At 68.1% G+C, this 55,050-nt stretch carries 58 protein-coding genes (2 of these 58 running past the window's edge); 27 read left to right on the top strand and 31 right to left on the bottom strand.

Features of this window, described 5'->3' with window-relative positions; all coding sequences use genetic code 11:
• On the bottom strand, positions 1–471 hold the 5' portion of the coding sequence (locus ACIP5Y_RS44680; RefSeq protein ID WP_400359719.1) for a CoA-acylating methylmalonate-semialdehyde dehydrogenase. Its footprint begins 1,029 nt before the window's first position; only the first 471 of its 1,500 coding nucleotides appear in the window; its start codon is at positions 469–471; its stop codon lies off the left edge, out of view.
• Between the two features lie 123 nt (positions 472–594).
• On the opposite strand from ACIP5Y_RS44680, the gene icmF reads away from it, so the two are divergent.
• The 3 genes from icmF to ACIP5Y_RS44665 all read left to right on the top strand — a co-directional run bounded on the left by icmF (position 595) and on the right by ACIP5Y_RS44665 (position 5,657).
• Positions 595–3,804 carry a fused isobutyryl-CoA mutase/GTPase IcmF gene (icmF, locus tag ACIP5Y_RS44675; RefSeq protein WP_400359717.1) on the top strand — a complete coding sequence of 1,070 codons (3,210 nt, stop codon included), beginning with the start codon at positions 595–597 and terminating at the stop codon, positions 3,802–3,804.
• Positions 3,805–4,011: 207 nt separating this feature from the next.
• On the top strand, positions 4,012–4,446 hold the full coding sequence (locus ACIP5Y_RS44670; protein ID WP_400359715.1) for a hypothetical protein: 435 nt from the start codon (positions 4,012–4,014) through the stop codon (positions 4,444–4,446).
• A 149-nt stretch (positions 4,447–4,595) separates the two neighbouring features.
• Entirely contained in the window at positions 4,596–5,657 is a 1,062-nt protein-coding gene (locus ACIP5Y_RS44665) for an amidohydrolase family protein (RefSeq protein WP_400359714.1), read from the top strand.
• 116 nt (positions 5,658–5,773) lie between these two features.
• Here ACIP5Y_RS44665 and ACIP5Y_RS44660 read toward each other — a convergent pair whose 3' ends face one another.
• Positions 5,774–6,451, bottom strand: a complete 678-nt coding sequence (locus tag ACIP5Y_RS44660) for a TetR/AcrR family transcriptional regulator (protein WP_400359712.1) — start codon at positions 6,449–6,451, stop codon at positions 5,774–5,776.
• Positions 6,452–6,553: 102 nt separating this feature from the next.
• Between ACIP5Y_RS44660 and ACIP5Y_RS44655 the strand changes: the two genes are divergently transcribed.
• The 4 genes from ACIP5Y_RS44655 to ACIP5Y_RS44640 are packed head-to-tail and all read left to right on the top strand — an operon-like array spanning position 6,554 to position 10,606.
• Positions 6,554–7,390, top strand: coding sequence for an SDR family NAD(P)-dependent oxidoreductase (locus tag ACIP5Y_RS44655; protein WP_400359710.1), 837 nt, complete (start codon positions 6,554–6,556; stop codon positions 7,388–7,390).
• Between the two features lie 47 nt (positions 7,391–7,437).
• Positions 7,438–8,361 carry a ferritin-like domain-containing protein gene (locus tag ACIP5Y_RS44650; protein WP_400359708.1) on the top strand — a complete coding sequence of 308 codons (924 nt, stop codon included), beginning with the start codon at positions 7,438–7,440 and terminating at the stop codon, positions 8,359–8,361.
• Positions 8,358–9,074, top strand: a complete 717-nt coding sequence (locus tag ACIP5Y_RS44645; RefSeq protein ID WP_400359706.1) for a hypothetical protein — start codon at positions 8,358–8,360, stop codon at positions 9,072–9,074. Before ACIP5Y_RS44650 ends, ACIP5Y_RS44645 begins: the two co-directional genes overlap by 4 nt.
• A complete protein-coding gene (locus ACIP5Y_RS44640; protein WP_400359704.1) occupies positions 9,071–10,606 on the top strand; it encodes a flavin-containing monooxygenase in 1,536 nt (511 codons plus the stop codon). The genes ACIP5Y_RS44645 and ACIP5Y_RS44640 overlap by 4 nt, the downstream gene beginning before the upstream one ends.
• A gap of 65 nt (positions 10,607–10,671) precedes the next feature.
• Here ACIP5Y_RS44640 and ACIP5Y_RS44635 read toward each other — a convergent pair whose 3' ends face one another.
• Together ACIP5Y_RS44635 and ACIP5Y_RS44630 are read right to left on the bottom strand one after the other, a co-directional pair.
• Complete coding sequence (locus tag ACIP5Y_RS44635; protein WP_400359702.1) at positions 10,672–11,442, bottom strand: SWIM zinc finger family protein; 771 nt, start codon at positions 11,440–11,442, stop codon at positions 10,672–10,674.
• Between the two features lie 70 nt (positions 11,443–11,512).
• Positions 11,513–14,425 (bottom strand): DEAD/DEAH box helicase, encoded by a 2,913-nt coding sequence (locus tag ACIP5Y_RS44630; protein ID WP_400359700.1) that lies wholly within the window; start codon positions 14,423–14,425, stop codon positions 11,513–11,515.
• A 271-nt stretch (positions 14,426–14,696) separates the two neighbouring features.
• Here ACIP5Y_RS44630 and ACIP5Y_RS44625 point away from each other — a divergent pair, with 271 nt between their 5' ends.
• A complete protein-coding gene (locus ACIP5Y_RS44625) occupies positions 14,697–15,059 on the top strand; it encodes a hypothetical protein (RefSeq protein ID WP_400359698.1) in 363 nt (120 codons plus the stop codon).
• 179 nt (positions 15,060–15,238) lie between these two features.
• On the top strand, positions 15,239–15,940 hold the full coding sequence (locus tag ACIP5Y_RS44620; protein WP_400359697.1) for an HNH endonuclease family protein: 702 nt from the start codon (positions 15,239–15,241) through the stop codon (positions 15,938–15,940).
• Positions 15,941–15,993: 53 nt separating this feature from the next.
• Here ACIP5Y_RS44620 and ACIP5Y_RS44615 read toward each other — a convergent pair whose 3' ends face one another.
• Complete coding sequence (locus tag ACIP5Y_RS44615; RefSeq protein WP_400359696.1) at positions 15,994–16,446, bottom strand: TetR/AcrR family transcriptional regulator; 453 nt, start codon at positions 16,444–16,446, stop codon at positions 15,994–15,996.
• 117 nt (positions 16,447–16,563) lie between these two features.
• Between ACIP5Y_RS44615 and ACIP5Y_RS44610 the strand changes: the two genes are divergently transcribed.
• Positions 16,564–17,301: a class I SAM-dependent methyltransferase gene (locus ACIP5Y_RS44610; RefSeq protein ID WP_400359694.1), complete on the top strand. Its 738-nt coding sequence runs from the start codon at positions 16,564–16,566 to the stop codon at positions 17,299–17,301.
• 1 nt (position 17,302) lies between these two features.
• Here ACIP5Y_RS44610 and ACIP5Y_RS44605 read toward each other — a convergent pair whose 3' ends face one another.
• The 3 genes from ACIP5Y_RS44605 to ACIP5Y_RS44595 all read right to left on the bottom strand — a co-directional run bounded on the left by ACIP5Y_RS44605 (position 17,303) and on the right by ACIP5Y_RS44595 (position 20,148).
• Positions 17,303–18,166 (bottom strand): sulfurtransferase, encoded by an 864-nt coding sequence (locus tag ACIP5Y_RS44605; protein WP_400359692.1) that lies wholly within the window; start codon positions 18,164–18,166, stop codon positions 17,303–17,305.
• Between the two features lie 72 nt (positions 18,167–18,238).
• Complete coding sequence (locus tag ACIP5Y_RS44600) at positions 18,239–19,579, bottom strand: benzoate/H(+) symporter BenE family transporter (protein WP_400359690.1); 1,341 nt, start codon at positions 19,577–19,579, stop codon at positions 18,239–18,241.
• A gap of 86 nt (positions 19,580–19,665) precedes the next feature.
• A complete protein-coding gene (locus ACIP5Y_RS44595) occupies positions 19,666–20,148 on the bottom strand; it encodes an Lrp/AsnC family transcriptional regulator (RefSeq protein WP_400359688.1) in 483 nt (160 codons plus the stop codon).
• 179 nt (positions 20,149–20,327) lie between these two features.
• Between ACIP5Y_RS44595 and pdhA the strand changes: the two genes are divergently transcribed.
• The 3 genes from pdhA to ACIP5Y_RS44580 are packed head-to-tail and all read left to right on the top strand — an operon-like array spanning position 20,328 to position 24,006.
• Entirely contained in the window at positions 20,328–21,425 is a 1,098-nt protein-coding gene (pdhA, locus tag ACIP5Y_RS44590; protein WP_400359687.1) for a pyruvate dehydrogenase (acetyl-transferring) E1 component subunit alpha, read from the top strand.
• Positions 21,422–22,405: an alpha-ketoacid dehydrogenase subunit beta gene (locus ACIP5Y_RS44585; RefSeq protein WP_400359686.1), complete on the top strand. Its 984-nt coding sequence runs from the start codon at positions 21,422–21,424 to the stop codon at positions 22,403–22,405. Before pdhA ends, ACIP5Y_RS44585 begins: the two co-directional genes overlap by 4 nt.
• A gap of 44 nt (positions 22,406–22,449) precedes the next feature.
• Positions 22,450–24,006, top strand: a complete 1,557-nt coding sequence (locus tag ACIP5Y_RS44580) for a dihydrolipoamide acetyltransferase family protein (RefSeq protein ID WP_400359805.1) — start codon at positions 22,450–22,452, stop codon at positions 24,004–24,006.
• Here the strand turns inward: ACIP5Y_RS44580 and ACIP5Y_RS44575 are convergent.
• Together ACIP5Y_RS44575 and ACIP5Y_RS44570 are read right to left on the bottom strand one after the other, a co-directional pair.
• Positions 24,003–24,455 (bottom strand): acyl-CoA thioesterase, encoded by a 453-nt coding sequence (locus ACIP5Y_RS44575; protein WP_400359684.1) that lies wholly within the window; start codon positions 24,453–24,455, stop codon positions 24,003–24,005. The two genes, ACIP5Y_RS44580 and ACIP5Y_RS44575, sit on opposite strands and share 4 nt — an antisense overlap.
• A gap of 14 nt (positions 24,456–24,469) precedes the next feature.
• Positions 24,470–25,423 (bottom strand): cupin domain-containing protein, encoded by a 954-nt coding sequence (locus ACIP5Y_RS44570; RefSeq protein ID WP_400359682.1) that lies wholly within the window; start codon positions 25,421–25,423, stop codon positions 24,470–24,472.
• A 74-nt stretch (positions 25,424–25,497) separates the two neighbouring features.
• Between ACIP5Y_RS44570 and ACIP5Y_RS44565 the strand changes: the two genes are divergently transcribed.
• Positions 25,498–26,355 (top strand): NAD(P)H-binding protein, encoded by an 858-nt coding sequence (locus ACIP5Y_RS44565; protein WP_400359680.1) that lies wholly within the window; start codon positions 25,498–25,500, stop codon positions 26,353–26,355.
• Between the two features lie 140 nt (positions 26,356–26,495).
• Positions 26,496–27,827, top strand: coding sequence for an MFS transporter (locus tag ACIP5Y_RS44560; protein WP_400359679.1), 1,332 nt, complete (start codon positions 26,496–26,498; stop codon positions 27,825–27,827).
• On the opposite strand, the gene ACIP5Y_RS44555 is transcribed toward ACIP5Y_RS44560, so the two are convergent.
• Positions 27,828–28,358, bottom strand: a complete 531-nt coding sequence (locus ACIP5Y_RS44555; RefSeq protein ID WP_400359677.1) for a MarR family winged helix-turn-helix transcriptional regulator — start codon at positions 28,356–28,358, stop codon at positions 27,828–27,830.
• Between the two features lie 62 nt (positions 28,359–28,420).
• Here ACIP5Y_RS44555 and ACIP5Y_RS44550 point away from each other — a divergent pair, with 62 nt between their 5' ends.
• Positions 28,421–29,854, top strand: a complete 1,434-nt coding sequence (locus tag ACIP5Y_RS44550; RefSeq protein ID WP_400359675.1) for an MFS transporter — start codon at positions 28,421–28,423, stop codon at positions 29,852–29,854.
• Between the two features lie 3 nt (positions 29,855–29,857).
• Here ACIP5Y_RS44550 and ACIP5Y_RS44545 read toward each other — a convergent pair whose 3' ends face one another.
• From ACIP5Y_RS44545 to ACIP5Y_RS44535, 3 genes are read right to left on the bottom strand one after another with little or no spacing between them, the layout of a single operon-like run.
• Positions 29,858–30,496: a Type 1 glutamine amidotransferase-like domain-containing protein gene (locus tag ACIP5Y_RS44545; RefSeq protein ID WP_400359673.1), complete on the bottom strand. Its 639-nt coding sequence runs from the start codon at positions 30,494–30,496 to the stop codon at positions 29,858–29,860.
• A gap of 5 nt (positions 30,497–30,501) precedes the next feature.
• Positions 30,502–31,320, bottom strand: a complete 819-nt coding sequence (locus ACIP5Y_RS44540) for a maleylpyruvate isomerase family mycothiol-dependent enzyme (RefSeq protein ID WP_400359672.1) — start codon at positions 31,318–31,320, stop codon at positions 30,502–30,504.
• Positions 31,321–31,356: 36 nt separating this feature from the next.
• Positions 31,357–31,800 carry an HIT family protein gene (locus ACIP5Y_RS44535; protein WP_397006969.1) on the bottom strand — a complete coding sequence of 148 codons (444 nt, stop codon included), beginning with the start codon at positions 31,798–31,800 and terminating at the stop codon, positions 31,357–31,359.
• Positions 31,801–32,126: 326 nt separating this feature from the next.
• Between ACIP5Y_RS44535 and ACIP5Y_RS44530 the strand changes: the two genes are divergently transcribed.
• The 5 genes from ACIP5Y_RS44530 to ACIP5Y_RS44510 all read left to right on the top strand — a co-directional run bounded on the left by ACIP5Y_RS44530 (position 32,127) and on the right by ACIP5Y_RS44510 (position 36,573).
• Entirely contained in the window at positions 32,127–33,284 is a 1,158-nt protein-coding gene (locus ACIP5Y_RS44530) for a Re/Si-specific NAD(P)(+) transhydrogenase subunit alpha (RefSeq protein ID WP_400359670.1), read from the top strand.
• The gene (locus ACIP5Y_RS44525) at positions 33,284–33,613 is read left to right on the top strand and encodes an NAD(P) transhydrogenase subunit alpha (RefSeq protein ID WP_400359668.1); all 330 of its coding nucleotides are present in this window, start codon (positions 33,284–33,286) and stop codon (positions 33,611–33,613) included. Before ACIP5Y_RS44530 ends, ACIP5Y_RS44525 begins: the two co-directional genes overlap by 1 nt.
• 3 nt (positions 33,614–33,616) lie before the next feature.
• Complete coding sequence (locus ACIP5Y_RS44520; RefSeq protein ID WP_400359666.1) at positions 33,617–35,038, top strand: NAD(P)(+) transhydrogenase (Re/Si-specific) subunit beta; 1,422 nt, start codon at positions 33,617–33,619, stop codon at positions 35,036–35,038.
• Between the two features lie 99 nt (positions 35,039–35,137).
• Positions 35,138–35,713 carry a TetR/AcrR family transcriptional regulator gene (locus ACIP5Y_RS44515; protein WP_400359664.1) on the top strand — a complete coding sequence of 192 codons (576 nt, stop codon included), beginning with the start codon at positions 35,138–35,140 and terminating at the stop codon, positions 35,711–35,713.
• 71 nt (positions 35,714–35,784) lie between these two features.
• The gene (locus ACIP5Y_RS44510) at positions 35,785–36,573 is read left to right on the top strand and encodes an oxidoreductase (RefSeq protein WP_400359662.1); all 789 of its coding nucleotides are present in this window, start codon (positions 35,785–35,787) and stop codon (positions 36,571–36,573) included.
• A gap of 100 nt (positions 36,574–36,673) precedes the next feature.
• Here the strand turns inward: ACIP5Y_RS44510 and ACIP5Y_RS44505 are convergent, their stop codons facing one another.
• Complete coding sequence (locus ACIP5Y_RS44505) at positions 36,674–36,994, bottom strand: GroES family chaperonin (RefSeq protein ID WP_400359660.1); 321 nt, start codon at positions 36,992–36,994, stop codon at positions 36,674–36,676.
• A 42-nt stretch (positions 36,995–37,036) separates the two neighbouring features.
• Positions 37,037–37,678: a TetR family transcriptional regulator gene (locus tag ACIP5Y_RS44500; protein ID WP_400359658.1), complete on the bottom strand. Its 642-nt coding sequence runs from the start codon at positions 37,676–37,678 to the stop codon at positions 37,037–37,039.
• Between the two features lie 148 nt (positions 37,679–37,826).
• On the opposite strand from ACIP5Y_RS44500, the gene ACIP5Y_RS44495 reads away from it, so the two are divergent.
• The 3 genes from ACIP5Y_RS44495 (at position 37,827) to ACIP5Y_RS44485 (ending at position 41,070) form a co-directional block, all read left to right on the top strand.
• Positions 37,827–39,287, top strand: a complete 1,461-nt coding sequence (locus tag ACIP5Y_RS44495) for an MFS transporter (RefSeq protein WP_400359656.1) — start codon at positions 37,827–37,829, stop codon at positions 39,285–39,287.
• Between the two features lie 123 nt (positions 39,288–39,410).
• Positions 39,411–40,730 (top strand): FAD-binding oxidoreductase, encoded by a 1,320-nt coding sequence (locus ACIP5Y_RS44490; protein WP_400359803.1) that lies wholly within the window; start codon positions 39,411–39,413, stop codon positions 40,728–40,730.
• Positions 40,731–40,776: 46 nt separating this feature from the next.
• Positions 40,777–41,070: a GNAT family N-acetyltransferase gene (locus tag ACIP5Y_RS44485; RefSeq protein ID WP_400359654.1), complete on the top strand. Its 294-nt coding sequence runs from the start codon at positions 40,777–40,779 to the stop codon at positions 41,068–41,070.
• Between the two features lie 9 nt (positions 41,071–41,079).
• Here ACIP5Y_RS44485 and ACIP5Y_RS44480 read toward each other — a convergent pair whose 3' ends face one another.
• The 5 genes from ACIP5Y_RS44480 to ACIP5Y_RS44460 form a co-directional block, all read right to left on the bottom strand.
• Positions 41,080–41,406, bottom strand: coding sequence for a hypothetical protein (locus tag ACIP5Y_RS44480; protein WP_400359653.1), 327 nt, complete (start codon positions 41,404–41,406; stop codon positions 41,080–41,082).
• Between the two features lie 224 nt (positions 41,407–41,630).
• On the bottom strand, positions 41,631–41,897 hold the full coding sequence (locus ACIP5Y_RS44475) for a hypothetical protein (protein ID WP_400359649.1): 267 nt from the start codon (positions 41,895–41,897) through the stop codon (positions 41,631–41,633).
• A 211-nt stretch (positions 41,898–42,108) separates the two neighbouring features.
• Positions 42,109–43,266 carry an acyl-CoA dehydrogenase gene (locus ACIP5Y_RS44470; protein ID WP_400359647.1) on the bottom strand — a complete coding sequence of 386 codons (1,158 nt, stop codon included), beginning with the start codon at positions 43,264–43,266 and terminating at the stop codon, positions 42,109–42,111.
• A 171-nt stretch (positions 43,267–43,437) separates the two neighbouring features.
• Positions 43,438–44,118, bottom strand: a complete 681-nt coding sequence (locus ACIP5Y_RS44465; protein WP_400359646.1) for a TetR family transcriptional regulator — start codon at positions 44,116–44,118, stop codon at positions 43,438–43,440.
• Positions 44,119–44,153: 35 nt separating this feature from the next.
• Positions 44,154–44,696 (bottom strand): GtrA family protein, encoded by a 543-nt coding sequence (locus ACIP5Y_RS44460; RefSeq protein WP_400359644.1) that lies wholly within the window; start codon positions 44,694–44,696, stop codon positions 44,154–44,156.
• Between the two features lie 63 nt (positions 44,697–44,759).
• On the opposite strand from ACIP5Y_RS44460, the gene ACIP5Y_RS44455 reads away from it, so the two are divergent.
• Both ACIP5Y_RS44455 and purE read left to right on the top strand, forming a co-directional pair.
• Entirely contained in the window at positions 44,760–45,983 is a 1,224-nt protein-coding gene (locus ACIP5Y_RS44455; protein WP_400359642.1) for a 5-(carboxyamino)imidazole ribonucleotide synthase, read from the top strand.
• Complete coding sequence (gene purE / locus ACIP5Y_RS44450; protein ID WP_397006943.1) at positions 45,976–46,485, top strand: 5-(carboxyamino)imidazole ribonucleotide mutase; 510 nt, start codon at positions 45,976–45,978, stop codon at positions 46,483–46,485. The genes ACIP5Y_RS44455 and purE overlap by 8 nt, the downstream gene beginning before the upstream one ends.
• Positions 46,486–46,872: 387 nt before the next feature.
• Here the strand turns inward: purE and ACIP5Y_RS44445 are convergent, their stop codons facing one another.
• From ACIP5Y_RS44445 to ACIP5Y_RS44420, 6 genes are all read right to left on the bottom strand, one after another.
• Positions 46,873–48,198: a sensor histidine kinase gene (locus ACIP5Y_RS44445; RefSeq protein WP_400359640.1), complete on the bottom strand. Its 1,326-nt coding sequence runs from the start codon at positions 48,196–48,198 to the stop codon at positions 46,873–46,875.
• On the bottom strand, positions 48,195–48,899 hold the full coding sequence (locus ACIP5Y_RS44440; RefSeq protein ID WP_400359801.1) for a response regulator transcription factor: 705 nt from the start codon (positions 48,897–48,899) through the stop codon (positions 48,195–48,197). The genes ACIP5Y_RS44445 and ACIP5Y_RS44440 overlap by 4 nt, the downstream gene beginning before the upstream one ends.
• Before the next feature lie 58 nt (positions 48,900–48,957).
• Positions 48,958–49,275: a hypothetical protein gene (locus ACIP5Y_RS44435; protein ID WP_400359638.1), complete on the bottom strand. Its 318-nt coding sequence runs from the start codon at positions 49,273–49,275 to the stop codon at positions 48,958–48,960.
• A 110-nt stretch (positions 49,276–49,385) separates the two neighbouring features.
• A complete protein-coding gene (locus tag ACIP5Y_RS44430; RefSeq protein ID WP_400359636.1) occupies positions 49,386–50,708 on the bottom strand; it encodes a sensor histidine kinase in 1,323 nt (440 codons plus the stop codon).
• A 103-nt stretch (positions 50,709–50,811) separates the two neighbouring features.
• Positions 50,812–51,489 (bottom strand): response regulator transcription factor, encoded by a 678-nt coding sequence (locus ACIP5Y_RS44425; protein WP_067720599.1) that lies wholly within the window; start codon positions 51,487–51,489, stop codon positions 50,812–50,814.
• 9 nt (positions 51,490–51,498) lie between these two features.
• Positions 51,499–52,047, bottom strand: a complete 549-nt coding sequence (locus ACIP5Y_RS44420) for a PH domain-containing protein (protein WP_400359634.1) — start codon at positions 52,045–52,047, stop codon at positions 51,499–51,501.
• Positions 52,048–52,221: 174 nt separating this feature from the next.
• Between ACIP5Y_RS44420 and ACIP5Y_RS44415 the strand changes: the two genes are divergently transcribed.
• The gene (locus ACIP5Y_RS44415) at positions 52,222–53,175 is read left to right on the top strand and encodes an acyl-ACP desaturase (protein ID WP_400359632.1); all 954 of its coding nucleotides are present in this window, start codon (positions 52,222–52,224) and stop codon (positions 53,173–53,175) included.
• A 15-nt stretch (positions 53,176–53,190) separates the two neighbouring features.
• Here the strand turns inward: ACIP5Y_RS44415 and ACIP5Y_RS44410 are convergent, their stop codons facing one another.
• The 4 genes from ACIP5Y_RS44410 to ACIP5Y_RS44395 form a co-directional block, all read right to left on the bottom strand.
• A complete protein-coding gene (locus ACIP5Y_RS44410) occupies positions 53,191–53,976 on the bottom strand; it encodes a biotin--[acetyl-CoA-carboxylase] ligase (RefSeq protein WP_400359630.1) in 786 nt (261 codons plus the stop codon).
• Between the two features lie 120 nt (positions 53,977–54,096).
• On the bottom strand, positions 54,097–54,366 hold the full coding sequence (locus ACIP5Y_RS44405; RefSeq protein WP_400359628.1) for a hypothetical protein: 270 nt from the start codon (positions 54,364–54,366) through the stop codon (positions 54,097–54,099).
• A 177-nt stretch (positions 54,367–54,543) separates the two neighbouring features.
• On the bottom strand, positions 54,544–54,891 hold the full coding sequence (locus ACIP5Y_RS44400; protein WP_400359626.1) for a hypothetical protein: 348 nt from the start codon (positions 54,889–54,891) through the stop codon (positions 54,544–54,546).
• Positions 54,891–55,050 carry the end of a DUF1707 domain-containing protein gene (locus ACIP5Y_RS44395; RefSeq protein WP_400359625.1) on the bottom strand. It continues 275 nt past the right edge of the window, so 160 of the gene's 435 nt are visible here — the last part of the coding sequence; its start codon lies beyond the right edge, outside the window; its stop codon occupies positions 54,891–54,893. Before ACIP5Y_RS44395 ends, ACIP5Y_RS44400 begins: the two co-directional genes overlap by 1 nt.

The following is a 55,050-nucleotide window of genomic DNA, read 5'->3' as shown; positions in this document are numbered from 1 at the left end:
CGGGATCATGGCCGGGAAGTTGAACGGGGTGATGCCGGCGACCACGCCGAGCGGCTGCCGCATGGAGTACACGTCGATGCCGGTGCCGGCGCCCTCGGTGTATTCGCCCTTGAGCAGATGCGGGATGCCGGTGGCGAATTCGACGACCTCGAGGCCGCGCTGGATGTCGCCCTTGGCGTCGGCGATGGTCTTGCCGTGTTCGCTGGACAGTAGCGCCGCCAGGGAATCCATCTCGTCCTGCACCAATGTCAGGAACTTCATGAGCACGCGGGCCCGCTTCTGCGGGTTGAACGCGGCCCAGACCCGCTGTGCCTCGGCCGCATTCGCGATGACCGCCTGCACCTCGGCCGTGGACGCCAACGGCACTCTGGCCTGCACCTGTCCGGTGCTGGGGTTGTAGACGTCACCGAACTTGCCGGACGTTCCCGCTACGTGCTGCCCGCCGACGAAATGCGTGAGTTCGCGAACCATGCCAGTCCTGTCTCGATGCTTGCGCGCCGATTGCGCGGTATGTGGCGATCCTATAGTTGGACATCCAAGTATTGGCTGTGGGATAATTCACAGCACCAAACGACTCTGCCTGCGGAGGCTGACGTGCCCGATTTGCATGTCCCGGTCCATCCCGTGCGGTTCGTCACCGCAGCGGCGCTGTTCGACGGCCATGACGCGGCCATCAACATCATGCGGAGGATCCTGCAGGCGCAGGGCGCCGAAGTGATTCATCTGGGGCATAACCGGGCCGTGAGCGAGGTGGTGGACGCGGCGCTCACCGAGGATGTGCAGGGCATCGCGGTCAGCTCGTATCAGGGCGGGCACATCGAGTACTTCGAGTACCTTGCCAAGGCCTTGAAGGAGGCCGGGGCCGAGCACGTGAAGATCTTCGGCGGGGGCGGCGGAGTCATCGTCGAGGAGGAGATCGCGCGGCTGGCGGCGGCCGGGGTGACCATCTTCTCGCCCGAGGACGGGCAGCGGCTGGGGCTGCCGGGCATGATCAATCAGCTGATTTCGGCATGTGACGTGGATCTTTCGCAATCACCGCCGCGCGTCGAGGCGGTCCTGACCGGGGATCGGGCGGCGCTGGCCCGGACCATTACCTGCTTGCAGCAGGGGACATTGCCCGAGGCGGATCTGGCGGCGCTCACCGCCGCCGCCGCGGCGCGCCACGTGCCGGTGCTGGGTATCACCGGTACCGGCGGCTCCGGAAAGTCCTCTCTCACAGACGAACTCGTGCGGCGACTGCGCAACGATCAGCAGGACAAGCTGCGCGTGGCGGTGCTGGCGGTCGATCCCACTCGCCGGCGCGGCGGTGGCGCGTTGCTCGGCGACCGCATCCGGATGAATTCCCTGGATGGTGAGCGCGTCTACTTCCGTTCCCTCGCCACCCGCGGCGAGCGCGAGCTGCCGAACAATATCGATGACATGGTGATCGCCTGCAAGGCAGCGGGATTCGATCTGGTGATCCTGGAGACGCCGGGCATCGGTCAGGGCGACGCCGAGAGCGCCGAGCACGTCGATGTCTCGCTGTACGTGATGACGCCCGAGTTCGGCGCGGCCTCGCAGCTCGAGAAGATCGACATGCTGGATTACGCGGATGTCGTGGCCATCAACAAGTTCGAGCGGCGCGGCGCGGCGGACGCGCTGCGCGATGTCTCCCGGCAGCTGGTGCGGAATCGGGAGGACTTCCACGCCACTCCCGAGGACATGCCGGTATTCGGCACCAGCGCGGCCACTTTCAACGATGACGGCGTGACGGCGCTCTACCAGCATCTGAGCGGACTGCTGGCCGAGCACGGGCTGCCGCTCGAACAGGGTGCGCTGCCGCGGGTGAGCACCCGGGCCTCGACCCGCTTCGCGCAGATCATTCCGCCCGCCCGGGTGCGGTACCTCGCCGAGATCGCCGAGACCGTGCGGGATTACCACGCGGCCACCGCGCATCAGGTCGCCGCCGCACAGCGGGTGCAGCGCGTCGAGCAGGTTCTCGCGGAATTGCCGGACGACGTCCAGGTGTCGGAGTTGCTCGCGAAGGCGAAGACCGGACTGCAACCCGAGAATGCCGCCCTGCTCGCGGAATGGCCCGCCATCGCGGAGTCGTATCGGGGTGACGAACAGGTGGTCCGGGTGCGGGACCGCGAGCTGCGCACGCCGCTGCGCCGGGAAACCTTGTCCGGCAGTTCGATTCCGCGGGTGGCACTACCCCGCTACACCGATCACGGTGAGCTGCTGCGATTCCTGCGGTCGGAGCATCTGCCGGGCCGGTTCCCGTTCACGGCGGGCGTGTTCCCGTTCAAGCGGGACAATGAGGATCCGGCGCGGATGTTCGCCGGTGAGGGCGATGCCTTCCGGACCAATCGGCGCTTCAAGGTGCTGTCGGAACATTCCGAGGCCAAACGACTTTCGACGGCCTTCGACTCGGTGACGCTGTACGGGCACGATCCGGCCGAACGTCCCGATATCTACGGCAAGGTCGGCACCTCCGGCGTTTCCATTGCGACGCTGGACGATATGAAGGCGCTCTACGACGGATTCGACCTGGACGCGCCCGCCACCTCGGTATCGATGACCATCAACGGGCCCGCGCCCACGATTCTGGCGTTCTTCCTCAATGCCGCCATCGATCAAGCGCTGGAACAGTTCTCGGCGGCGGAAGACCGGGAGCCGACCGGGGCGGAGGCGGCCGATCTTCGCGCCCGCACGCTGGCGACGGTGCGCGGGACGGTGCAGGCCGACATCCTCAAGGAGGATCAGGGGCAGAACACCTGTCTCTTCTCCACCGAATTCAGCCTGCGCATGATGGGCGACATCCAGGAATGGTTCGTCCAGCAGGGCGTCCGCAACTTCTACTCGGTGTCCATCTCCGGCTATCACATCGCCGAGGCGGGGGCGAACCCGATCAGTCAGCTGGCCTTCACGCTGGCCAATGGATTCACCTATGTGGAGTCGTATCTGGCGCGCGGCATGCGGATCGACGATTTCGCGCCCAATCTGTCGTTCTTCTTCTCCAATGGCATGGATGCCGAATATTCGGTGATCGGCCGGGTGGCGCGCCGCATCTGGGCCGTCGCCATGCGCGACAAGTACGGGGCCGACGAGCGCTCGCAGAAGTTGAAGTACCACGTCCAGACCTCCGGGCGGTCCCTGCACGCACAGGAGATGAACTTCAACGACATTCGCACCACCTTGCAGGCGCTCATCGCGATCTACGACAACTGCAACAGCCTGCACACCAATGCCTATGACGAGGCGGTGACCACGCCCACCGAGGAATCGGTGCGCCGGGCGCTGGCCATTCAGCTCATCATCAACCGGGAATGGGGGTTGGCGATGAACGAGAATCCGCTGCAGGGCAGCTTCGTCATCGAGGAGCTGACCGATCTGGTCGAGGAGGCGGTACTGTGCGAATTCGAGCGGATCAGCGAACGCGGCGGGGTGCTCGGGGCCATGGAGACCGGATATCAGCGCGGGCGCATCCAGGACGAATCCATGCTGTACGAACGGCGTAAGCACGACGGCAGCCTGCCCATCGTGGGCGTGAACACCTTCCGCAATCCGCACGGCGAAGAGCATCGGGTGCTGGAATTGGCGCGCGGCACCGAGGACGAGAAGCAATCGCAACTGCGGCGGGTGCGGGAATTCATCGAGCGGCATCGCGGCGAATCGCCCGCGGCGCTGGCCCGGTTGAGCGCCGCGGCGGGCAGCGACGACAACGTGTTCGAGGTATTGATGGATGCGGCGCGAGTGTGCACACTGCAACAGATCACCGATGCGTTCTTCGCGGTGGGCGGTCAGTATCGGCGCAATGTGTGAACTCCTGGACGCGATGTGATGTTGCTTGCAGCGCACGGTGACTCGCTATCGACTTTCCTCGCGAAATAGGGTCGTGCGTGAATTTCCCCCTCCCACAGCTGATTTACGGGACGCAATTCCTGGGCTATGTATGAGGCGTTCGTATTCGCTCGTTGCTGACGTTCGATTCGTGCCGGGGGATCGAGGTCGGGGAGGACTGGGAAAACTATGTTCCGTCGTACCGCTGTCAAGAACACCGTCAAGGTCATCGCCGTGGCGCTGCCCGTGACCGTCGCCGCCATGTTCTCGGGTGTCGCCTCGGCGCAGGCCGCGCCGGCCGCCGCGCCCGCGCCGGTCGTGCAGACCGTCGACGCGCCGGTCGCCGCCGCTCCGGCCGCACCGGTGCAGGCCGCCCCGGTCGCCGCCGGTGTGCCGCTGCAGGATGTCGCCACCGACCCGAACGCGCAGGACTCCGATCCGGTGCACAACGGCATCGCGGCCGGCGCGCTGGTCGGCGGTGTCGGTTCCGCCGCGACCGGTTCCGCGTTCGGCTCGATTCCGGGCGCGATCTCCGGCGCCCTGTGGGGCACCGTGATCGGCACCGCCATCGGCGCGCTGGTCGGCGTGCTGGCCCCGAACGTGGTGCCGCAGATCCTGCCCTGAGGCCCTTACCGATCGGCAGTGCTCGCGACCGTGCCGCGCCCGTTCTCCGGGCGCGGCATTGTTGTTTTTCCGCGCTGGCCGAGGTACCCGCGTGGAAGAATCCGGAACAGGCCGACCCGGACTGAAGGGACATCATGGACCTGGCGGGAATGACTGTCGTCGACGCGCATATTCATCAGTGGGATCCGCTGACGACGCCGCGCGAGTTCAGCGGGCTGGCCAAACTGTTCCGCTATGTGCCCCTCCCCATGGATATCGCCAAGCGGCTCGCGCCGCGGCGGGACCGTGAATTCGTGGGCGATCCAACCCCGTTCGTGCATCCGTATCTCCCGGCCGATTACCGCGAGGACGCGGGTGCGGTGCCGGTCGAGGCCATCGTGCACATCGAGGTGGAGTGGAACGGCCCGGGCCGCCTCGCCCAGGCCGACGAGACCCGCTGGGTGGCCAGCCTGCCGTTCGGCGTGGACACGCCCGCCCTGGGCGCCATCGTCGGCGCGGGCGATCCGGCCGCACCCGAATTCGCCGAGCTCCTCGACGCGCATCAGGCGGCCTCGCCGCGCTTCCGCGGCATCCGCGCCCGGGTCGAATATCACCCGGATCCCGATGTGCGCGCGCATTGCGCGGCGCCGGGCGCGCTCACCTCCGCCGCCTTCCTGAACGGCTTCTCGGTATTGGCCGAGCGCAAGCTGTCCTTCGAGGCGTGGGTGTATTCGGGACAGCTGCCCGAGGTCACGGCGCTGGCCGGGCGGTTCCCCGACGCGACCATCGTGCTGAACCATCTCGGTACGCCCGCAGGCATTTTCGGGCCGGTCGGCGACGATACCGGGCAGAATCCGGGTCAGCGACGCGAACTGTTCGTGCGCTGGCGCGACGATCTGACCGCGCTGGCGGCGCATTCGAATGTGGTCGCCAAGGTGAGCGGCCTGATGATGCCGATCCTCGGGCATCCGGTGCCGCCGCGCGGCCGGCCGACGCCGGTTCCGGTGCTGGTGGAACGCATTTCGCCGCTGCTGCACCACGCGCTGGACGTCTTCGGCCCGGAGCGGCTGCTGTGGGGTTCCAATTTCCCGGTGGACAAGCCCATTACGAGCATCCCGAACGCGGCCGCGGCGGTAGCCACGTCCTTGACCGAGCACGGCGCGAATGCCGCGGCGCTGGAGCAGGTGTTCCGGACGACGGCGCAGCGCGTCTACGGCATCGACGACCTCTGACGATCGTTCCGGCGCCGCGCCTCCCCGGATCAGCGGATAGCGGTCGCTGGGGTGGGTCGCCATGGAGCGGATCCTCGGGATCGGAATGGGTTTCCGGGAGTCCCGGGTGATGGTGCTCAGTCCGGGAAGGCCAGGTATTGGGCGCCCATGAGGCGGGCGGTGCGGGTGACGTGGTCGATGATGTGGGGGGCGTCGGTGGTGATGGTGCCGGTGCGCCAGGCGGTGAGGAGTTCGGTGAAGCCGCCTATGCCCATGAGGGTGCCCATGCGCAGGTCGGATTCGTCGACGCCGGGGCGCAGGTAGGGGCGGCCGGTGGCGATGAGGAAGTCGGTGGCCTCGGTGAGGGTGGCCTTGCGGCGTTCCTCGAGGACGCGGCTGCCGGCGTGATCGCCGAAGAGGATGCGGGCGGGGCCTTCCGATTGCAGGGCGACCGCCCGGGCGATGGCCAGGTGCAGGATGTCCAGCGGGGGTTGGCCGAGGTGTTCGGCGAATACGGCGGAGAGTTCGCCGAAGACGTGGAAGCAGACCTCGTCCCAGACCGCGCCCAGCAGTTCGTCGCGGTCGGCGAAGTGCTCGTAGAAGTAGCGGTCGTTGAGGCCCGCGCGGGTGCAGACGCCGCGCATGGTGACTGCCGCCCAGCCGTTTTCGAGCCAGATGGCGAGGGCGGCGTCGATGATGCGGGTGCGGCGTTCGGTGCGGCGTTCCGCCTGGGTGCGGCCGCCCCAGGTGCCGTTCCGCTTGGCGGCGGCCGGGTCACCGTGCTGTTGCGAAGACGGGACTGCGTGCACGTCCATGGTTGACAAAATACCGCACCACGCGCCTAATTGGTGGCAGGTGCGGCCAATGGTGGCACATGCCACCACTTGACTGCCGGATGCACACCCCCGGGAGTTCCCATGCGTCTCAATCCCTTCGGCGGCACTCGCCGCACCCAGCACGCCGACGCGGTGGTGACCGGCGCCGGTAGCGGTATCGGCCGGGCCTTCGCGATCGAGCTCGGACGCCGCGGCGGGCGGGTGATCTGCTCCGATATCGACGCCGGAAGAGCCCGCGAGACAGTCGAACTGGTCACCGCCACCGGCGGTAAGGCCTTCGACACCGGCTGCGACGTGAGCAGCCTGGAACAGGTCACCGCACTCGCCGACACCGCCGAACAATGGTTCGGCAAGACCGCCGACATCGTGGTGAACAATGCCGGCATCGGCCGCGGCGGCGCCCTCATCGGCGATACGCCACTGCCCGAATGGCATCAGGTGCTCGACATCAACCTGTGGGGCGTCATCCACGGCTGCCACGTCTTCGCACCCCGCCTGCGCGCGGCCGGGCACGGATCCATCGTCAATACCGCTTCCGCCGCCGCCTTCGGATCGGCGCCCCGCATGGCCGCCTACAACGTGAGCAAGGCCGGCGTACTTGCCCTGTCGGAAACGCTCGCCGCGGAACTGGCCGGCACCGGCGTGACCGTCACCGCACTGTGCCCCACCGGCGTGAAAACCAATATCCTGGAGGGCGTTTCGCTCGGCGACCCGGGCATCGAGAAGTGGGGTGAGCGCCTCATCCGCTGGACCGGACGCCCGCCCGCCGGCATCGCCCGCGCCACCCTCGACGCCGTGGACCGCGGCCAGCTGTATGTGGTCCCGCAGCTCGAGGCCAAGTTGATCTGGCAGTCCAAGCGACTGCTCCCCGAGCCCTACACCCGCGCCGCCGGACTGCTGGAGCGGCTGGTGCGGTAGTTCGCAGCACGACCGTGCGGTAGCACGCGGCAACAAGGAGTTGAACAATGGCGTTCGCATATTCCGACATGCTCACCACGATCAAGGATCGGCAGTGGGCGCTGGCCGACCTCGACTGGGACGCACCCGGAGCCGACCTCATCACCGAGGAGCAGCGGCCCGGCCTCACGAAATTCATGGCCGACCTGGTGTGGATCGAACACGTGGGCGCGCGCGGTTTCGCCGCCCTCACCCTGCGCGCGCCCGACGGGCCGCTCAAGGAGATCTACCGGTACTTCCACGCCGAAGAGCAGAAGCACGCCAATGCGGAGCTCGCCCTCATGCGGCGCTGGGGCATGCTGCGCGGCGACGCGATGCCGGTGCCCAACAAGAACATCCGGCTCGTCATCCAGTGGCTGGATCGGTACGGCGACAGTCTCTCGCTCCCCGTCCTCGGCACCGTCATTCCGTCCCTGGAATGCGCGCTGGACGGGGCGCTGGTGAAATTCCTGCTCGACGAGGTGCAGGATCCGTTGTGCCACGAGGTGTTCCGGCACATCAACAGCGATGAATCCCGGCACCTGGCAGTCGGGTTCCAGGTGCTCGAACAACTCGGTGCGGGACCCGCGCGCCGGATCGCCATCGAATCGGCGGGTTACGCACTGCGGCCCACCCTCCTGATGGGCGCACTGCTCTACACGCCGCTGCTGTCCCGAATGTCCACCAACATCATGGCGATGGGTCTGGACGAGGAGAAACTCTGGAATGCCGTGCGCCGCTACGAGAAAGCCGGCGAACGCGCGCCGGATATCAAGCGCCTGCCGCTGTTCCATGTCGTACGCCTGCACGGCCGGGCGACCATCGACAAACTGCAGCCCATCCAGGGCATCAACGATGCCCTCAACAAGGCCATCGACCACTTCCCGGTCCGCATCCTCGGCCGCACCCCGTCCTGGTCCGAGGCACTCACCTACGAGCCGGTCGCGAAATGAGCGCGCCACTGCGCCGGGGCAATTCCGGGAGAGTGCGCGAAATCGGCTACGGCGGGCCGAAGTATCACTGCACCCGATGGCGCGACGATCACGATATCCGGGGACAGCATGTCGCGGTGGTCGGCAGCGGCGCCGCGGTGGCCAGGGTGCTGCCGCCGGTGGCGGCGCGAGCCCGCAGAGTCACCGTCTTCCAGCATGATCCGGTCTGGGTACTGCCCACGCCACCGCTGCCGGGCGTGCGCCCCTTGCTCCGGCTGCTGCCCGAAGACCTGGTGGGGCGGCTGCCCGAGGCTGCCACGCCGCCGCCGCTCACCGCGGCCCTGGCGGCACAGGTCTCCGGCACCACGCCGCGCCCGGCCGACGGTACGACCCGCACCGGCGCCGATCCCGCGAGCCGCACGGGCATTGCGGGACTCGGCGCCGGTATCGGGTTCGCCGCCGCCCTGGCCGGGCGGCTGGGCGGGGGCCTGTTACGCCGGGCCGCCGCCGCGAATCTCCGGGTGCAGGTCGGCGATTCGTGGGAGCGGCGACAGCTGACTCCGGACACCGCGGCCGGGCTCCGGCTGCACAACCACTACTACCGCGCCCTGCGGCAGCCGAACTGCCGCCTCGTCACCTGGCCCATCGCCCGGCTCGCGCCGCTCGGCATTCGCACCGTGGACGGGATCGAGCATCGGGTGGACTGCATCATTTACGCGGAGGACACACCGTGAACAGCACCGTGGTGGATCACGAGATCATTATCGTCGGCGCCGGATTCTCCGGGATCGGCACCGCCATCGCCCTGCGCAAGGCCGGGTTCGACGACTTCGTCATGATCGACGAGGCCGACGGAGTTGGCGGAACCTGGCACTGGAACACGTATCCCGGTATCGCCGTGGATATTCCGTCGTTCAGCTATCAGTACTCGTTCGAGCAGCGGCCCAACTGGTCCCGGGTGTACGCGCCGGGGCGGGAACTCAAGGCGTATGCCGAGTACTGCGTGCAGAAATACGGGCTGCGCCCGCGAATCCGCTTCAGCACCACCATCTCTCGCGCCGACTTCGACGACACCCTGCACCTCTGGCAGGTGCGCACCTCCGACGGCGACGAACTCACCTGCCGCTACCTCATCGGCGCGACCGGCGTCCTGACCCGGCCGAAACTGCCGGAAATCCCGGGCGCCGAACGCTTCCGGGGCCTCACCATGCACACCGCGCGCTGGGATCACGGCGTCGATCTGCGCGGCAAACGGGTCGGGATCATCGGCACCGGGGCCTCCGCCATCCAGGTGATTCCGGAGATCGCCCCCGAGGTGGCGGAACTGGTGGTCTTCCAGCGCACCCCGATCTGGTGCCTGCCCCGCCCGGACGCACCCATGCCGTCGGCGGCCCGCACGCTCATGCGGCTGCCCGGCGGGCAGCTGCTGACCCGTTGGCTGAGCCAGGCTTTCGTGGAGATCACCTTCCCGCTCGCGGCGCACTACTACAAGGTGCTGCCCATGTCGAAGGTCGGCGAACGCACCGGACTGGCTCATCTGCGCGACCAGGTGGACGATCCGGAGGTGCGGGCGAAGCTCACGCCCGAGTACGCGCTCGGCTGTAAACGGCCGTCGTTCTCCAACGACTACCTGAAGACCTTCAACCGCGAGAACGTCCTGCTGGAGACCGATCCCATCACCGAGATCACCGCCTCCGGCCTGCGCACCACCAGCGCCCACCACCAGGTCGACGTGCTGATCATGGCCACCGGCTTCAAGGTCATGGAATCCGGCAATATGCCGACCTTCGACCTGCACGGCAGCAACGGCATCCGGCTGGAGGACTGGTGGGACACCCGCCGGCTGCAGGCCTACGAGGGCGTGAGCGTGCCCGGCTTCCCCAACTTCTTCACCATCATCGGCCCGTACGGCTACAACGGCGCATCGTATTTCACGCTCATCGAGATGCAGACCACGCACATCCTGCGCCTGCTCCGCCAGGCCCGCCGCCACGCCGCGACCCGCATCGAGGTCACCCCGGAGGCCAACGACCGCTACTTCCAGGAGATGCTGAGCCGCCGCGGCACCCAGGTGTTCTGGCAGGACAGCTGCGCCCTGGCCAACAGCTACTACTTCGACAAGAACGGCGACGTCCCGCTGCGCGCCATGAGCACCCCCGAAGCCGCCTGGCGCGCGGCCCATTTCAGCCTGACCGACTACCGCTTCGAGAAAACGGGCTCCCACCGCACCGCCGGAACCCCCGCAGCACGCGCGACCGCGAGTTGATCAATCGATCACCGGGAACTCAGGGCGGCAGTCGACGGCGTGTCGCCGCAATGAGTTCCCGGTGATCAATCGTCCAGGGCGCGGTAGAGGGCGCGGAGGTGGCGGAGGCCCGAGGCGGTGGTGGGTTCGTCTTCGGCGGTCATGCGGAGGGCTTGGCGGAGGAGGATGGCGTCGAGATCTTCGGGGGCGGGGCGGAAGTCGGGTTTGGGCAAGGCCGGAAGGTTCAGCTCTTCGCCGTAGAGATCGCCGGAATCCGTGGCGGCCGAGTCCTGTTGGACGCTGCCTATGAGGGCGTCGAGTTCTACGCCGCGCAGGGTCAGGAGGTCCTTGGGGCGTTCGTCCAGGCGTTCGGCGATGACGTAGCAGACCGCGGCCACATGCTTGCAGGGCCAGCCGTGGTCGGGGCAGGTGCAGGAGAAGTCCAATTCCGATGCGGTGGTGGGTAACAGCAGCGGGCCCAGGGTGTGCGGGAGGGCGCCGGCCGCGATCTCGCCCAGCATGCCGGGGGTCCCGCGCACCAGGTCGACGAGTTCGTCCAGCCGATCGTCGCGCAGCTGCCGCAGGGTCAGCACCGAGATGAACGGGCGCGGCTGACTGCCCTGCACCTCCGCGCTCACCGCGCCCGGCTCCAGCCGGTAACTCACCACCTGACCGGTCCGCGCGTACGACCGCCCGCGTGTCAACCGCCCCTGATCCGCGACCTTCTCGACCGCCTCCAGAAACGAACGCCCCCACCAGGTTCGCGCGAACGCCGCACCCCGCTGACTGCGCGCCTGCACTCCACCTCGCACCGGGCGGCGCGGCCCGAACTCCGAGAAGTCGATGTGATTCCTCATTCGCCGGCCCTTTCCGCCCGCCCGCGGTGGCACGCACGGCGCCGGCCGCCACTCCGGGCGCGGTCGTCACTCATTCGCCCACCGCCTCGGAGCCGAGGGCGAACAGTTGGCGGAGTTCGTCATTGCCGAGTTCTGTGATCCACTTCTCGCCGGAGCTGACGGTGAGGTCGGCGAGCCGGCTCTTGCCCTTCAGCATGTCGTCCACCCGCTCTTCGATGGTGTCGACGCACACCAGCTTGCGGACCTGGACGTCCCGGCGCTGGCCGATGCGGAAGGCGCGGTCGGTGGCCTGGTTCTCCACCGCCGGATTCCACCAGCGGTCCAGGTGCACCACGTGATTGGCGGCGGTCAGGTTCAGACCGGTCCCGCCGGCCTTCAGGGACAGCAGCATGAGGGGTGCGCCTTCCTCCTCCTGGAAGCCGGTGACCATGGCGTCGCGGCGCGTCTTGGAGACACCGCCGTGCAGGAACGGCACCTCCGAGCCGAAACGCTCGGACAGGTAGGGGGCGAGCATGGTGCCGAACTCGGCGAACTGGGTGAACAGCAGCGCCCGTTCACCATCGGCGATGACCGACTCCAGAATGTCCTCCACCAGCGCCAGCTTCCCGGAACGATGGTGGCCGCGGCGCAGCAGCGCGGAACCGTCGCTCAGATAGTGCGCCGGGTGATTGCACACCTGCTTGAGCCGGGTGAGCGCGGCCAGCACCGCGCCCTTGCGCTCCATGCCCTCCGCTGACTTCAGCTTGGCCGACATATCGTCCAGCACCGCCTGATACAGCGCGGCCTGCTCCACGGTGAGGTTGGCCCGCACCGTCATCTCGATCTTCTCCGGCAGATCCGAGATCACTTGCGGATCGGTCTTCACCCGGCGCAGCACGAACGGCGAGGTGATCGCGCGCAATCGGGTCAGCGCGTTCTCGTCCTGTTCCCGTTCGATCGGCACCGCGAAGCGGGCGTGAAAGTCCTTGGGCCGCCCCAGCAGTTTCGGATTGGCGAAGTCCAGGATCGACCGCAGTTCCTCCAGCCGGTTCTCCACCGGAGTTCCGGTGAGCGCCAGCCGATGTCGCGCCTGCACCAGTCGCGCCGCGCGGGCCTGCCGGGTGCCGGCGTTCTTGATGTGCTGCGCCTCGTCCAGCACCACCCGCTGCCAGTGCTGTTCCTTCAGCTCCTCCACATCCCGCGCCAGCAGGGCATACGTGGTCACCACCAGATCCGAATCCCGCACCGCCGCATCCAGTTCCGGTCCGGACCGCCGCCCGGCCCCGTGATGCACCAGCACCCGCAGGTCCGGCGCGAACTTCTCCGCCTCCCGCTGCCAGTTGCCCACCACCGACATCGGGCACACCAATAGAGTGGGCCCGACTCCCGCCGCCGATGCGGCGTCCATCCGGCCTGCGGCGGCTTCGCCGTGTGGCGCCCCGGCCGCGATGTTCGTATCGGATTCTCCTGCGGCCCACGAGTTCTCGCGTTCGTGGAGCAGCAGCGCGAGCACCTGGATGGTCTTGCCGAGGCCCATATCGTCGGCCAGCACGGCGCCGCAGCCCAGGCGGCTCATGGTGGCCAGCCAGCTCAGGCCGCGTTGTTGATAGGGCCGCAGCTGGGCCTTCAGTCCGGCCGGGTCCGGGACCGGTTCGGTGGTGCTCTCACCGCCGAAAAGCTGTGCGGCCCAGCCGGTTGCGCTGACCTCCTCGAGCGGGACGCCGAGCACCGGGTGGGCGGCGAGCTCGGCGAACAGGGCGCCGATGGTGGTCTCGGTGCCGTCCGTGCGGCCGGAGACATAGTCCGCGGCGGCGGCCAGCATGCGATGGTCGGCCTGCACCCATTCGCCGCGCAGCTGCACCAGATCCGATTTCGCCTGCACCAGACGGGACATCTCGGCCGGGGACAGCACGATATCGCCGAGGGCCAGTTCCCAGCGGAAGGACACCAGGCCCTGCAAGCCCACCGCGGTCTCGGTCGCGGCGGGGCTCTGCACCTGCAACTTCATGGTCGGCGCCGCGATCCGCCAGGCCCGCGGTAGCAGCAGGCGAATGCCCATACCCTGCAAGGAATTCGCGCCGTGCGCCACCAGATCCATGACGACCTCGGTGGGCAGGAAGAGATCCATGCTGCGCGCATCACCGGGCAGGTCCCGCAATCGCGGATACGCCTGCTTGGCCGCCGCCAGCTTCTCCCCCGCAATGCGCACCAGATGCGGATCGCCGGGCAGCAGCACCGGTTGCGGGGCCTCCCCCTCCACCCGCAGGCACACCTCCAGCCGCCACAACCCGGACGTGTCGTTCTCGGCCGGTTCCAGCAAGCGCAACACCAGGTCCGGCTCGTCGGCGGTCAGGCTGGTCCGCCAGTCGTCGAGTACCGCGGCCAGCCGATGCGAGCCGGACTCCACCGGCCCGCCCTCGATGAGCGCCGCGACCAGCGGATGCGCCCGCGACCCCGCCGATTCCGCGTCCGGCAGGGCCAGGGCCGGGTACCGGGCGAGGCGCAGGCGAGCGATCGGGTCGGCGAGTTCGGCGATCAGGTCTTCCAGCAGCGCGGCCGGGCGGCCCGCGACCTTCAGGGCCGCGGGCATGGCCACGGCGAGTTCGGCCAGCCAGGCCCGCTGACGCTGTCCGCCGAGCAGTCGCCAGCGCACCCACCATTCGCCGTCGTCGCGCCGCACTTCCGGCACGATGCGGCCCGCGCCCGCCCAGCGATCCACTCCGCGCGCCACATGCGAGAGGAACCGCAAATCTCCTGCGACCGCGGCGTGGGGCAGGGTCTGCAGCAGCACCTGCGCCGCCGAATCGGGTGCGAGGGCGTGCGCGCGAACTTTCGCCTTCTCCTGCCCGTAGGGGCCCGGAACCAGCACCTCCGCCCGGTGCCGGAATTTGGCCGTGTGCAGGATGGCCCCCAGCGGTTCCGGCACCCCGGCCGCATCGCCGCTGGTCTCGGGGTCGTGCCAGAGCACCAATCCCGATCCCGGCGACCACAGTCCGTGCAGCATCTGACCATCCAAGCAGCCGTCACCGACACCGCTGCGCGGCCCCGTTCCGTCATCGAACGGCAATCCGGCAAATCACCACCCCTGCCGGGTCTTCATTTTTGATCGGAACCGGGGAATACTGGATATATCCGCAGGTCACCGCATTCGGCGGTGTTTGCTGTGCTCAACGCCGAGTGGCGTTCAGTGACGCCGAAGCGGGGGTGCACCCAACAATCAACCGCGACTCGAGCCGGAGCCGTGGCACTTTCGATACCGTAGGGAGGCCGTGAAGATGACGATTCTGCTCCAAGTGCTCGAGCAGAGCTTCACGCCGACAACGCCGTGGGAGCGGCGGAAATTCACCTTCGTGGACACCAGCAAGATCGTGGACATGCGCTTGGACGGCCAGTCCGGGGTGTGGCTGGATCTGTCCCGACCGGGTGAATCACAGCGGCTGGCGCGAACCGCCGACCCGCGTGACGCCATCACCTTCCTGCTCACCACCTTCGCGAAGATCGCAGAATGCGAGGAGCGGGGCGGGGCATGGCTCATCGGTCATGACGGAGCGCACGCCGATTCCATTGCGGCCATGCGTTTCCCACCGCAACTCTCCGAGACCGCGGCGGACGACCTATTGGCCCACGCCTGGCTCTAGGCAGGCACACCGTTCACTTCGCACCCCTCGAGGGGGGTGCGAAGTCGCGGAAGCGCGTCACCGACGCGCGGTGAGCGAGTACATGTAATCCGGTGTGGCCCAAGGGCGCTCCGTCCGACACGCTCGCTCCGGCGCGCGCGATAGTTTCTCGCGCGATCCCGCCGTCGATCACCCCGTGTGTGGTCGCCGCGCGGATCGCGGCTGTCCTGGTGGTCGGTATCGCCTTGCTGCTCGGGGGTATCGCGTGCGATGCCATCGGACGGGTTCCGCCCGCGCCGGGGAGTCCGAGCCGAATTCAGTTGGAACAGTTGCTGACTCGGATCCGGGTGGTGCCGTCACGGCCGCGGCCGGGCGGCTACGAACGGGGCTGCGCGGCGGGGCAGGGCTGTGTGTTCGGGCCCGCGTGGACCGACGACCACGACGGGCCGGGCGGGCACGACGGCTGCGACAGCCGTAATACCGTGCTGGCCCGGCAGCTCACCCAGGTGACGTTCCGGGCGGGCAGCACCTGCGTGGTGTCCGCCGGCACCCTGCAGGATCCGTACACCGGGCGGCGCATCGGCTTCGCGCGCGGCGAGGCCAAGGCGGTGCAGATCGACCATGTGTATCCGCTGGCCGCCGCCTGGGATATGGGCGCCGCCGGGTGGCCGCTGGAACGCCGGGTCCGCTTCGCCAATGACATCGACGTCAATCTGCTGGCCGTCGACGGAAAGACCAACGAGGACAAGGGCGATCGGACACCCGCGGACTGGCTCCCGCCCGCGCGCGCCTACCACTGCTATTACGCGGGCAAGTACCTGACCGCGGCGGCCCGGTACGGGCTACCCGTCACCGCGGGCGACCGAGCCGCGCTGCAGCGCGTAGCCCGAGCCTGCCCATAACCGGCCCAGATGGTGGTACGCCTGCACAGCGGTCATCGGCCGGTGCGGATCGATCACCGCCTCCTGCAGGCCGAAAAGCCCCAGGACAGGAAGGTGACGGTCGCGTCCAGGTCCTCCGGCGCCAGGTGCAGCCGGGGGCCGAGGTGTTCGGCCAGCAGTTCGGCGTACGTGCGCTGCATCGAGCGCAGCACGGTCGCATTCGCGCGCTGACCGACCAGAGGACGATAGACCTCCGGATTCTCGGCGGACAGCCGGAACATGATCTCGATCGGGGCCAGCAGCGGCGGCTCGCCGGGACAGGCCGCGAGCTCGGCCGCGATCACCCCGCGCATGTGCTCGGCGCACCCGACCATGAGCAGATCGTCCTTGTCGCGGTAGTGGGCGTAGAAGGTGGACCGGCCCACATCGGCGCGATCGATGATGTCCTGCACCGTGATCCGCTCGTAGGGGCGCTGCTTCATGAGCCCCATCAAGGCCATGTGCAGGGCCATGCGCGTGCGGCGCACCCGGCGATCCGGTGCGACCGCGGTTTCCGCACAGTTCCCGCCGTTCTGTGCGGAAACGGACGGAAATCCAGATTCTGCGTCTGGCCTGGTCTTTTCCACCCTTCGATGATTGGCCACATGACACACGACAAACAAGCCCCGGCCCCCGAAACCTCCGAAATCGGCGAGCTGATCACCTGGCCGCGGCGCTACGTGCTGATGACCACCCTCTACTTCCTGGGCCGGGATCGGACGCTGCGGCGCGAGATGGCCGCCGCCAGCGGGGCCCGGCCCGGGGACCATGCCATCGATATCGGCTGCGGGCCCGGACGGCTGGCCGCGGCGCTGGCCGAACGGGTCGGACCGCAGGGGCGGGTGCTGGGTGTGGATCCGTCCGCGCCGATGATCGACTACGCCCGGAAACACGCGGCGGGCAATGTGCGGTTCGAAGTCGGTGCGGCGCAGTCAATTTCAGCGGCGGACGCCTCCTTCGACGTGGTGACCGCGACCTATGTCATGCACCACATACCCGAACCCGAGCGAAAGACGGCCCTGTCGGCCATGTTCCGCATGTTGCGCCCCGGCGGGCGGCTACTGCTCGCCGACGCGCATCCCAGCGACGAGGTGCGTGGCGCGCTGGTCGGCGTCATGGCGCGGCGGGTCGCGCTCCGGGTTGCCCGGCGCGCCGCGCAGCAGCAGCACGACCACTCCCATGGCCACGAGCACGGCCACGGTCATGATCACGGGGCGGACCCGTCGTCGGTCATCGATATCCGGCAGTATCAGGAATCGTTGCGGCAGTTGGGCTTCGAACGGATCGAGTTCGGTACCAACCGCTTCGCCACCGCGATCCTGACGGCCGTCAAGCCGGCGTAGCTTATGGAGTGGCTCCGGTCGCGGCGGGACGCTTGGGGTCGTTCGACCACTGCGACCACGAGCCCGGGTACAGCGCGGCGTCGATGCCGGCCGATGCGAGCGCCGCCACCTGGTGGGCGGCGGTCACGCCCGAACCGCAGTAGACGGCGACCGGACCCGAGCCGAATTCGGCGAAGCGGGAACGCAATTCCGCGGGACTCTTGAAAGTGCCGTCGGCGGTGAGGTTTTCCGCGGTCGGCGCGCTGTGCGCACCCGGAATGTGGCCGGCTCGGGGGTCGACGGGCTCCACTTCGCCGCGGTAGCGCTCGCCCGCGCGGGCATCCAGCAGTACGCCGTCCCAGCCGGCCGCGGCATCGGCGTCGATGGTCGGCATATTGCCGGGGGTCAGCACCACGGTGCCGGGTTCCGGATCGGGTTCCTCGCCGGCGACCACCTTGCCGCCGGCCCGCTCCCAGGCCGGCAGGCCGCCGTCCAGGATGCGCACCTCGGGCACGCCGGCCCAGCGCAGCAGCCACCAGGCGCGGGCGGCGGCCATACCGCCGGTGGCGTCGTAGACCACCACGGTGTCGTCGGTGCGGACGCCCCAGCTGCGGGCGCACTTCTGCAGATGGGCCAGTTCCGGCAGCGGGTGGCGACCCTTGGCGGGGGAGGCCGGATCGGCCAGCTCGGTCTCCATATCGACGAACACCGCGCCGGGCAGGTGCCCGTCCAGATAGTGCTGCGGCCCATCGGGATCGCCCAGGGCCCACCGCACATCCAGCAATCGCACCCGGGAATCCCCGCCGTCCAGCAGCTCTCGCAGTTCCTCGGCCGAGATCAACACCGCGCTCAAGCCAACTCCTCCTCGCGAATCCCCCCAACCCATTACGCCGACGTCCCCACCCTACGCAGCCCGCCCGCACCCCGCAGGCGACCCGCCCCGAAACCCCCGCCGCCCCTACGCCTCAGAGCCGACCGCGTCGGCATCGGACCGCGTGCGATCGAACTCCACCGCATCGGACTTCGCAGCCATGGCGCTCGCCGCATCCGACCGCGCGGGTTCGGAGCTCGCAGCGCCGGAGCGCGAGGCGTCCGGTTTCGCGGCGGCGGGACGCAGGAGCCAGCGGACGACCAGGCCGGCGACCAGGGCCCAGAAGGCGGCGCCGATGCCGAGGAGGGTGACGCCCGAGGCGGCTACCAGGAAGGTGAGGGCTGCGGAGAGGCGGTGGTCGGCGGGGGCGAGGGCGGCGGTCAGCGCGCCGGCGAGGGTGGCGATGAGGGCCAGGCCCGCAACGGTTTCCAGGACGCCCTTCGGGGCGGTGGCCACCAGGGTGACCAGGGCGCCGGAGGCCAGGGCCAGGACGAGGTAGGTCAAGCCGGCGGTGCTCGCGGCGATCCAGCGGCGTTTGGGATCCGGGTGCGCGGACGGCCCGGCCGAGAGGGCGGCGCTGATGGCGGCCAGGTTGATGGCGTGACCGCCCGCGGGGGCGCCGATGATGGTGCCGAGGCCGGTGACCGCCATGGCGGCGCGCCACGGCACCCGGTAGCCGAACGAGGCCATGACCGCCGTGCCCGGGATGTTCTGCGCGGCCATGGTGACGATATACAGCGGCACCGCCACGCCGATGATGGCCTGCCAACTCCAGTGCGGCACAGTCAATTCCACGCGCGGCACCATCGCGGCCACGTCCATGTGCCGGTGCGTGACGGCAATGTCGATGCCCGCACCCGCGGCCGCCACGGCGAAGGCGGCCAGTACCGCCCAGCGTGGTGCGAACTTCTGCAGCACCAGCCAAGTGACCACGGTCGGCACCACCACCGCGGGGCTCACCTGCAGCGCCTTGACGGGTGCGAGGCACATGGGCAGCAGTACGCCCGCCAGCATGGCCTGCGCGATCTCCACCGGAATCGCGGCGATGAGCGCGCCCAGCCGCTGCCAGAACCCGGTCAGCACGATCAGCAGTCCCGCGACCACGAAGGCGCCGACCGCGGCATGCCAGCCACCCGCCACCGCGCCCGTGCTCGCCAGCAGCGCGGCGCCGGGGGTGGACCAGGCCAGTGTGATCGGCATGCGGTAGCGCCGGCACAGCAGCAGCATGCCGACACCCTGTGTGACGCTCACCGCGAGCAGCCCCGAAGCCGCCTGTGCCGCAGTCGCTCCCATGGCGTTCAACCCCGCCAGTACCACCGCGAACGAGCTGGTGAATCCGACCAGGGCGGTGACGATGCCGGCCCCGATCGGCTGGCCGATGCCCGCCGTGGCCGGGCGCTCGGCGGCGGGACTGCTCGTGGTGCTCATCGGGTCATCGTCCCGGTCCAGTTGGCCCCGGGTCTGTGGCCAATCGCCCGAAACTGGCCTGAATTAATCGATTTCGGGCAGCCGCATCAATCGGCTTCGAGCAACTGAGCCGTGCGCGGACCCACGAACGACTGCATGACCAGGGACATATTCGTGCGTTCCACCCCCGGAATCTTCAGGATCGCGCCCGTCACCCGGTACAGATTGTCGGCGTCCTGCGCGACCACCCGGACCATCAGATCCGTGGGCCCGGTGGTGCCGCAGACCTCGGTGACCTCGGGGATCCGGGCCAGCTCGGCCACCACGGCATCCAGCCGATGCTGATCCACCACCACTGCAACGAATGCCGCCAGCGGATAGCCGATGGCCCGCGGGTCGACCCGGCGTTCGAAGCTGGCCAGCACCCCGTTCGCATCCCAGCGCGCCAATCTGGCCTGCACGGTATTGCGGGAGAGGCCCAGGCGCGCGGCCAGTTCCACGCCTGTCGCGCGGGGATTGGCCACCAGTTCCAGCAACAGCCTGGCATCGGTCGAGTCCAATGGCCCGTTCACGGGTTCCCTGCTGCTCACGAGGGGCAGTATGACACGCCCGACACCCCTTCTACCGCGCATTCTGCACAGTATGTCGCCAGATACTTGCGCAGATCGCTCGATGGAGGATGCTGGGTGATACAGGACACACCTGGTTGCTCACGGGACACGATCCCCCGGCGACGACGGTGTCCCCGGTGCTCAGGGAGGCGATACCCATGGCCGAGAAGAACACCTATCCGGTGCAACTCGTACAGCCCGACGGCCGCCGCGTACTCGACCGAGTGCACGCCCCGCTCGTCGCGGACGTCGATGCCGGGCGATTGCGCGCCATGTTCACCGATATGACCGTGGCCCGCCGCATCGATATCGAGGCCACCGCATTGCAACGACAGGGCCAGCTCGGATTGTGGCCGCCGCTGCTGGGCCAGGAGGCCGCGCAGATCGGTTCCGCCCACGCCCTGCACCCCGACGACTACGTTTTCTGCAGCTACCGCGAACACGGTGTCGCCTACTGCCGCGGGGTACCGCCCGAGCAGCTGACCACGCTCTGGCGCGGCGCCGCCCACTCCTGCTGGGACGCCGACGCCGTGCGGATGACCAATCCGGCGATCGTGGTGGGCGCCCAGGGATTACACGCCACCGGTTACGCCTACGCCGCCCATCTGGAGGGCGCCGAGATCGCCACCATCGCCTACTTCGGCGACGGGGCCACCAGTCAGGGCGATATCGCCGAGGCGCTCGGCTTCGCCGCGAGCTGGAGTGCGCCCGTGGTGTTCTTCTGCCAGAACAATCACTGGGCCATCAGCGCGCCGGTGCGGATCCAGAGCGTCACGCCGATCGCGCGCCGCGCCCTCGGTTACGGCATTCCGAGTGTCCAGGTCGACGGCAACGATGCTCTCGCCGTGCTGGCGGTGACCCGGCAGGCGCTGATCCGGGCGCGTTCCGGCGGCGGGCCCTCGTTCATCGAGGCCATCACCTACCGGATGGGCCCGCACACCACCGCCGACGATCCCACCCGCTACCGCGAGGCCGCCGAGCTCGAGCTCTGGCAGCGCCGCGATCCCATCGATCGGCTGCGCCGGTTGCTGGAACGGGAAGGCCTGTGGGACAGCGATTTCGAACAGGATGTGGTGATCCGCGCCGATGAGGTGGCGGCCCGGCTGCGCAGTGCCACACTCGGCATGCCGGATCCCGAACCCATGCGGCTGTTCGACCACGTCTACGCCACGCCACACCGGTTGATCGAGGAAGAGCGGCGCGAGTACGCGGCCTATCTGGAGCACGAGGCCCACCTGGAAGGAGCCCAATCATGAAGACGACATTCGCGGGCGCCATCAACTTCGGACTGCGCCGGGCGCTCGAGGACGATCCCAAGGTGGTGCTGATGGGTGAGGACATCGGCCGGCTGGGCGGCGTCTTCCGGGTGACCGACACACTGCAGAAGGATTTCGGGCACAACCGGGTCATCGACACGCCGCTGGCCGAATCCGGCATCATCGGAACGGCTTTCGGAATGGCGTTGCGCGGACTGCGGCCGGTATGTGAAATACAGTTCGACGGATTCGTGTATCCGGCATTCGACCAGATCGTGTGCCAGGTGGCCAAGATTCACTATCGGACACAGGGAAAGGTGGTCGCGCCGATCACCATTCGCATTCCGTTCGGCGGCGGCATCGGATCAGTAGAACACCATTCCGAATCGCCGGAAGCATATTTCGCGCATACGGCCGGTTTGCGGGTCGTGTCGCCGAGCAATCCGGCCGATGCGTATCTCATGATGCGGCAGGCCGTCGCACTCGACGATCCGGTCATCTACTTCGAGCCCAAGCGCCGCTACCGGGACCGGGACGACGTGGATTTCGACGCGCTGGACCGGGACGGCGGCCTGCCGCTGGACATGGCACGCGTCTGCACCAGCGGCGAGGACGCCACGGTGGTGGCGTACGGCGGGACCGTCGCCACCGCGCTGACCGCGGCCGATATCGCTGCCGCCGAAGGTCATTCGCTGGAGGTCATCGATCTGCGCAGCCTCTCGCCCATCGACTTCGACACCATCGAGGCGTCGGTGCGCAAGACCGGACGGCTCATCATCACCCATGAGGCGCCCGTATTCGGAGGATTGGGAGCGGAAATCGCGGCGCGCATCACCGAAAGGTGCTTCTATCAATTGGAAGCGCCGGTCATGCGGGTCGGCGGCTTCGACATCCCCTATCCCCCGGCTAAACTCGAAAAGCACCACCTGCCCGACCCCGACCGCATTCTCGCCGCGGTCGATCGCACGCTCGCAGCCTGACGGTCACTTTCGGAGGACGCTCGGTGGAAGATCAGCAGCACGTCATGGAATTCCGTTTGCCCGATCTCGGCGAGGGCCTGGTCGATGCCGAATTGGTGTCGTGGGCGGTGAAAGTCGGCGACACCGTGACACTGAACCAGACCATCGCCGAGGTCGAAACCGCGAAAGCTCAGGTGGCGCTGCCCTCCCCGTACGCGGGCACCGTGCTCGAGCTACTCGCGCAACCCGGCGAGACGGTGCCGGTGGGCGCACCCCTCATCCGGATCGGCACGGACGCCGGCGCCGGAGCGACGCCCGCCCAGCGGCAGGCCGTCCTCGTCGGCTACGGCCCGGACAACGAAACCGTGTCGCGGCGCGCCCGCGCGGCCGCCGCGAAGAACGACGCGGCCCGAGCCGCCGCGGACCCGGCCGCCGCCGGCCGGACCGGCACGGAACCGGACAACTCGGCCGCCCCCGGAAGCGCAGCGGCAGCGGATGAATCAACCGCCGCACGTCTCGCCGGGGAAAACACCGCGTCCGGAACTGCCGCGGGTGCGGCGGCCGCCTGGGGAACCAATGCGCCGGGCGGCGACACCACCGGTCGCGGGGCAGCCGTCGTGGGTACCGACCTGCCCGTACGCGGAATCGCCGGGGCGGCAGGTGATCTCGGGCGGCGACTGCCCGCACCGGCCGGACGGCCCGCCGCCACACCCGCCGCCCGGAAGCTGGCGCGCGAGATCGGCATCGATCTGGCGGCCGTGCTCGGCACCGGGCCCGACGGCGCCGTGACCCTGGAGGATCTGCACGGCGCGCAACGCGGATTCAGTACGCCGCGGGAACCACTGGCCGGGAGCGAGCACATCCCGATCCACACCGTGCCGCCGGTGACGCCGGTCGGGACGGCCCGGAGGACGCCGTCCGAACGCGAAACCCGTACGCCCATCGCGGGTATCCGCAAGCGGACCGCGGCGGCCATGGTGGCCAGCGCGCAGCACATTCCGCAGGCAAGCACGTTCGTGACCACCGATTTCACCGGGTCGATGGAGCTACTGGATCACCTGCGGGCCACCTCGTCGTTCCAGGGGCTGTCGCTCACGCCGCTGGCGCTGGTGGCCAAGGCGGCGCTGGTGGCGCTGCACGAGTTCCCGGAACTCAACTCGTATTGGGACGACGAGAATCAGCAGATCGTCGTCAAACACTACGTGAACCTGGGAATCGCGGTGGCCAGTGAGCGCGGGCTGCTGGTGCCGAATCTGAAGGAAGCGCAGACCATGAGCCTGCGCGACCTGTGCCTGGAGATCAGCCGGGCCGCGGGCACGGCACGCTCGGGCACGGCCACGCCGGCCGATCTGACCGGCGGCACGTTCACCATCAGCAATGTGGGCGTGTTCGGCGTGGATGCCGGTGTGCCGATGGTGAATCCGGGCGAAGCAGCCATCCTGTGCCTGGGTTCGATCCGCAAGCGGCCCTGGGTGCATCGCGACGAACTCGCGGTGCGCTGGGTGACCATGCTGGGCATGAGCTTCGATCACCGGCTGATCGACGGGGAGCAGGGGTCCCGGTTCCTCGCGAGTGTGGCTGCGCTGCTGGAGGATCCGATGATCCTGCTCGGGAAGGTCTAGCCCTCGACGGGGACTACCACCAGCGGTTCGGCGGCGGCGCGGATGACGGCCGGGATCGGGATCGGCTTGCGGGTCTCGTTGTCGACGTAGACGTGGACGAAGGTGCCGGTGGCGGCCAGTTGCAGGTCGTCACCGGCGTCCCGGAAGATGGCGAGCTCATAGCTGATGCTCGATCTGCCGAGACGCTTGATGCGGATACCGACCTTCAGCATGTCCGGGAAGCTCAGTGAGTCCAGGAACTTGCAGGACGTCTCCGCGACGATCCCGATGGCGGGCAGATCCCGGATGTCCGTGCCGGACGCATGAATCAGCCAGCCGTTGACTGCGGTATCGAAAAAACTGTAATACGCCACGTTGTTCACGTGACCGTAGTGGTCGTTGTCGGCCCAGCGCGTCGGTACGGGCCACAGCACCGGATATCCCTGATCCTCACTCACAAGCCCGACCATATCGGGCAGCCGTCTCAGGCGGTGCGCTGGTCGGCGTTGCGGTGATCGCGCGGGCTGAGGCCGTAGTGGCGTTTGAAGGCCGTGCTCAGGGCGAAGGCGCTGCCGTAACCGACGCGGCGGGCGATGGCCTCCAGGGTGGCGTCGGATTCGTGCAGCAGGTCGGCGGCCAGCGCCAGCCGCCAATCGGTGAGGAAGGACATGGGCGGCTCGCCGACCAGTTCGGTGAAACGCCTGGCCAGCGCGGCGCGGGACACGCCGACCTCGGCGGCCAGGGAAGCCACCGTCCAGGCGTGCGCCGGATTGTGCTGCATGAGCCGCAGCGCCCGGCCCACCAGCGGATCGGCGTAGGCGTGATACCAGGCCGGGGCATCCTCCCGGGAGAACCAGGCCCGCAGGGTCGCGATGAGCAGCAGGTCGAGCAGGCGGTCCAGCATGACGCCCTGCGCGGGCAGATCCTTGGCGGCCTCCTCCACCAGCAGATCCAGTACGCGCGAATCGATTTCGCCGCGACCGAGCACGGCGATCGGGGGTAGCGCGCGGAGCAGGCGGCGGCTGGCGGCCGATTCGTGCTCGTAGGTGCCGGTCACCAGGACGGTGTCGGCATCGGCATTGGTGCCCCAGTTCCGGACGCCGAGACTCAGTGTCTCGCACAGCACTTCACCGTCGGGGGTGGTGGTGACCTGGCCGGGATGGATGATGGCCTGCGGCGCCGTGCCCGGATCGTCCGCAATGGTGTAGTGGTCGGGGCCGCGGAACACCGCGATATCGCCGCCCCGCAACTGCCGTGGCGCAACCGGCTTGCCGCCCTTGGGGTCCGGCACGATCCAGCCGCCGCCGCGCGCCACGGCGACCAGGGTCAGTGGCGCCTCGTCGCGAATGCGGAGCGACCACGGTGGGTCGAACGACGAGCGCATGACGAACGCCGCCCGTGCTCGTGGTCCTTCGAGCAGGCTGGCCAACGCATCCATAACAAAGACGATGGCAAATGCCCGGGCGCTTCTCAACCATGTTCGATCACGAGCCCGGCGGGTGTACTTGGTTCATGACCACGAAAGACATTGCTACCAGCGCAAACACTGTTCTCGTCCTCGGCGCCACCGGAAAGACCGGGAGCCGCGTCGCCGCCCGGCTGACCGCGCGTGGCGTGTCCGTGCGGCCCGGCTCGCGGACCGCGGCCGTCCCCTTCGACTGGACCGACCGCGGCACCTGGGCGGCGGCGCTCGCCGGCGTCGACGCCGTCTACCTCGCCTACCAGCCGGATCTGGCGGTGCCCGGCGCGCCCGCCGATATTCAGGCGTTCACCGCGCTCGCCAAGGTGTCCGGGGTGCGGCGGCTGGTGCTGCTGTCCGGGCGCGGCGAGCCGGAGGCGCTGGAATGCGAAGCGATCGTGCGGGATTCGGGCCTGCAGTGGACCGTCGTGCGCTGCTCCTGGTTCGCCCAGAATTTCGACGAGGGCGCCTTCGCCGACTACATCCTGGCCGGTGAGGTGGCGCTGCCGGCGGGCGACGTGCCCGAACCCTTCGTGGATGTCGACGATATCGCCGATGTCGCGGTGGCGGCGCTCACCGAGCAGCGGCACGGCGAGCAGATCTACGAGCTGACCGGGCCGCGCGCCCTCACCTTCGCCGAGGCGGTCGGGGCGATCGCGGCGGCGACGGGGCGGGAGATCGCGTACATTCCCGTGCCGCGAACGGCTTTCGCGGCGGCGCTGACCTCGTACGGGGTGCCCGCCGATGAGATCAGCCTGCTGGACTACCTGTTCGGCACTGTGCTGGACGGGCGCAATTCGGCCACCACCGACGGGGTGCGGCGGGCGCTCGGGCGGGCGCCGCGGGATTTCGCCGACTATGCCCGCGCGGTGGCGAATTCCGGGGCCTGGGCGGTCCCGGCGCAGACGTAACCTGTCGGTACCCGGGAATACACTGGAAGACGAAAAAGGTTGTACTACAGACGATTCGGATCTCGGTCCGCCATGCCGACGCTGTCGTGACGGGCCGGGGGAACGCGGAGCTGCCGGGACCGCCCGGTAGCGTCGTATCGATGGCCGCTACGACGCTCGCTCCGCGTACCCGACGCGCCCGTGCCGCCTTGTTCGCAGTGTTCGGACTGAACGGGATGCTGGCCGCCGTCTGGATCGTCCACATTCCGGCCGTCACCGGACGGACCGGGACCTCGCACACCACGCTGGGCATGCTCATCCTGCTCATGGCAGGGTGCGCCATCGTCGGCATGCAGGCCGCCGGTCCGCTGGCCGACCGTTTCGGCAGCCGCGCCCTCACCACCGCTGCCGCCCTCGAACTCTCCCTCGCCCTGCTGGGCCCCGCCTTCGCCGATTCCACCGCCACTCTCGCACTGGCCCTGGCCGCCTTCGGTTTCGGCAACGGCGCCCTCGACGTCTCCATGAATGCCCAGGCCGTCCACGTCGAACGCGCCTACCCCCGCCCCATCATGTCCGCCTTCCACGCCTTCTTCTCCTGCGGCGGCTTCCTCGGCTCCGCGGCCGGCGCCGCCACCCAGCAGCTCGGCTGGACCACCCACCTCACCCTCCCCCTCTTCGCCGCCCTCGGCCTCACCATCACCGCCTTCGCCACGCCCCGGCTCCTCCCGCACGCCGGATCCGAAGCCCGGAAGGCGCATTCGTCACCGCCGCCCGCACCGGAGCCGGCGCCGGACAACGCGGAAGAGCGAGTCACCGGGGCCGGGACCGCCGACACCGGCACCGCCCACGAAGGTGGCGGGCGCGTCGATGCGCTACTCCGGCGACGGCCACGCACCGATGGCCGGGAGCGGAGCATCTCGCGGAAAGTACTGGCGCTCGGGGGGATTGCGTTCGCGTTGCTGATGGCCGAAGGGGTGGCGGCGGATTGGAGTGCGCTGCAGTTGCGGGATCGGCTGGATGTCGGGGTCGCCACGGCCGGGCTCGCGTATGCGGGGTTCTCACTCACCATGACGGCCGGGCGGTTCTGCGCGGATCGGGTTAGCGGGCGAGTCGGGCGGGTGGCCGTGGTGCGCTGGGGAACGGCGCTGGCGGCAATGGGTTTCGCGCTCGTCGTATCCAGTGGGTGGCTGCCGCTGACGCTGGCGGGGTGGGCCTTGTGCGGGATCGGGTTGTCCGGTTGTGTGCCGCAGGTGTTCTCGGCCGCGGGGAATCTGGGGTCGGCGGCGCATGCGACGGATATGTCGCGGGTGTTCGGGCTCGGCTATGTCGGGCTGCTCGCGGGGCCGGCCATCATCGGCTGGATCAACAAGCTGGTGCCGCTCACCACGGCCATGCTGGTGCCGCTGGCGGCAATGGTGTTGTGCGCCATCGGCGCTCGCGCGGTGGGCGCGGCTACGGCCGGGCAGCGCCGGGTCGCGGCGGCGGACGGGTGATCAGCGCCGGGGGCGGTCGCGGGCGGTCGCGCCGTCGTCGCCGGTGACCTCGGCGTGATCGAGGAACGCGTCGACCATGCGGTGATTGAGGACGGCGAGGGCCTTCAGGTCTTCGGAAGTCCAGTCGGAGAGGGCCTCTCGCATCCAGCCGCGCAGCACGTCCCGGACGGCGTCCACGGCGCGGCGGCCCTCGACGGTGGGACTGACGCGCTGGGCGCGGCGATCGGCGGGGTCGGGGACGCGTTCGATGTAGCCCGCGCGTTCCAGGCGCTGGATCTGGCGGCTCACGTGCGGGGCCTCCACATCCAGGCGGGTGGCCAGTTCGCCGAGGCGTAGCGGTTCCGGGGAATCGGCCAGCAGCCGCATGAGCGGAACACTTGCCCGATCCATCTGGACCCCGCATTGGGTCAGTGCCTGTTCGTGGCGGCGGACGCGGGTCAGCAGGTACGCGACCCGGGCCAGCGCGCGCTCCAGTTCCACGATATGACCTGCGTCCACTGGACTGGCTGGGGTGGATTCCGGATGCGGCATGTGGTTATCTTACGAAACCCATTTACTTAATTTTGGTAAGTAAACCAAAGAGGATTGCCAGCATGACTACGACCGCAAGCGGTCAGGTCTCCACCAGCAAGACGGACGACCGCCCCCAGGCCCATCTCGGCCTGACCCTGCTCGCCCTGTCCGCGGCCGGTCTGGTCGTATCACTGCAGCAGACAGTGGTGATCCCGCTGCTGCCGCGGATGATCGTCCAGCTGCACACCGACGTCTCCGGTGTCACCTGGCTGTTCACCGCCGCGCTGCTCACCGGCGCGGTCTTCACTCCTCTGCTGTCCCGCTTCGGCGATATGTACGGCAAGAAGCCGATGGTCATGGTCGCCATGACCGTCCTCATCATCGGCTCGGTGGTCTGCGCCCTCGCCGACACGCTCGGCGTCTACATCATCGGCCGCTCGCTGCAGGGCATCTCCTCGGCCATGATTCCCTTGGCCATCGGCATGATTCGCGATACCTTCCCGCGCGAACGACTGGTCAGCGCCATCGGCATCGTCTCCGGCACCATGGGCGTCGGCGGCACCGTCGGCCTGCTCATCACCGGCGTCATCGCCAACCACACCACCGATCCGCACCCGGTGTTCTGGATGACCGCGGGCCTCGGCGTGGTCGCGGTCGTGCTGATCCAGTTCAGCGCCAAGAACAATGGCGTGCGGCACGGCGGCAAGCCCGACTACCTCGGCGCGGCGCTGCTGGCCGGACTGCTGATCTGCCTGCTGCTCGGCATCAGCGAAGGTCCGCGCTGGGGCTGGGGCTCCGGCTCGGTCATCGGACTGTTCGCCGGCGCCGTCGCGCTCGCGGTCATCTGGGTATTGGTGGAGCTCAAGGTCGCTCAGCCGCTGGTGCGGCTGCAGCTGCTGGTCGGGCCGCAGTCGCTGTCCGCCAATATCGCCTCCGCGACCCTCGGATTCGCGCTGTTCGGATCGTTCACGCTGATCTCGAATTTCATCCAGACGCCCTCGGACAAGGTCGGATACGGGCTCTCCGGGTCGGTGCTCTCGGTGGGGCTGTACGGCATTCCGAGCGCCGTGCTCATGACGTTCTTCTCGTTCAATACCGGCAGGATCGCGGCCAAGATCGGGCCCGCCTACACGCTGGCCATCGGGTCGCTCTTCGCGGGACTCTCCATGGGGTGGCTGACCTTCTCGCATGATCACGGCTACGACATGATCATCGCGAACATCCTGCAGGGCACCGGTTTCGGCATCGCGTACGCGGCGCTGGGCACCCTGGCCGTGCAGCATGTGCCGATGAGCGAATCCGGCATCGCCTCCGGCATCAACTCGCTGGTGCGTACGGCCGGCGGCAGTATCGCGGGCGCCATCACCGCGTCGATCCTGTCGGCGCACGTCATCGCGCACACTCAGGTGCCGACCGTGAACGCCTACGTGGCGAGTTTCGCGGTGCTGGCCGTCGGCGCATTCGTCGCCGCGGCTGTCGCGCTGGGACACGGCCTGCGCCACAACGGGAAATAAGAACTAGGTCAGCAGCACTGGGCCCTCACCGTCGACCAGTACGACATGGTCGTCGGTGAGGGCCCAGTGCGGAATACCCTCGGCGGTGAACCGGCGCACCAGCTTCCGGGACAAGCCCTCCGGGTCGGTGGGTGAGTCGAGGTGGGGAACTATGCGCTTGTCGACCAGCCCCAGTCCGTCCCAGCGGGGTTCGATACCGCAGGCGGTGCGGACCTCGGCGGGGTCGTCGGCGGACTCGAGACCGTGCAGGTCGGGGGTCATGACGCAGGCGCCGGCACTGTAACCGGCGTAGACCAGGGCGTCGTCGGCCAGCAGCCGCCGCAGGGCGAGATCGGCTCCGCTGCGGGCCATTTGAGCGCGCAGCACGAAGGTATTGCCGCCGCGGACCCAGATCAGCGGGTATGCGGCGAGGGCCCGCTCCACCTCGGCGGGACGGCCGAGGTAATCCCGCAGGTCCAGCACCTCCGGCTGGAAACCCGCGCGGCGCAAGGGATACAGGTCGCTGGTGACGGCGCTCTGCCAGGCGGCGGGCCAGGCATCGCAGGCATTGGCGATGACGGCGACCCGGCCGGGCTCGCCCACCAGGTCCAGTAATCGCTGCTGGTGGGCGCCGAATCGGTAGCTGGACAGGAAGAGTCGCACCGGCGTCAGAGGGTGAAGGCCAGGCTGTGGGCCAGGCGTTCACCGAGGTCGAAGTCGCCGCTGACCGCGTACTTCCACCTCGACGCCGCGAACAGGGTGCGCCCGCCGCAGAACCGCGCGAAGAGGCGGGAGTCCAGGGTCAGGGTGGTATCGGCGGGACCGTCCAGGGTTTCGACCAGGTTCGCGCGCTTGCCCGTCACGGCGATGTGCAGGGTCCGTGGGACCGGACCGGTCAGCTCGATGGTCAGGGCCGAACCGTCCAGTGCGCCCGCGCCTTTCACCGCGCTGCGGCCCAGTCCGGTCAGCAGTTCCGGGAACCCCGCCGCCGCGCGCGGGCCGCCTTCGTCGACGGAGACGCCCAAGCCGTCGGCGATATCGTGCTCGTGCATCCAGCAATCGAAGAGCCGGATGCGCATGAACCGGCCGTAGGAGGCCATACCGACGGGGGTCGGTACTTCCTCGGCCCAGCTCTCCGGGCTGATCTCGGCCAGCGCCTTCGCGCGCCTCGCGGTCACCTCGCGGAAGCGTTCCAGCAGCTGCTGTCCGGTGAGCGGGCGCAGCGATTCGATCCACTTCTCGTTCAGGGTGCCGACGTCGTTGCGGATGTGTTCGCCTGTCACGTCCTGGTCCGGCGTGGGCTCACCGAGCAGGATGGATTCGGTGCCGATGATGTGGGCGAGCACGTCGAAGACGGTCCAGCCAGGCAGCGCCGACGGTGTCCGCCAGGCTGTTTCGTCCAGTCCGTCCACCAGCCGGGCCAGGGCGTCCCACTGGTCGGTCAAGGTGGCAACGAGATGCGCGCGGTCCGGCACGGTGTCGGTCATGCGTGGGTTCCCTTCAATTCGGACGGCCTTGTCTGCTCAGACGGCCTTGTCTTCGGCGGCGAGGCGGTCCAGGCCGGCGCGCAGGGCGGCCGCGGTGGATTCCCGGTCGTGCGGCCGGCGCAGCACGAAACCCTTGGCGAAGATCAGGGTGTCGCCGCGATGCCGCGGGATGACGTGCAGGTGTACGTGATGCACGGTCTGGAAGGCGGCCTTGCCGTCGTTGAGCAACAGGTTGGCGGCATCGGCGCCGAGGTCGCCGCGGCGCACGGCCTTGGCGAGGCGATGCCCGAACGCGAAGACGTGGGCGGCGAGCGCGGGATCGAGCTCGTCGAGATCGCTCGCATGCTGTTTGGGGATGACCAGGGTGTGTCCCCTGGTGATGGGCCGGACGTCCAGGAACGCCAACAGGGTGTCGTCCTCGTAGATCTTGGTCGCGGGCGCGCGGCCCGCCACGATCTCGCAGAAGATACAGCCACTCACAGGGCAGAGGTTACGGTGTAAAGGTGATGCGCGACACCCCCGGCGCACGCTTCGGCCGCCTCAACTGGGCACTCACCCACCGGTAGGTAGCCCACTCGATCGTTCGTACTTGTCGCCGATAAGAGTGCCGCCGAGCATGGAGTTGTCCGGATTTCTCGCCACACCATGTGACGCCTGTCTCCGCTACGCTCACCGCGAACCGGGTACAGTTGCGAGAATTCTCACGAACTTACCCAAAAGTAAGTTCAGCCCACCGTTGGACCGGTGACACGGCCCATCATGGCAACAGGGTGGCCTGGGCTCACCACGAGAAGGAAGTTTGACAAGTGGACACAACGCAGAGCGCACAGACGGCTGCGCCCCGCGGCGCTGATTCGAGCGTTCCACGCAGCGCGCGCGTCGGCGTGGTTCGCGAGACCAACGCGGACGAACGACGTGTCGCATTGGTGCCGAAGATCATTCCCTCGCTGCTGAAGCAGGGCGTGGAAGTGATCGTCGAGGCCGGTGCCGGTCTGGGCGCATTGATTCCCGACGATGCCTACACCGACGCGGGCGCGACCATCGGAGACCCGTGGAGCGCCGACGTCGTGGTCAAGGTGGCCGCACCCAATGATGCCGAAATCGCCAAACTGTCCGCCGGGCAGACGCTGATCGGCTTCCTCGCCCCGCGCAATGCCGACACCAAGATCGGCGCGCTGAAAGCCGCGGGCGTACAAGCCTTTGCGGTGGAAGCGATCCCGCGCATCTCCCGCGCCCAGGTCATGGACGCGCTCTCCTCCCAGGCCAACGTCGCCGGCTACAAGGCCGTGCTGCTGGCCGCCTCCGAATCCACCCGCTTCTTCCCCATGCTCACCACCGCCGCCGGCACCGTGAAACCCGCCACCGTGCTGGTCCTCGGCGTGGGCGTCGCCGGGCTGCAGGCCCTCGCCACCGCCAAACGACTCGGCGGGCGCACCACCGGCTACGACGTCCGCCCCGAGGTCGCCGACCAGGTGCGTTCGGTCGGTGCGCAATGGCTGGACCTGGGCATCGACGCCGCCGGTGAAGGCGGCTACGCCCGCGAACTCACCGAAGACGAACGCGCCCAGCAGCAGCAGGCCCTGGAGAACGCTATCAAGGGGTTCGACGTGGTCATCACCACCGCGCTGGTGCCCGGGCGGCCCGCGCCGCGGCTCGTCACGGCCGCCGCCGTGGAGGGCATGAAGCCCGGTTCCGTGATCGTGGACATGGCCGGTGAGACCGGCGGTAACTGCGAGCTCACCGAACCCGGCAAAACCATTGTGCGCCACGGGGTCACCATCGCCTCACCACTGAACCTACCCGCGACCATGCCGGAACACGCCTCCGAGCTGTACTCCAAGAACATCTCGGCCCTGCTCGAACTCATGCTGAAAGACGGTGCGCTGGCGCCCGATTTCGAGGATCAGGTGCTGGCGGACTCCTGCGTGACGCGCGAGAAGACCGAACCCGAGGTGAAAGCCTGATGTACACCCAACTCCTCGCGAACATCGCGATCCTGGTGCTGTCCGGATTCGTCGGCTTCGCCGTCATCTCCAAGGTGCCCAACACCCTGCACACCCCACTCATGTCCGGCACCAACGCCATTCACGGCATCGTGGTGCTCGGCGCGCTGGTCGTGTTCGGCAAGGTCGAGCACCCGTCCGTGCTCATGCAGATCATCCTGTTCATCGCGGTGGTGTTCGGAACCCTGAACGTCATCGGCGGTTTCGTCGTCACCGACCGCATGCTCGGCATGTTCAAGTCGAAGAAGCCTGCCGCGCAGGAGAAGAGCACTGTGAAGGCGGGCGAGTAACCGATGGACAATCTGGTCAACGTTCTCTACATCCTTGCCTTCGCACTGTTCATCTACGGTCTGATGGGCCTGACCGGGCCCAAGACCGCGGTGCGCGGCAACTGGATCGCGGCCACCGGCATGGTGATCGCGGTCGTCGCGACGCTCATCTCCATCCGCAATACCAACAACTGGATCCTCATCGTCGCCGGCCTCGTCGTCGGTGTGCTGCTGGGCGTGCCACCCGCCAAGTTCACCAAGATGACGGCCATGCCGCAGCTCGTCGCCGCGTTCAACGGCGTCGGCGGTGGCACCGTGGCACTCATCGCCTGGGCGGAATTCGATGAGACCACCGGGTTCTCGAAGTTCACCCACGGGGAATCCCCCACCGTGCACATCACGATCGCCTCGCTGTTCGCGGCGATCATCGGCTCGATCTCCTTCTGGGGCTCGGTCATCGCCTTCGGCAAACTGCAGGAGATCCTGCCCGGCAAGCCGATCACCCTGGGCCGATTGCAGCAGCCGCTGAACCTGCTGCTGTTCGCGGGTGCGGTCGCCGCGGCCGTGGTCATCGGTATCGGCGCCATGAACGGCGGGGTGCCGCAGTACTGGATGATCGCGGTGCTGGTGCTGGCCGGTGTACTCGGCCTCATGGTGGTGCTGCCGATCGGTGGCGCCGATATGCCGGTCGTCATCTCGCTGCTCAACGCGCTCACCGGTTTGTCCGCCGCCGCAGCGGGTCTCGCGCTGAACAACACCGCCATGATCGTGGCGGGCATGATCGTCGGCGCATCCGGCACGATTCTGACCAACCTGATGGCCAAGGCCATGAACCGGTCCATCCCCGCCATCGTCGCGGGCGGATTCGGTGGCGGCGGAACGGCTCCCGGCGCCTCCGGCGACGGCGAGCAGAAGCAGGCCAAGGCCACCTCCGCGGCCGATGCCGCGATCCAGATGGCCTACGCCAACCAGGTCATCGTGGTGCCCGGCTACGGTATGGCCGTCGCGCAGGCCCAGCACGCGGTCAAGGAGATGGCGGCGCTGCTCGAGGCCAAGGGGGTCGAGGTCAAGTACGCCATCCACCCGGTCGCCGGTCGCATGCCCGGGCACATGAACGTGCTGCTGGCCGAGGCCGAAGTGTCGTACGACGCCATGAAGGAAATGGACGACATCAACGGCGAATTCGCCCGCACCGATGTCGCCCTGGTCATCGGCGCCAACGATGTCACCAACCCGGCCGCCCGCGAGGACGCGTCCTCGCCGATCTACGGCATGCCGGTGCTGAACGTCGATCAGGCCCGGTCGGTCATCGTGCTCAAGCGGTCGATGAACTCCGGCTTCGCCGGCATCGACAACCCGCTGTTCTACGCCGACCACACCTCCATGCTGTTCGGCGACGCCAAGAAGTCCGTCGGTGCGGTCACCGAGGAGCTCAAGGCCCTGTAAGCAACTGCAGGACAGGCGAATCGGCCCGTACCCAGGGGTGCGGGCCGATTCTCTCCGCCAATTATTGACCTACAGGTCCAAAACTTGTACGGTTGCCATATGGGCAGGCCACGCAACTTCGACACCGGCACCGCCATCGAGCGTGCGATGGAGACGTTCTGGACCCATGGCTACGCCAACACCTCTCCCGCACAACTCGCCGAGGCGATGGGAGTCGGAAAAGGCAGTCTGTACAACACCTTCGGAAGCAAGCGGGAGCTGTTCGAGCTGGCACTCGCGGAGTACGACCGGATCGGCGTTGCCCTGTGCCGCGACACGCTCGCGCAGCCGGGAAGCACGCGCGAACGACTCCGGGCATGGATGCGATTCACGGTGGATTCCGACCAGACCGAACCGGTCAAGCGCGGCTGCCTGATCGCCAACACCGCACTGGAACTCGCGGCGTTCGACGCGGAGGCCACCCGCGCCGTCCAGATCGCCAACGGGCACATGGCCGATGCGTTCACCGAACGCATCGAACAGGGACTGCGGGACGGCGACGTGCGGGACGGGACCGATGCACGCGCCTTCGCCGAGTTCGTGCTCAACACCATCCAGGGCATGCGAGTGCTGGCCAAGTCCAGCGACGCCGCGGTGCTGTACCGGATCATCGACACCGCACTCGCCGCACTCTGAATTCCGGGCCGCTACCCGCGGCCTTTTCTTCTACCCCAATTTTTGACCTTAAGTTCAAGAAAGGCAGCATCATGGATCTCGGACTGCACGGCAAGACCGCTCTCGTCACCGGCGCCAGCCGCGGCATCGGGCTCGCCGTCGCCGAAGCCCTCGCCGACGAAGGAGTTCGCGTCGTCGGCGTGGCCCGCACCATCACGCCCGAACTCGAAAAAGTCGCGGCCGCAACCATTTCCGCCGACCTCAGTACCAGCGAAGGCGCACGCACCGCGGTCGAGGGAGCGCTCGCCGAACTCGGCGGGATCGACATCCTGGTCAACAATGTCGGCGGCGGGGACGCGAAACATCTCGTCCTCGGCGGCGTGCTCGACATTCCCGACGAGCAGTGGCGAAACCTGTTCGACCTCAACCTGTTCGGCGTCGTCACCACCACCCGCGCGGCGCTGCCCAGCATTATCGCGCGGCGCGGCGCCATCGTGACCGTGTCCTCGATCAACTCCCGGCTGCCCGCGGTGGGACCGGCCGGCTACAGCGAGGCCAAGGCCGCGCTCACCGCCTTCAGCAAGCGGCTCAGCGAGGAGTTCGGGCCGCAGGGCGTGCGAGTGAACACCGTCGCGCCCGGGCCGGTGGCCACGGCGATATGGCTGTCCGAGGACAATATCGGGGCGAAAATGGCCGCCGCCAACGGCATTACGCAGGAGCAGTTCGTGGCGGCCATGCCCGGGCAGTTCGGCGTCGCCACCGGACGCATCAGCGAACCCGCCGAAGTGGCCGCGCTGGTGGCCTTCCTGGCCTCCGAGCGCGCCGGAAACATCAACGGCGCGGACGTCGTCATCGACGGCGGCACCGTCAAGACGGTCTGATCGCGGCGGGCGGTCCCCGGCCCAGCGGCTGCCCGCGCAGGAACGGCCCGTGCACTCGAAAGGGTCACGGGCCGTCGGCATTACGGAGACAGCTCAGCGGCTACAGGTACAGGCCGGTGCCGTGCTCGGAGCGCTCGTTGGCCACCGCGTGCAGATCACGTTCCCGCAGTATGTAATACGCCTGCGCCTGGATCTCGACCTCGTACTGGTCCTCGGCGCTGAAGAGCACCTGATCGCCCACCTGCACCGCGCGGACATGCGAACCCACGCCGCACACCTCGCCCCAGGACAGGCGCTTGGCCACCTGTGCGGTGGCCGGAATGAGGATGCCACCGCTGCTGCGCCGCTCGCCCGCATCCTGATTGAGCTTGACCATGACGCGGTCGTGCAGCATTTGAATCTCTAGCTTGGGATCGGGCACCGCGGCAGTGTACTGCGCGGGCGCCGGGACACCGCGCGGGTATCAGTCCTTCGACTCCGGCGGAACCGAGTCATTCCGCTCCGGCGGAGCCGAGTCATTCCGCTCCGGCGGAGCGACGATGCGGCGGATGGCGTCCTTGGTCCAGGCGCGCACCTCCTCCGGATCGGCGTCCGGGCCGACGAGGAACTCGGCGACCTGCGGCAGCGCCAGCGGATAGTTGATCGCACTCATGAGCAGCATGAGCGCCTGACCGGGCGGCATATCCTGCCGCATCAGGCCCTTGTCCTGCGCGACGCCCACCTTCTCGCGCTTCTCCTGGTAGCGGCTGCAGCGCAGCTCGGTCGCGGAGGCCTGGCCGGGGCCCAGTTCCAGGGCCTCCCACATCTGCAGGCGCAGCAGCTCGGGGTGGCGGCGGTGGTAGTCGATGTGCTGGTCGATCCAGGTGTCCAGGTCCTCGATATCGGTGGTGACCGAGGCGGCGACCTGCAGCATCGTCTTCTCCAGCACCTGCCGGAACAAGGTTTCCTTATCGCCGAAGTAGGCGTAGATGAGCTGTTTGTTGGCCTTGGCATTGCGTGCGATGCGGTCCATGCGGGCGCCGGCAATGCCGTATCGGGCGAACTCGTCCGTCGCGGCCTCGAAGATACGGGCCTTCGTAGCCTCCGGATCCCTGGTAGCAGCCATGCCTCCGATGGTAACCAACTAATTGGTTGACAAGGCGGGGATGGGAATGGAATTCTTCAACCAACCGGTTAGTTACAACCCTCGAAAGCTTCCGGCGCAATGGCGCGCCAACCCCCTCCCACCCCTGCTTCCCCAACGGGAGACTGTCGTGACCATTCTCGAAAACAGGACCGCCACAACGGTTCCGGCGCTCGGCGACACGGAATTCGCCGCCCGGTGGCGCGTCCTGCCGGTCATCCTCACCGCCATGTTCATGGCCATGTTCGACTGGTTCGTCGTCAATGTGGCCGCCTCCTCACTGCAGCACGACCTGCACGCCGGCGAAGCCGCACTCGAACTGATCGTCGGCGGCTACGGATTCGCCTATGCCAGCGGGCTCATCACCGGCGGACGACTCGGCGACCTGCACGGACACCGGCGACTGTTCGTCATCGGCATGCTCGCCTTCACCGCCGCCTCACTGCTGTGCGGCCTCGCACCCAACGCCTGGGCCCTCGTCGGATTCCGCATCCTGCAAGGCGCCACCGCGGCGCTGATGGTGCCGCAGATGCTGGCCCTCATCAACACCCTCTTCCCGCCGCACGAACGGCCCCGCGCCATGGCCGCATTCGGCGCCACCATCGGCATCGGCGCCGTCTCCGGACAGGTACTGGGCGGCGTCCTGCTCGACCTCGACCTGTTCGGCTGGGGCTGGCGGAGCATCTTCTACATCAACGTGCCCATCGGACTCGCCGCCGCACTGCTCGCCTTCCGCTGGCTGCCCAAGCACGAACAGACCCACCGGCCCAAGCTGGATCCCATTGGCGCGCTCGGCATCTCGGCCGCCCTCGCACTACTGCTGGTGCCCATCACCCTGGGCCGGCCCGAAGGCTGGCCGGCGTGGACCTGGATCAGCATGCTGGCATCGATTCCGGTGCTGCTGCTCACCCTGCGCTACGAAGCCCGGCTGCGGAACCGCGGCGGTGAACCCATCCTCGACACCGAAATGGTGAGCGAACGCGGCTTCAGCCTCGGACTGGTCATCGCGGGCGGATACCTGACCTTCTTCGCCGGATTCATGCTGTGCCTCACCCTCATGCTGCAGAACGGGCTCGGATTGTCGCCGCTGCGAGCCGGACTGGCCTTCGCGCCGCTCGGCGTGTGCTTCGCGAGCGCCTCGTTCTTCCTCGCACCGCGGGTGGCGCGGCGCATCGGCAACCGGGTGATGGTGCTCGGCACCACCACCAGCCTCATCGGACTGGGCATCACCCTCACCGTGCTGATCACCATGGGACGCGACGTCACCGCGCTCGCCCTCATCCCCGGCATGATGATCGTCGGCACCGGCAACGGGCTGACCATCCCCTCGGTGGTCGGGGCCGTCATGTCGTCGGGCATTCCCGCCAAGCAGGCCGGCATGGCAGCCGGCGTGCTCACCACCTCGCAGCAGTTCGGAAACGCCATCGGCGCAACGGTTCTCGGCGTGATCTTCTTCACCGCGCTGGGCAACAACCACAGCATCGGCGGATACGTCACCGCCATGGAGATGGCCGCCATCGGCGGCGTCGCGGTGCTGGCCGTCGTACTGGCGGCGGCGCTGGCCCTGCCGCGGGCGGCTCGCAGCAACTGAAAACCGGAGAATAGGGGTGTGACATCCGCGGGATGTCACACCCCATTCGGCTACTTTCGGAGAGTGGACCCGAACCGTTCTGCCGCCGACATCCATACCCTGCGCAGCCTGCTGCCCGAAGGCATGGTCGTCACCGATCCCGATATCCTCGACGCCTATCGACAGGACCGGGCGCTGGATCCGGACGCGGGGACCGCGCTCGCGCTGGTCCGGCCACTGACCACCGAACACGTCGCGGCAACCGTTCGATGGGCACACGAGCATCGGATGCCGATCGTGCCGCGCGGGGCCGGGACCGGCCTGTCCGGCGGGGCCACCGCACAGCACGGGGCGCTGGTATTGAGCACCGAGAAGATGCGGGAGATCAGCGTCGACACCGTGACCCGGACCGCGGTGGCGCAACCCGGACTCTTGAACGCCGAAGTCAAACGCGCCGTCGCCGAACAAGGGCTCTGGTATCCGCCGGATCCGTCGTCCTTCGAGATCTGCTCCATCGGCGGGAACGCCGCCACCAATGCCGGCGGGCTGTGCTGCGTGAAATACGGTGTCACAACCGATTACGTGCTCGGCATGGAAGTCGTGCTGGCCGACGGGACCGTGGTGCGACTGGGCGGGCCCCGGCTCAAGGATTCCGCGGGGCTCTCGCTGACCAAGCTGTTCGTCGGCAGCGAAGGCACGCTCGGGATCATCACCGAGCTCACGCTGCGGCTGCTGCCCGCACAACCGCCGCAGTCCACCGTCGTCGCCACCTTCCCGACACTGAGCGCCGCCACCTCGGCGATCCTCGCCATCACCGGCGAATTACGGCCCTCCATGCTGGAATTCATGGACTCGGTCGCCATCAATGCCGTCGAGGACGAACTGCGTATGGGACTGGACCGGGACGCGGCCGGACTGCTGGTCGCCCGATCCGACGCGCCCGGCAAGTTCGCCGGACACGAGGCCGACATCATGCTCGCGGCCTGTGAGAAGGCCGGGGCGACAGAGGCTTTCCGCACCGACGATCCGGACGAGGGCGAAGCCTTCTGCGCCGCGCGGCGATTCGCCATTCCCGCGGTGGAGCGCAGGGGCCCGCTGCTGCTGGAGGACGTCGGGGTGCCGTTGCCGCGGCTCGGCGATCTCGTCGACGGGATCGCCGAGATCGCGCGGCGCCGGGACGTGCTCATCTCCGTCATCGCGCATGCGGGTGACGGCAACACCCACCCGCTCATCGTGCACGACCCGAACGACCCGGACGAATCCGAGCGCGCGCATCTGGCCTTCGGCGAGATCATGGACCTCGCGATCGGGCTGGGCGGCACCATCACCGGGGAGCACGGCGTCGGGCGGCTCAAGAAGGCGTGGCTGCCCGATCAGCTCGGGCCGGACGTGATGGCGCTCACGCGTCGCATCAAGGACGCGCTGGATCCGCACGGGATACTCAATCCCGGAGCCGTGCTCTGAGTAACTGCCGGAACAAATCACCGTCCCGAGGGAGTTTTCACCCGACATGAGCAGTACCAGGCTGGAACACAACACCGACGCCACCCGCTACGAGATCTATCTCGACGACACCCTGGCGGGCTACGCCGACTACGCGGAGCGCGTCGAGGGCGACAAGAAGATCCGCGACATCCAGCACACCCTCACCTTCCCCGAGTTCCGGGGGCGCGGCGTGGCGGCGCAGGTCGTCGAATTCGCGCTGAACGATGCCCGCGCACAAGGCTTCTCGATCATCCCCACCTGCTGGTATGTCGAGAAGTACATTGCGGCGAACCCCGAATACGCCGACCTGGTCGGGTAGTTCGCGCGCCTAGTTGAGGCGCTGGCGCGGGAGCGGCCGGCGCCACACCAGGAACTGCCGGTCGGCGACGGTCAGCATCGCCTCCAGCACCTTCTCGTTGTCGAATCCGGGTAGCGCCTGCAACTTCGACAGGAACGCGGTATCGGCCGCCGAATGCGGCACCACACAACCCTTCCCCGTCGCCCCGATCAACACGAAGAACACGTCATCGGCGAACGGCCCGTCCGCCGTCGTGATCAACCGGACCTCCGCCAGCTCCGTCCACGCGACCTCTTCCACCCGTCCGTCGGCCAGTGTGCGCCGAACGAATGTGTCGTTGATTTCGACTCCGGCCATGGGTCCATAGTGCCCCCGGCATTCCCACACCAACACCCCTCAAACCTCCGATTTACCGCGGGAATCCGTCAAGACAAGCCCCGGCGAACCCCCACACCGCACATCGGCGGCGAACCCGGCCCCAAAGCAAACCTTCAGCAACTCAAACGAATTCACCTCACCGTATGGCGCGGCACCACGACACGCTGAGAGTTCACTCCGCAGCCAACCGATCCACCACCGCGTCAGTAGGCCTGGGTTTGCGAGTAGGCGCAGGAACCGTCCCAGTTGTAGACCGTGCAGACCCATTGGTATTGCCAGATCCAGGTCCAGTGGGCGCAGGTGCCGTCGTCGGTGTAGTACTCGTCGCAGGTCCAGTAGCCGTCTCGCATGGGGGTCGGCGCGCCGGCGGTGGCGGTGGCCGCGGGGAGGGCCCCGAACGACAGGGCGAGGGCGATGCCGGCTCCCGCCAGAATCCTTCCGGCAGTGCGGGTTCCGAATCGTGGAGTCATGTCTCCTCCTAGATGTTTCCTGGTGGAAACGTTAGGAAGAATCGGGTCGGGTGAATACCGCCGGGACCGTCAACGGGCCTGGAATGCGCTGCTCAGGGGGAACTTTCGGGTTTCCGGTCCGGAATTCGGCCCGCCCGGAAACGGGAACGGAGGCGGACCGAGTGGAACTCGGAACCGCCTCCGGAAGAAGAGGTATTGGATCAGTGCGGGATCAGCGGAGCAGCTGACGGCTCATGACGACGCGCTGGATCTGGTTGGTGCCCTCGTAGATCTGGGTAATCTTGGCGTCGCGCATCATGCGCTCCACCGGGAAGTCGGTGGTGTAGCCGGCGCCGCCGAAGAGCTGGACGGCGTTGGTGGTGACCTCCATGGCCACATCGGAGGCGAAGCACTTCGCCGCGGCGGAGATGAAGCCGAGGTTCTTCTCGCCACGCTCGGCGCGGGCGGCCGAGGTGTAGACCATGAGACGGGCGGCCTCGATCTTCATGGCCATATCGGCCAGCATGAACTCGGTGTTCTGGAAGGACGCGATGGTCTTGCCGAACTGCTTGCGGTCCTTGGTGTAAGCGATCGCGGCATCCAGGGCGCCCTGGGCGATGCCGACGGCCTGCGCGCCGATGGTCGGGCGGGTGTGGTCCAGGGTCTGCAGGGCGGTCTTGAAACCGGTGCCGGGCTCGCCGACGATGCGGTCGCCGGGAACCTTGCAGTTCTCGAAGTACAGCTCGGCGGTGGGGGAACCCTTGATGCCCAGCTTGTGCTCCAGCGGACCGACCACGAAGCCCTCGTCGTCCTTGTGGACCAGGAACGAGGAGATGCCGTTGGCGCCCTTGTCCGCATCGGTGACGGCCATGACCGTGTACCAATCGGACTTGCCGCCGTTGGTGATCCAGCACTTGGAGCCGTTGATGATCCAGTCGTCGCCGTCCGCCTTGGCGCGGGTGCGCATGGAGGCGGCGTCGGAGCCGGCCTCACGCTCGGACAGCGCGTAGGAGGCCATCTTGCCCGCGACGATGTCGGAGAGGACCTTGTGCTTGAGTTCCTCGGAACCGTTCAGGATCAGGCCCATGGTGCCGAGCTTGTTCACCGCCGGGATGAGCGAGGAGGAACCGCAGACGCGCGCGACCTCTTCGATCACGATGCAGGTGGCGACCGAGTCGGCGCCCTGGCCGCCGTACGCCTCCGGCACGTGCACGGCATTGAAGCCGGCCGCGTTGAGGGCGTTCAGCGCCTCCTGCGGGAAGCGGGCGTTGCCGTCCACATCCTTCGCGTACGGGGCGATCTCCTTCTCGGACAGGCCGCGGATGGCCTCGCGCAGCTCGTGGTGGAAGTCCTCGAGCTGGAACAGGTTGAAGTCGGGGTTGCCCGCCATGGGGTTCGTCTCCTGGTCGTCGGGGGGATCGCCGCTGGTTGTCCAGCATCTCCAACTGCGCGGCACTCAGTGCCATTCGAAGCCGAGTATACGCCGCGATATCGCGACCACGTGCAGGTATCTACCGGTCAATGCGTGGCACGCAGTGTCAGATTCGCCACTGCGGGCATCTCACAGCGTATCGAGCCGACGCGCCAGGAGATCAGCGACCTGCCGGGACGGCATGCTGCGCGGAAAGACCGCCACCACCAGCTCGTCCTCACCCCCGCGCACCGCCCCCGTACCCCGCGGAATCCCCGCCAGCGCCGACCGCAGATCCGCCGCCCCCGCATCCGACTCCCCACGCACCATCCGCCGCAGCAGATAGTTGTGCGTCGCCGTCACCGCCGCCGTGAACTGCACCAACGCCAGATCCGACGAACCCGGCAACCGGCTCCGCAGATAATCGGTGAACAACCGCTCATACCGGAAGACGGTCACGATCTCCCGCTCCCGCAACGCCGGCACCTGCCGCACCACCCGATACCGCCGCGCGGCCAGCTCCCGCCACTGCGTGAACCGCTCGAACACCTCGACCACCGCCGCGCACACCGCATCCCACGGATCCCCTTGCGCCGCATCCAGCGGAGTGCTCTCCAAGAAGGCCCGCGCCTGCTGCAACTGCGACTCGTGATCCGCGAAAACCACATCCTCCTTCGACCGGAACTGCCGGAAGAAGGTCCGCCGCGAAATCCCCGCCGCCTCCGCGATCTCATCGACCGTCGTTGCCTCGTAACCCTTTTCCGCGAACAGGCGCAACGCCTGATCCACCACGGTCAGCCGGCGGGCAGTCTCATTGAGGTCGTGAGGCATCCGCACACCGTAGCCCGGCCGCACGGAGCGATCGATCAGCTGTGGCCGAGTTGTTCCTCGTTGATGAGGTCTTCGAACTCCTCCTGGAGTTCCTTCATCTCATCGGGGAAGACCCAGCGCTTCATGGCGTAGAAGCGGAAGGCCATCTGCAGGAGATTGCCGATGATGAAGGCGCTGAAGAAGTCGGCGATGTTCTCGGTGGTGAAGCTGACGTTCGGCTGGCGCAGGTCGAAGACGTAGCTGGACACCCACAACGGGAGGCTGGCCAGGCCGACGCCGATCCCGCTGACGATGAAGAAGAGCAGGGCCTCGTGATGCTTCTCGCGGCCGCCGCGCTTGTCGAACGTCCATTCGCGGTTCAGCACGTACGAGGCGATGACCGCGATGGTGCCGGACATGATGCGGGCGATCGTCGGCTTGGTATCCATGACCGTCCACTTGAGGACGTAGAAGATCCCCAGGTCGATCACGAAAGTGGTGGCGCCGACAATCGCGAACTTGATCAGCTCGTAATGCCGGTCCGCGAGCTCCCGCGCGGGGTTGGGCAGGCGGTTGACCACCTTGTCGACAAATGACACGGAACGAGTCTACGTCGCTCGAATTCGCGGCGGGCACCCGCCGGGAGGGCCGGGGTGGGTGCCATGACAACATTGACCAGCGTGAGCGCCCGTTCCTTCGATTCCTCCGCGATGCCCACCGTCACCATGATCGGCGGCGGTCAGCTCGCGCGCATGACCCATCAGGCGGCCATCGCGCTGGGCCAGCGGCTGCGTGTGCTCGCCGAACGGCCGGACGACCCGGCCGCGCAGGTGACGCCCGAGGTCGTGCTCGGCAGCCATGACGACCTGACCGCGCTGCGCAAGGCCGCGGTCGGCTCGCATGCCCTGACCTTCGATCACGAGCAGGTGCCCACCGAGCACCTGGAAGCGCTGATCGCCGAGGGCGTCAATGTGCAGCCGACGCCACAGGCCCTCATCTACGCCCAGGACAAGCTGCGGATGCGCCGCAAACTGACCGAACTCGGAGTGCCGATCCCGGCGTTCGCGGAAGTGACTTCGGTCTCGGATGCGGTGGCGTTCGGGGACGAGCACGGCTGGCCGTTCGTGCTGAAGGCCGTGCGCGGCGGTTACGACGGCCGCGGCGTGTGGATGCCCGCCGACGCCGCCGAGGCCACCGGCCTCGTGGAAGATCAACTGGCGCACGGCGTTTCACTCATGGCCGAGACCAAGGTGGATCTGAAGCGGGAACTGTCGGCGATGGTGGCGCGCTCCCCGTTCGGGCAGGCCGCCGCCTGGCCGGTGGTGGAGACCGTGCAGCGCAACGGCCAGTGCGCCGTTGTGATCGCGCCCGCTCCCGATCTCGACGACGTGAAGGCCACCGAGGCCGAGGCGCTGGCCCTGCGGCTCGCCGCCGAACTGGGCGTCACCGGCGCGATGGCCGTGGAGCTCTTCGAAACTCACTCGGGTGAGCTGCTGGTCAACGAGCTCGCCATGCGCCCGCACAACTCCGGCCACTGGGGCATGGACGGCGCCTGCACCGGTCAGTTCGAGCAGCATCTGCGCGCTGTCCTCGATTACCCGCTGGGCAGCACCGAGCCGCTGGCGCCCGTCACCGTCATGGCCAACATCTTGGGCGCGGCCGAGGCGCCCGAGATGTCCATGGACGAGCGCCTGCATCATCTGGCCGCCCGCATCCCCGAGGCGAAGGTGCACCTGTACGGCAAGGGCGAACGCCCCGACCGCAAGATCGGGCACATCAATATCCTCGGCGACGAGGTCGCCGCCACACGCGAGCTGGCCGAGCGCGCGGCGCACTGGATGTCGCACGCGGTATGGACCGACGGATGGGATCCGCATCATGACTGACACCCCCACAGCCCAGGTCGGCCTCATCATGGGCAGCGACTCCGACTGGCCCACCATGGTGGCGGCCGCGGAAGCGCTGGCGGAGTTCGGCGTTCGCTTCGAGGTCGGCGTGGTCTCCGCGCACCGCACTCCCCAGCGCATGCTCGACTACGCGAAAGATGCCGCGGGCCGCGGCATCCAGGTCATCATCGCCGGCGCGGGCGGCGCCGCCCACCTCCCGGGCATGGTCGCCTCGGCTACTCCGCTCCCGGTCATCGGTGTCCCCGTCCCCCTGAAGTTCCTGGACGGCATGGACTCCCTGCTCTCCATCGTCCAGATGCCCGCCGGTGTCCCGGTCGCCACGGTCTCCATCGGCGGCGCCCGCAACGCGGGGCTGCTCGCAGTTCGCATCCTCGCCGCGGCCGACCCCGAATTGCGTTCCCGCATGGAGCAATTCCAGGCCGACTTGGAGAAGCTGGTCCTCGAAAAGGACCAGGCTCTCCGCACCCAACTCCTGGGCTGAGCCTGTCGTCTCCTCCGGACCGGAAAGCCCGGAGGGGGCGCTGACCTGCATATTCAGCATTATTCGGTGGATCGGCGGGGTTCTTTCCTTCTAACGTTTCCAAGCGGAAACAAACTAGGGGGAACGGAAATGAGTCCACGGATCGGAACCAGTGCGGTTACCCGGAACCTGGTCGGCGTCGGGATCGCGGCGGTGATGGCGTTGGGATGTACCGACGCCGTCGCGGGAGCCGCGATGCCGATGCGGGCGGACAACTCGTTGTGCGATGGGAACTTCATCGACAACGGGAGTTGCTCGCGGCGGCCCATGCCCTGGCTGGCCCCGGGGCTCTGTATCAAGCGGAATGCGGATGGGTCGTGTGTGCGGGAACAGCCGCAGGGGTGAAACTCAGCGGTGTGGCGCCGCCTCACCGGGCATCAATGTCACAGTGAGGCGGACGCCGCCGAGGGGGCTGTCCTCGATGGTGGCGGTGCCGTTGTGCAGGCGGGCTTGCTGGGCCACCAGGGCCAGGCCGAGGCCGCTGCCGGGGGATGAGCTGGCGCGATAGAAGCGGTCGAAGACGCGGGGGCGGGCGGCGGCGGGGATGCCGGTGCCGTTGTCGTCGATGGTCAGGATCACCTTGTCCCGCAGGCGATGTGCGGCGATGTCGATGCGGGTGGCGGCGCCGTGACGCAGGGAATTGGTGACCGCGTTCTCGACGACCGAGCGGAGACCGGGGGCCAGGCCGCGGAGGCGGAGGGAGTCCACGGCCGTCGTGGTGATGGTGACTGCGGGGTGGAGGCGGGTGGCGTCGTCCACTACCTGGTCGATGATTTCGCCCAGATCGAGCTCTTCCCAATCGGATTCGGTGGTCAGGTCGCCTTGGGCGAGGCGTTCCAGGGCGGCGAGGGTGGATTCGACGGCGGATTGGGTGGTGAGGACCTCGTCGATGATTTCGGTGCGCTCCGACTCCGACATCGGCATCGAGCGCAGGACCTGCAGGTCCGTGCGCATGGCGGTGAGGGGGGTGCGGAGTTCGTGGGCGGCGGTGGCGGCGAAATCCCGTGCGGTGACCAGGGCTTCGGTGGTGTGGCGGCGCTCGTCGGAGATGCGGGCCAGCATGGTGTTCATGGCGTCGGCCAGTTCGGCGGTCTCGCTGGCGGCGGGCTGCCGCGGCGGGTCCAGCTCCAGGCGGTCGCCGAGACCGGCGGTGGCGGCGGTGAGGCGGCGCAGCGGGGAGACCGCGCGGGAGGAGAGATACCAGCCGAGCAGGGCCGCCAGCACGGTCGCGGCAACACCGATGGCGATGATGCGAAGGCGTTGCTTGGTAATGGAATCCGCGGCCACACTCTGCGGGACGGCCAGCACGACCGGACTGCCGTCCACCGGGACGGTGCGCGCGAACTCCGCATTCGACAGCGGCAGAGCGGGGACGGCCGGTTGTGCGGTGCCGCTGTCGGCGGGCGACCGGCGCGGCACCGCGGGCTGAGCCGGGACGACGACCGTGTGGCCCGGCACGGGGTTCTCGGTGGTGGCCGTGCCGTCGTCGGCCCGCGTGACGGCGAGCGCACTCACCACCGAAACGACCTGTGTCCGAGCATCGTTCGGCGCGAACGCGAACAATACCGCGCTCATCGCCCCCACCACGACGGCCGCCGTCACCGCGCTCGCCAACGCGACCCGGGCGCGTAGCGAGAACGGCCGTCCGACTCGAAAAGAACCCGGCAGCTTCATGGTTCGAGCCTCAGCACGAAACCCACGCCGCGGACGGTGTGAACGAGGCGGGGCGCACCGCCGGCCTCCAGTTTGCGGCGCAGGTAAGAGACGAACACGTCGACCACTTTCGTCTGGGTCTCGAAGTCGTAGCCCCACACGCGATCCAGGAGCTGAGTGCGGGAGAAAACCTGTCCCGGTGCGGCCGAAAGCGCTGCCAGCAGATCGAATTCACGTTTGGTCAGATCGAGCGGGACACCGTCGACGGAGGCGCGGCGGGCGGAGGGGCGGACGGTGAGCGGGCCGACCACGATGCGGTCGTCACCCTCGGGCGCCGGAGTGGGGGCGCGGCGAAGCATTGCGCGCAACCGCGCCACCAGCTCGCCCAGGTCGAACGGTTTGGTCAGGTAGTCGTCGGCGCCGGCCTCCAGGACGTCGATGCGGTCGGTGACCTCCGAGCGGGCGCTCAGCACGCAGATCGGAATGTCATTGCCCAGCGACCGCAGGGCGGTCACCACCTGTACCCCGTCCAGGGCCGGCATGTTCAGATCCAGCACCATGGCCTGTGGGGCGTCGGTGCCGATATGCCGCAGCGCGGCGGCTCCGTCCGCCGCGGTCTCGACCTCGAAACCCGACATCCGCAGCCCCCGCGCCACCGACGCCAGCACTCGTACGTCGTCGTCCACGACCAGAATCCGGGGGCTGCTCACCACACCGGCCATCGGGCTGTTCACGGCACCGACCCTACTGACGCGACCTGAGACAACTCTCAGCGAACGATCAGCCCGCACTGCCCGTCGACGGCATCGCCCGCTGCGGCGCGACCGTCACCGCGGGCCCGTCACCGGGCCGGATCTGCACCCGCTGCCCCGGCTGGATCGGCGTCGCGGGCACGGCATCCACACCCGGCGGGAAACCGGGAGACGCGGGCACGACCGACACCGTGCCGTCATCGTTCCTCGCGACGGTGATGGTGTCCGACGGGGACGCCGTGGCCGGTGCGGCATTGGCCACACCCGGCACCACCAACGCGGTCACCACCGCGACACCGGCGAGCCCGCCGACCACGACACCACGGCGCACGCTGCGCTTCTGCATGACTTCTCCTTCGTTCGCCGGCGATCGTTCGCCGGTTCCTCTTGACGAATCCGAAGGTATGAGGCGACTTCTCAGCGACCGCTAGCGAACAGTTAGAGAAGTGATAGAAGTCAGCGCGGTTCCGTACTGGGCCCACCGGTATTGCGGAAGGAACCGGTGCTGGAACCGAGGAAGACCGCGAACAGCGCAGGCCGGCGGCGTTGCAGTTCGAGCCGGCCACCGTCGGCTTCGACCAGCGCGCGGGCCAGGGCCAGGCCGACACCGGTGGAACCGGCGGCGGAGAACCCCCGGTCGAAGATGTGCGGCGCCATTTCGTCCCGGACACCGTCGCCTTCATCGGCCACCTCGACGACGACCAGGGGTTCACGGTCGTCGAGCCGGCCACTGGTGACCGTCCGCACCGACACCGTGCAGGTGCCGCCACCGTGCATGAGCGCATTGTCCACCAGCACCGCCACCGCCTCCCGCAACCGCGAACCCGTCACGGGCGCTTTGAGAGTCGGGTCGCCGAGCAACACCAGTTTGCGCCCCGCCTCGGCGAACGGATGCCGCCATTCGGCGACCACACTGCGCAGTTCGGCCACCACCGGCACCGGATCACGGTCCGCCGCACCCTCGTCGCGGGAGGCGCGGACCAGCTCATCGATGGCATCGGTGAGCCGATCCACCTGTGCCATGGCCTCTTCCGCCTCGTGCACCACCGCTTGATCGTTGTGCGTGGACAATTCGTCCAATCGCAGGCGCACCGCGGTCAGGCGGCTACGCAACTGATGCGACACATCCGCGACGAGCGCATGCTCACGCTGCAGCCGACCGGCGATCTCCACCGTCGCGGAGTCGAGAACATCGGAGACCCGGTCCAATTCGGTGATGCCGTGCCGGCGCGGATCGGCCCGGAAATCCCCCATGGCCAGTCGCGCGGCCCGAGCCGCCACATCCCGCAGCGGATCCGCCACCCGCCGCGCGGTCACCACCGCCACCGCGATACCCGCACCGAGCGAGATGAGCACCAGACCGAACACCGCGAACAGCGCCTGCTGCTGCATGGAATGCATGGGCGCGGCAGGGGTTTCCATCCGCAGCGACCCGGAGGTCCCCATGGACAGCGATTCCACCACCGGATCGTTCACCTGGTTCACGCCGATATCGATGCGGGAGGCATTGTCCTGCGGCGTCGGATAGACGATGGTCAGCTTGCCGTCCGCCGGGACCAGCAGCCGCACCGACCGCACATCGAGTTCACCGTGCACCAGCCCGTCGGGCGTGCCCTCCTGGGCCATCACCTCCTCGGCGATGCGATCCAGGCGGGTGCGCAGGTCGTTGCGGGTGATGTCCTCCACCCACTGCCACGCCGTGAACGCCAGCGGCACGCCCAGCACGAGAGTGGTGAGCGTCAGCGCGGCGACCATCGACAGCAGAATTCTGCGTCTCATCGTCGAGATGCCTCGCTTCACGGAGCTATCGGATGGACCGGACTTGTTGCGGGACAGCCAGGGCGCACGGAGCAGCACGGAGAATCCGGGTGAAGCTGACGCGTTAATCGGTGTTGAAGCGGAAGCCTACGCCGCGCACCGTGACGATGCGGCGTTCGGCCACCGGTCCCTCGTCGCCGATTTTCCGGCGCAGCCACGACATATGCATGTCGAGAGTCTTGGAGCCGCGCAGATCCGCGTCGCCCCACACCTCCCGCAGAATGGTCTCCCGCGACACCACCTGCCCGGCCCGATCGATCAGCACCTTCAGCAGCTCGTACTCCTTGTTCGCGAGGTTCACCTCGACACCGTTCACCAGCACCCGGCGCGCCGCCGGTTCCAGGCGGATGCCGCCCACCTCGACGGCCTCGTCACCGATTCCGCTGCGCCGCAACAGGGCCCGCACCCGGGCCAGCAGCTCGGCCAGCCGGAACGGTTTCCCGACATAGTCGTCGGCGCCGGCGTCCAGGCCGACCACGAAATCCACCTCGTCGGTGCGGGCGGTGAGCATGAGGACGGCCAGGTCGGCGCCGCGAGCACGGACCTGGCGGCACACCTCGAGCCCGTCCATGCCGGGCAGGCCGAGGTCCAGGATCAGTAGGTCGTGGCCGCCTTCGAGGGCCCGCTCGAGCACGGCGGGACCATAGCTTTCCACGGTCACCGCGTAGCCCTCACGCCCCAACGCTCGCGACAGCGGCGCGGCAATGGCCTCGTCGTCTTCGGCCAGCAGTACGGCGGTCACGGGACAAGCTTACGGATACGCGTTCGAAGATCCGTAAAAGCCACCACCATTGTTCGGATTGTTCTGCACCACATCGAACGCCTGGTGGTAGAGCAGGGCGTGGACCTGCTGCACATGCGGGATGTCGTCGTACTCCAGCGGTTCCTCCGACGCCGACCCGATGATGAGCGTTCCGGTGCCCAGCATGCGGTCGAACAGGCCATGGCGGAACTGCACATTCGAGATGCGGTTCATCGGAATATCGTTGCCCGTGTGGGTGAGTACGCCCTGCCGAATCAGCACCCGGCGGTCGGTGATGATGAAATGCGTCGACTTCCAGCGGATCAACGGTGTGATACTGCGCCACACCACGATCAGCACCCACGCCACCAGAATCCCCAGCAGCAGACCGGATTGCAGGGTGCCGTCCGTATTGCGCATCGTCACACCGGCGCCGAATCCGGCCAATGCGGTGATAAGGATGAAAGCCACAGCGGGCCAGAACAACATCTTCCAATGCGGATGCCGATGCAGTAGCAGCCGCTCCTCCGGCGCCAGTGTCTCTTCCGGGTAACCCATACCGAAACCCTATCGCGCGGAGATGCCGGAATGCCGCACGCCGAACAGCGGTCTGGAGCACAATCGTGCGGTTGCCCCGGCATCGGCGGCACGATCCCGCGTTGTTTTTCAGCAGTCCCGCGCAAGTGCTTCAAAGACACTCGCAAGTGCTTCAAAGACACTACGGAGGCGTGTGTGACCCGAGAGTTGACGCAGTTCCAAATACTGAAAGAGCTCGAACCGGTAGCCGAAGCGAACCTGAACCGACACCTTTCGATGGCCAAGGATTGGCACCCGCACGACTATGTGCCCTGGGATCAGGGCCGCAACTTCGCCGCCCTCGGCGGCGAGGACTGGCATCCGTCGCAATCCGGACTCAGCGAGGTCGCCAAGATCGCCATGGTGACCAACCTGCTCACCGAGGACAATCTGCCCTCGTACCACCGCGAGATCGCCGAGAACTTCTCGCAGGACGGCGCCTGGGGCACCTGGGTCGGCCGCTGGACCGCCGAGGAGAACCGGCACGGCATCGTCATCCGCGACTACCTCGTGGTCACCCGCGGCGTCGACCCGGTCGCGCTCGAAGAGGCGCGGATGATCCACATGACCAACGGCGCCCAGTCCCCCGATGATTGGGGCGGCTTCCTGGAGAACGTCGCCTACGTGACCTTCCAGGAACTCGCCACCCGCATCTCGCACCGCAATACCGGCAGGGTGTGCAACGACGCCATCGCCGACCGCATGCTGCAGCGCATCGCCGCCGACGAGAACCTGCACATGATCTTCTACCGCACCCTCTGCGGCGCCGGCCTGGATCTGGTGCCCGACCAGGCCATGGCCGCCATCACCAAGGTGCTCACCAATTTCGTCATGCCCGGCTCCGGCATGCCCAACTGGCGGCGCAACGGGGTCATCATGGCCAAGCACGGCATCTACGACCTGCGCCAGCACCTGGAAGAAGTCGTGAACCCGGTGCTGAAGAACTGGAACGTCTTCGAGCGCAGCGACTTCGGGCCGATCGGCGAGCAGGCGCGCGACGAACTCGCCGTCTTCGTCGGCCAATTGCAGCGGGACGTCGGCAAATTCGAGGAGCAGCGCGACCGCCTGCTCGCCCGCGAAGCCGCCCGCGGCCAGCTGCAGCCCGTGTAGACCGCTTGCGGCGGTTCAGTATTCGGCGCGCAGATGCGTGACGTCACCGGCCGAAACGGCGCGGTCGCCGATCAGCAAACGGCCGTGCTCATCGATTCCGGTGGCGATACCGGTGAGGATCTCACCACCGGGAAGTTCGGCCCGGACCTGCGCACCGAGGGTGGAGCACCGGTCCCGATAGGCGGCGGCCAACTCGGCGATATCCCAGCCCGCGGCCTCCCACGCGGTGAAACGGTATGCGAACTCGCGCAGGATCGACGCCGCCAGCGCGGTCCGGTCGGCCCCGGGCACGCCGCACAGCGACAACGAAGTCGCGTGCGGCACAGGCAGTTCCGCCTCGGCGAGGCTCACGTTCAAGCCGATCCCCACCACCACGGCCGGATCCGCCCCGACCGCCGCCACCTCGGCCAGGATCCCCGCCAGCTTCCGGCCCTCGACCAGAACGTCGTTCGGCCACTTGAGGACCGCCTTCACCCCGGCGGTGGAACGCACCGCGTCGACCGCGGCGATTCCGGTCAGCAGCGGCAGCCACCCCATGACCGCAGGATCTATCCCCCGCACCCGGACCAGCAGCGACATCGCCAGCTGCGCCCGTGGCGGGCTCACCCACACCCGCTCGTGCCGGCCGCGCCCCCGCTCCTGCGCCTCCGCGATCAGCACCACCCGATCGGCCGTCGAATCCGCCGCGCGGGCAACCAGATCCGCATTGGTGGATCCGGTCGATTCGACCACATCGATCTCGGTGAAGAACGACCCGGCCTCGCGCCGCAACCGCTCGACTTCCAGGGGTGCCCGGTTCATAGCGCCGACGCTACCCCACCGATCCCCCGGCACCACCCCGCCGGGTCGTACCCGGCGGGAACCGTGCGACCCGGTGCAGGCAACCCCTCGGCATCCGCCTGCACCGGTACCCGAAAGCCCTCAAGGAGCCGTCTGTAACGCCTCCAGCATTCCGGCGAGAGCCTCGAACAGGCCCGCCATCGTGTCCTCCGGATCGGTGTCGTACGACCCCGCACCGTCCCCGGCGACGTCATTGCCGGCCTGCGCGAGTCCCGCACCGGCTCCGCCGATGCCGACCGCGGCGGTCGCCCCCGCGACCACCGCCTCGACGCGACCGGAGTCGCGCTCGCCCGCACCGGCTTCCGGGCCCGGCGCACCCGGGCCCGGCCCGAACGGCTCGGGATCCGTCACGGTCGGCCGCGGCTCACACACCTGCCACTGCGTGAACGAGGCCGCGCTTGCTCTCTCCGATTGGTGTCTGCTCCAGTGCCACATGACCGCCTCCCCTTCATCGGTTCGGATTGGCGGTTCCCAGAGTCCACGGCAAAAAGGCCTTGCACCAATGATTTTTGCCGTGCTGCGAGACGTTTACGCAGGTCCGACGGGTTCCAGGCCGAGTGCTCCGGCGGTGAAACGGCGGACCGAACTCAGGCCGTCGGCGAGGGCGTCCGCGTAACCGTCACGGGCCCAGCCGGTGATCTCGGCGGTGCCGTCGGGGCCGGGGTGGACGCCGATCTCGGCGACCAGTTCCGCGGTGGTGGGGATACAGACCGCCCACGAGAAGTGGGTCTCGTCGGCCCATTCCGCGGTGCGGCGGGTGACATAGCCGGGATCGGTGATGCCGCCGTCGGCGAGGGCCGGGCGGTCGTCGATGCGCTCGTCGGCGCGGAGGGCGCGCAGATACCAACTGCCCGCATTGATTTCAATGGGTTCCATCAGTAGCCGCGCCGCTCGTCACGGCGATCCCGGCGATTCCGGCGCCGCTGATCCCGATACTCGCGGCGGCGCATATTGTCGCGGCCGCCGAACAGCACCGCACCCGCCAGCGGGATCAGCAGGAAGATCCACCACTGATGCGTGACGAAGAACAGGATC

Source organism: Nocardia sp. NPDC088792 (genome assembly GCF_044750615.1).
GTDB lineage: Bacteria > Actinomycetota > Actinomycetes > Mycobacteriales > Mycobacteriaceae > Nocardia.
This window is presented reverse-complemented; position numbering and strand designations above follow the sequence as displayed.

Bases quoted from the DNA above. Each gene is read 5' to 3' on its own strand.
- ACIP5Y_RS44670 (WP_400359715.1), top strand. From the start codon at position 4,012: ATGTTCCGTCGTACCGCTGTCAAGAACACCGTCAAGGTCATCGCCGTG.
- ACIP5Y_RS44665 (WP_400359714.1), top strand. From the start codon at position 4,596: ATGACTGTCGTCGACGCGCATATTCATCAGTGGGATCCGCTGACGACG.
- ACIP5Y_RS44660 (WP_400359712.1), bottom strand. From the start codon at position 6,451: ATGGACGTGCACGCAGTCCCGTCTTCGCAACAGCACGGTGACCCGGCC.
- ACIP5Y_RS44655 (WP_400359710.1), top strand. From the start codon at position 6,554: ATGCGTCTCAATCCCTTCGGCGGCACTCGCCGCACCCAGCACGCCGAC.
- ACIP5Y_RS44650 (WP_400359708.1), top strand. From the start codon at position 7,438: ATGGCGTTCGCATATTCCGACATGCTCACCACGATCAAGGATCGGCAG.
- ACIP5Y_RS44645 (WP_400359706.1), top strand. From the start codon at position 8,358: ATGAGCGCGCCACTGCGCCGGGGCAATTCCGGGAGAGTGCGCGAAATC.
- ACIP5Y_RS44635 (WP_400359702.1), bottom strand. From the start codon at position 11,442: ATGAGGAATCACATCGACTTCTCGGAGTTCGGGCCGCGCCGCCCGGTG.
- ACIP5Y_RS44630 (WP_400359700.1), bottom strand. From the start codon at position 14,425: ATGCTGCACGGACTGTGGTCGCCGGGATCGGGATTGGTGCTCTGGCAC.
- ACIP5Y_RS44625 (WP_400359698.1), top strand. From the start codon at position 14,697: ATGACGATTCTGCTCCAAGTGCTCGAGCAGAGCTTCACGCCGACAACG.
- ACIP5Y_RS44610 (WP_400359694.1), top strand. From the start codon at position 16,564: ATGACACACGACAAACAAGCCCCGGCCCCCGAAACCTCCGAAATCGGC.
- ACIP5Y_RS44605 (WP_400359692.1), bottom strand. From the start codon at position 18,166: ATGGGTTGGGGGGATTCGCGAGGAGGAGTTGGCTTGAGCGCGGTGTTG.
- ACIP5Y_RS44600 (WP_400359690.1), bottom strand. From the start codon at position 19,579: ATGAGCACCACGAGCAGTCCCGCCGCCGAGCGCCCGGCCACGGCGGGC.
- pdhA (WP_400359687.1), top strand. From the start codon at position 20,328: ATGGCCGAGAAGAACACCTATCCGGTGCAACTCGTACAGCCCGACGGC.
- ACIP5Y_RS44585 (WP_400359686.1), top strand. From the start codon at position 21,422: ATGAAGACGACATTCGCGGGCGCCATCAACTTCGGACTGCGCCGGGCG.
- ACIP5Y_RS44580 (WP_400359805.1), top strand. From the start codon at position 22,450: ATGGAATTCCGTTTGCCCGATCTCGGCGAGGGCCTGGTCGATGCCGAA.
- ACIP5Y_RS44575 (WP_400359684.1), bottom strand. From the start codon at position 24,455: ATGGTCGGGCTTGTGAGTGAGGATCAGGGATATCCGGTGCTGTGGCCC.
- ACIP5Y_RS44570 (WP_400359682.1), bottom strand. From the start codon at position 25,423: ATGGATGCGTTGGCCAGCCTGCTCGAAGGACCACGAGCACGGGCGGCG.
- ACIP5Y_RS44565 (WP_400359680.1), top strand. From the start codon at position 25,498: ATGACCACGAAAGACATTGCTACCAGCGCAAACACTGTTCTCGTCCTC.
- ACIP5Y_RS44560 (WP_400359679.1), top strand. From the start codon at position 26,496: ATGGCCGCTACGACGCTCGCTCCGCGTACCCGACGCGCCCGTGCCGCC.
- ACIP5Y_RS44555 (WP_400359677.1), bottom strand. From the start codon at position 28,358: ATGCCGCATCCGGAATCCACCCCAGCCAGTCCAGTGGACGCAGGTCAT.
- ACIP5Y_RS44550 (WP_400359675.1), top strand. From the start codon at position 28,421: ATGACTACGACCGCAAGCGGTCAGGTCTCCACCAGCAAGACGGACGAC.
- ACIP5Y_RS44540 (WP_400359672.1), bottom strand. From the start codon at position 31,320: ATGACCGACACCGTGCCGGACCGCGCGCATCTCGTTGCCACCTTGACC.
- ACIP5Y_RS44525 (WP_400359668.1), top strand. From the start codon at position 33,284: ATGTACACCCAACTCCTCGCGAACATCGCGATCCTGGTGCTGTCCGGA.
- ACIP5Y_RS44520 (WP_400359666.1), top strand. From the start codon at position 33,617: ATGGACAATCTGGTCAACGTTCTCTACATCCTTGCCTTCGCACTGTTC.
- ACIP5Y_RS44515 (WP_400359664.1), top strand. From the start codon at position 35,138: ATGGGCAGGCCACGCAACTTCGACACCGGCACCGCCATCGAGCGTGCG.
- ACIP5Y_RS44510 (WP_400359662.1), top strand. From the start codon at position 35,785: ATGGATCTCGGACTGCACGGCAAGACCGCTCTCGTCACCGGCGCCAGC.
- ACIP5Y_RS44500 (WP_400359658.1), bottom strand. From the start codon at position 37,678: ATGGCTGCTACCAGGGATCCGGAGGCTACGAAGGCCCGTATCTTCGAG.
- ACIP5Y_RS44490 (WP_400359803.1), top strand. From the start codon at position 39,411: ATGGTCGTCACCGATCCCGATATCCTCGACGCCTATCGACAGGACCGG.
- ACIP5Y_RS44485 (WP_400359654.1), top strand. From the start codon at position 40,777: ATGAGCAGTACCAGGCTGGAACACAACACCGACGCCACCCGCTACGAG.
- ACIP5Y_RS44480 (WP_400359653.1), bottom strand. From the start codon at position 41,406: ATGGCCGGAGTCGAAATCAACGACACATTCGTTCGGCGCACACTGGCC.
- ACIP5Y_RS44475 (WP_400359649.1), bottom strand. From the start codon at position 41,897: ATGACTCCACGATTCGGAACCCGCACTGCCGGAAGGATTCTGGCGGGA.
- ACIP5Y_RS44470 (WP_400359647.1), bottom strand. From the start codon at position 43,266: ATGGCGGGCAACCCCGACTTCAACCTGTTCCAGCTCGAGGACTTCCAC.
- ACIP5Y_RS44465 (WP_400359646.1), bottom strand. From the start codon at position 44,118: ATGCCTCACGACCTCAATGAGACTGCCCGCCGGCTGACCGTGGTGGAT.
- ACIP5Y_RS44455 (WP_400359642.1), top strand. From the start codon at position 44,760: ATGACAACATTGACCAGCGTGAGCGCCCGTTCCTTCGATTCCTCCGCG.
- purE (WP_397006943.1), top strand. From the start codon at position 45,976: ATGACTGACACCCCCACAGCCCAGGTCGGCCTCATCATGGGCAGCGAC.
- ACIP5Y_RS44445 (WP_400359640.1), bottom strand. From the start codon at position 48,198: ATGAAGCTGCCGGGTTCTTTTCGAGTCGGACGGCCGTTCTCGCTACGC.
- ACIP5Y_RS44440 (WP_400359801.1), bottom strand. From the start codon at position 48,899: ATGGCCGGTGTGGTGAGCAGCCCCCGGATTCTGGTCGTGGACGACGAC.
- ACIP5Y_RS44435 (WP_400359638.1), bottom strand. From the start codon at position 49,275: ATGCAGAAGCGCAGCGTGCGCCGTGGTGTCGTGGTCGGCGGGCTCGCC.
- ACIP5Y_RS44430 (WP_400359636.1), bottom strand. From the start codon at position 50,708: ATGAGACGCAGAATTCTGCTGTCGATGGTCGCCGCGCTGACGCTCACC.
- ACIP5Y_RS44420 (WP_400359634.1), bottom strand. From the start codon at position 52,047: ATGGGTTACCCGGAAGAGACACTGGCGCCGGAGGAGCGGCTGCTACTG.
- ACIP5Y_RS44410 (WP_400359630.1), bottom strand. From the start codon at position 53,976: ATGAACCGGGCACCCCTGGAAGTCGAGCGGTTGCGGCGCGAGGCCGGG.
- ACIP5Y_RS44400 (WP_400359626.1), bottom strand. From the start codon at position 54,891: ATGGAACCCATTGAAATCAATGCGGGCAGTTGGTATCTGCGCGCCCTC.